General features: G+C 65.1%; 44 protein-coding genes. 22 read left to right on the top strand and 22 right to left on the bottom strand.

From position 1 onward, the window contains the following. Nucleotides 1-10: 10 nt before the first annotated feature. The 5 genes from B7R93_RS16265 to lptC form a co-directional block, all read right to left on the bottom strand. Nucleotides 11-382 carry a TniQ family protein gene (locus tag B7R93_RS16265; protein WP_157942153.1) on the bottom strand — a complete coding sequence of 124 codons (372 nt, stop codon included), beginning with the start codon at nt 380-382 and terminating at the stop codon, nt 11-13. A gap of 292 nt (nt 383-674) precedes the next feature. Next, nucleotides 675-2513 carry a glutamine--fructose-6-phosphate transaminase (isomerizing) gene (glmS, locus tag B7R93_RS02170; protein WP_103019183.1) on the bottom strand — a complete coding sequence of 613 codons (1839 nt, stop codon included), beginning with the start codon at nt 2511-2513 and terminating at the stop codon, nt 675-677. A 380-nt stretch (nt 2514-2893) separates the two neighbouring features. Continuing rightward, the gene (gene lptB / locus B7R93_RS02165; protein WP_103019182.1) at nt 2894-3679 is read right to left on the bottom strand and encodes an LPS export ABC transporter ATP-binding protein; all 786 of its coding nucleotides are present in this window, start codon (nt 3677-3679) and stop codon (nt 2894-2896) included. Then, nucleotides 3676-5790: an OstA-like protein gene (locus tag B7R93_RS02160; RefSeq protein ID WP_103019181.1), complete on the bottom strand. Its 2115-nt coding sequence runs from the start codon at nt 5788-5790 to the stop codon at nt 3676-3678. Before B7R93_RS02160 ends, lptB begins: the two co-directional genes overlap by 4 nt. Before the next feature lie 140 nt (nt 5791-5930). Beyond that, complete coding sequence (gene lptC / locus B7R93_RS02155; protein WP_103019180.1) at nt 5931-6554, bottom strand: LPS export ABC transporter periplasmic protein LptC; 624 nt, start codon at nt 6552-6554, stop codon at nt 5931-5933. Between the two features lie 575 nt (nt 6555-7129). Here lptC and B7R93_RS02150 point away from each other — a divergent pair. The 3 genes from B7R93_RS02150 (at nt 7130) to B7R93_RS02140 (ending at nt 9080) form a co-directional block, all read left to right on the top strand. Beyond that, nucleotides 7130-7471 carry an STAS domain-containing protein gene (locus B7R93_RS02150; RefSeq protein ID WP_103019179.1) on the top strand — a complete coding sequence of 114 codons (342 nt, stop codon included), beginning with the start codon at nt 7130-7132 and terminating at the stop codon, nt 7469-7471. Nucleotides 7472-7536: 65 nt separating this feature from the next. After that, nucleotides 7537-7986 (top strand): ATP-binding protein, encoded by a 450-nt coding sequence (locus B7R93_RS02145; RefSeq protein ID WP_103019178.1) that lies wholly within the window; start codon nt 7537-7539, stop codon nt 7984-7986. Then, nucleotides 7965-9080 carry a SpoIIE family protein phosphatase gene (locus tag B7R93_RS02140; RefSeq protein ID WP_103019177.1) on the top strand — a complete coding sequence of 372 codons (1116 nt, stop codon included), beginning with the start codon at nt 7965-7967 and terminating at the stop codon, nt 9078-9080. The genes B7R93_RS02145 and B7R93_RS02140 overlap by 22 nt, the downstream gene beginning before the upstream one ends. Before the next feature lie 57 nt (nt 9081-9137). Here B7R93_RS02140 and B7R93_RS02135 read toward each other — a convergent pair whose 3' ends face one another. The 4 genes from B7R93_RS02135 to B7R93_RS02120 all read right to left on the bottom strand — a co-directional run bounded on the left by B7R93_RS02135 (nt 9138) and on the right by B7R93_RS02120 (nt 13375). After that, nucleotides 9138-9749 (bottom strand): GNAT family N-acetyltransferase, encoded by a 612-nt coding sequence (locus B7R93_RS02135; protein ID WP_103019176.1) that lies wholly within the window; start codon nt 9747-9749, stop codon nt 9138-9140. A 159-nt stretch (nt 9750-9908) separates the two neighbouring features. After that, the gene (gene menE, locus B7R93_RS02130; protein ID WP_103019175.1) at nt 9909-11336 is read right to left on the bottom strand and encodes an o-succinylbenzoate--CoA ligase; all 1428 of its coding nucleotides are present in this window, start codon (nt 11334-11336) and stop codon (nt 9909-9911) included. Between the two features lie 10 nt (nt 11337-11346). Beyond that, the gene (menC, locus tag B7R93_RS02125; protein ID WP_103019174.1) at nt 11347-12447 is read right to left on the bottom strand and encodes an o-succinylbenzoate synthase; all 1101 of its coding nucleotides are present in this window, start codon (nt 12445-12447) and stop codon (nt 11347-11349) included. 13 nt (nt 12448-12460) lie between these two features. After that, complete coding sequence (locus tag B7R93_RS02120; protein WP_103019173.1) at nt 12461-13375, bottom strand: 1,4-dihydroxy-2-naphthoate polyprenyltransferase; 915 nt, start codon at nt 13373-13375, stop codon at nt 12461-12463. A 211-nt stretch (nt 13376-13586) separates the two neighbouring features. On the opposite strand from B7R93_RS02120, the gene B7R93_RS02115 reads away from it, so the two are divergent. After that, the gene (locus tag B7R93_RS02115; RefSeq protein WP_103019172.1) at nt 13587-14486 is read left to right on the top strand and encodes an MBL fold metallo-hydrolase; all 900 of its coding nucleotides are present in this window, start codon (nt 13587-13589) and stop codon (nt 14484-14486) included. 56 nt (nt 14487-14542) lie between these two features. Here B7R93_RS02115 and menD read toward each other — a convergent pair whose 3' ends face one another. From menD to B7R93_RS02080, 7 genes are all read right to left on the bottom strand, one after another. Then, a complete protein-coding gene (gene menD / locus B7R93_RS02110; RefSeq protein WP_103019171.1) occupies nt 14543-16318 on the bottom strand; it encodes a 2-succinyl-5-enolpyruvyl-6-hydroxy-3-cyclohexene-1-carboxylic-acid synthase in 1776 nt (591 codons plus the stop codon). Nucleotides 16319-16347: 29 nt separating this feature from the next. Beyond that, complete coding sequence (locus B7R93_RS02105; RefSeq protein ID WP_103019170.1) at nt 16348-17784, bottom strand: isochorismate synthase; 1437 nt, start codon at nt 17782-17784, stop codon at nt 16348-16350. A 105-nt stretch (nt 17785-17889) separates the two neighbouring features. Next, nucleotides 17890-18567 (bottom strand): histidine phosphatase family protein, encoded by a 678-nt coding sequence (locus B7R93_RS02100; protein WP_103019169.1) that lies wholly within the window; start codon nt 18565-18567, stop codon nt 17890-17892. Between the two features lie 60 nt (nt 18568-18627). After that, nucleotides 18628-19269 (bottom strand): hypothetical protein, encoded by a 642-nt coding sequence (locus B7R93_RS02095; protein WP_232797918.1) that lies wholly within the window; start codon nt 19267-19269, stop codon nt 18628-18630. Nucleotides 19270-19812: 543 nt separating this feature from the next. Beyond that, nucleotides 19813-20742, bottom strand: a complete 930-nt coding sequence (locus tag B7R93_RS02090) for a hypothetical protein (RefSeq protein ID WP_103019168.1) — start codon at nt 20740-20742, stop codon at nt 19813-19815. Between the two features lie 101 nt (nt 20743-20843). Beyond that, nucleotides 20844-21848 carry a YbbR-like domain-containing protein gene (locus B7R93_RS02085; protein ID WP_103019215.1) on the bottom strand — a complete coding sequence of 335 codons (1005 nt, stop codon included), beginning with the start codon at nt 21846-21848 and terminating at the stop codon, nt 20844-20846. A 275-nt stretch (nt 21849-22123) separates the two neighbouring features. Further along, nucleotides 22124-23491: an NAD-dependent succinate-semialdehyde dehydrogenase gene (locus tag B7R93_RS02080; RefSeq protein ID WP_103019167.1), complete on the bottom strand. Its 1368-nt coding sequence runs from the start codon at nt 23489-23491 to the stop codon at nt 22124-22126. 189 nt (nt 23492-23680) lie between these two features. Between B7R93_RS02080 and rnc the strand changes: the two genes are divergently transcribed. From rnc to B7R93_RS02065, 3 genes are all read left to right on the top strand, one after another. Then, nucleotides 23681-24412, top strand: coding sequence for a ribonuclease III (gene rnc / locus B7R93_RS02075; protein ID WP_103019166.1), 732 nt, complete (start codon nt 23681-23683; stop codon nt 24410-24412). Nucleotides 24413-24479: 67 nt separating this feature from the next. Next, entirely contained in the window at nt 24480-25307 is an 828-nt protein-coding gene (locus tag B7R93_RS02070) for an inositol monophosphatase family protein (RefSeq protein WP_103019165.1), read from the top strand. Nucleotides 25308-25423: 116 nt separating this feature from the next. Next, a complete protein-coding gene (locus B7R93_RS02065; protein ID WP_103019164.1) occupies nt 25424-26335 on the top strand; it encodes an MBL fold metallo-hydrolase in 912 nt (303 codons plus the stop codon). Between the two features lie 7 nt (nt 26336-26342). Here B7R93_RS02065 and B7R93_RS02060 read toward each other — a convergent pair whose 3' ends face one another. Further along, complete coding sequence (locus tag B7R93_RS02060) at nt 26343-26666, bottom strand: YhbY family RNA-binding protein (protein WP_103019163.1); 324 nt, start codon at nt 26664-26666, stop codon at nt 26343-26345. A gap of 85 nt (nt 26667-26751) precedes the next feature. Further along, entirely contained in the window at nt 26752-28011 is a 1260-nt protein-coding gene (locus tag B7R93_RS02055; protein WP_232797917.1) for a damage-control phosphatase ARMT1 family protein, read from the bottom strand. Nucleotides 28012-28252: 241 nt separating this feature from the next. Here B7R93_RS02055 and B7R93_RS02050 point away from each other — a divergent pair, with 241 nt between their 5' ends. After that, the gene (locus tag B7R93_RS02050) at nt 28253-29584 is read left to right on the top strand and encodes an AI-2E family transporter (RefSeq protein ID WP_103019161.1); all 1332 of its coding nucleotides are present in this window, start codon (nt 28253-28255) and stop codon (nt 29582-29584) included. A gap of 154 nt (nt 29585-29738) precedes the next feature. Next, nucleotides 29739-30320 (top strand): hypothetical protein, encoded by a 582-nt coding sequence (locus tag B7R93_RS02045; RefSeq protein WP_232797916.1) that lies wholly within the window; start codon nt 29739-29741, stop codon nt 30318-30320. Nucleotides 30321-30330: 10 nt separating this feature from the next. Here B7R93_RS02045 and B7R93_RS02040 read toward each other — a convergent pair whose 3' ends face one another. Beyond that, a complete protein-coding gene (locus B7R93_RS02040; protein WP_103019159.1) occupies nt 30331-31263 on the bottom strand; it encodes a DUF58 domain-containing protein in 933 nt (310 codons plus the stop codon). A 144-nt stretch (nt 31264-31407) separates the two neighbouring features. Here B7R93_RS02040 and pyrR point away from each other — a divergent pair, with 144 nt between their 5' ends. The 10 genes from pyrR to B7R93_RS01990 all read left to right on the top strand — a co-directional run bounded on the left by pyrR (nt 31408) and on the right by B7R93_RS01990 (nt 45212). After that, complete coding sequence (gene pyrR / locus B7R93_RS02035) at nt 31408-32007, top strand: bifunctional pyr operon transcriptional regulator/uracil phosphoribosyltransferase PyrR (RefSeq protein WP_103019158.1); 600 nt, start codon at nt 31408-31410, stop codon at nt 32005-32007. Between the two features lie 76 nt (nt 32008-32083). Continuing rightward, nucleotides 32084-33052, top strand: a complete 969-nt coding sequence (locus B7R93_RS02030; protein ID WP_103019157.1) for an aspartate carbamoyltransferase catalytic subunit — start codon at nt 32084-32086, stop codon at nt 33050-33052. A 1194-nt stretch (nt 33053-34246) separates the two neighbouring features. Next, complete coding sequence (locus B7R93_RS02025; protein WP_198598554.1) at nt 34247-36223, top strand: hypothetical protein; 1977 nt, start codon at nt 34247-34249, stop codon at nt 36221-36223. 63 nt (nt 36224-36286) lie between these two features. Next, entirely contained in the window at nt 36287-37726 is a 1440-nt protein-coding gene (locus B7R93_RS02020) for a DUF5723 family protein (RefSeq protein WP_103019156.1), read from the top strand. A gap of 450 nt (nt 37727-38176) precedes the next feature. Continuing rightward, a complete protein-coding gene (locus tag B7R93_RS02015) occupies nt 38177-38914 on the top strand; it encodes an ABC transporter ATP-binding protein (protein WP_232797915.1) in 738 nt (245 codons plus the stop codon). Between the two features lie 59 nt (nt 38915-38973). After that, nucleotides 38974-41517 (top strand): ABC transporter permease, encoded by a 2544-nt coding sequence (locus B7R93_RS02010; RefSeq protein ID WP_103019155.1) that lies wholly within the window; start codon nt 38974-38976, stop codon nt 41515-41517. A gap of 115 nt (nt 41518-41632) precedes the next feature. Further along, on the top strand, nt 41633-42799 hold the full coding sequence (locus tag B7R93_RS02005; RefSeq protein WP_103019154.1) for a lipocalin-like domain-containing protein: 1167 nt from the start codon (nt 41633-41635) through the stop codon (nt 42797-42799). Nucleotides 42800-42846: 47 nt separating this feature from the next. Beyond that, nucleotides 42847-43317: a type I restriction enzyme HsdR N-terminal domain-containing protein gene (locus tag B7R93_RS02000; protein ID WP_103019153.1), complete on the top strand. Its 471-nt coding sequence runs from the start codon at nt 42847-42849 to the stop codon at nt 43315-43317. 42 nt (nt 43318-43359) lie between these two features. Further along, the gene (locus tag B7R93_RS01995; protein WP_103019152.1) at nt 43360-44361 is read left to right on the top strand and encodes a 3'(2'),5'-bisphosphate nucleotidase; all 1002 of its coding nucleotides are present in this window, start codon (nt 43360-43362) and stop codon (nt 44359-44361) included. Between the two features lie 35 nt (nt 44362-44396). Further along, a complete protein-coding gene (locus B7R93_RS01990; protein WP_103019151.1) occupies nt 44397-45212 on the top strand; it encodes a nucleotidyltransferase family protein in 816 nt (271 codons plus the stop codon). 41 nt (nt 45213-45253) lie between these two features. On the opposite strand, the gene B7R93_RS15630 is transcribed toward B7R93_RS01990, so the two are convergent. Next, on the bottom strand, nt 45254-45478 hold the full coding sequence (locus B7R93_RS15630) for a hypothetical protein (RefSeq protein ID WP_232797914.1): 225 nt from the start codon (nt 45476-45478) through the stop codon (nt 45254-45256). Between the two features lie 18 nt (nt 45479-45496). Beyond that, nucleotides 45497-46447 (bottom strand): pyridoxal phosphate-dependent aminotransferase, encoded by a 951-nt coding sequence (locus tag B7R93_RS01985; RefSeq protein WP_232797913.1) that lies wholly within the window; start codon nt 46445-46447, stop codon nt 45497-45499. Between the two features lie 240 nt (nt 46448-46687). On the opposite strand from B7R93_RS01985, the gene B7R93_RS01980 reads away from it, so the two are divergent. Further along, nucleotides 46688-47161: a nucleoside deaminase gene (locus tag B7R93_RS01980; RefSeq protein ID WP_157942152.1), complete on the top strand. Its 474-nt coding sequence runs from the start codon at nt 46688-46690 to the stop codon at nt 47159-47161. A 474-nt stretch (nt 47162-47635) separates the two neighbouring features. After that, nucleotides 47636-50056 carry a prolyl oligopeptidase family serine peptidase gene (locus tag B7R93_RS01975; protein WP_103019150.1) on the top strand — a complete coding sequence of 807 codons (2421 nt, stop codon included), beginning with the start codon at nt 47636-47638 and terminating at the stop codon, nt 50054-50056. Between the two features lie 6 nt (nt 50057-50062). On the opposite strand, the gene B7R93_RS01970 is transcribed toward B7R93_RS01975, so the two are convergent. After that, entirely contained in the window at nt 50063-50680 is a 618-nt protein-coding gene (locus tag B7R93_RS01970) for a DUF6992 family protein (protein ID WP_232797912.1), read from the bottom strand. Between the two features lie 304 nt (nt 50681-50984). Between B7R93_RS01970 and B7R93_RS01965 the strand changes: the two genes are divergently transcribed. Then, nucleotides 50985-51353: a HesB/IscA family protein gene (locus tag B7R93_RS01965; protein WP_103019149.1), complete on the top strand. Its 369-nt coding sequence runs from the start codon at nt 50985-50987 to the stop codon at nt 51351-51353. Nucleotides 51354-51368: the final 15 nt, after the last annotated feature.

The raw sequence follows: 51368 nt of genomic DNA, 5'->3' as shown, positions 1-51368 counted from the left end.
TTAGCCGTACCTAGCCGGTCAACTGGTCCAAAAATTCGGGCACATATCCCGTTCGCAGCACGCTCCCCGTTGGACGAGGACCCCTACAGGTTAATTTAGCTTCCACCTCATGTTGCCTCTTAGGAGGCATTGAGAAGGTTAGGTATGGAAATAGGGTATGCCTTCGCAGGAGTGACGGGGCGTCGTAATTGCTCCTACTGGGCATCCGGACAATCATGCTCCCGAGCGGACCCGACAGGTCAACTTCCACCTTCATCGGACACTCCCCGTACACATTTCTCCAGAGCGCCTGAGCGCTTGAGAATCCCATCATGTCGCCGAACCGCGCAATTCCGCTGTACAAGAGTTCCTCAGGCTGAAGCTCCGGAAAAATAGCTGGCATGGGTCACGAGTGTCAGATCAAAGAAAAAAGCCCTGGGGCGGTGAGCCACCAGGGCTTGCTGGGCGTACTACCCAAGGTCTAGCAAATGGGAGCATGGGCCGGTCAGCCGAAGAGCACGCTGACGGTCTCCAATTCAGGGAAATCGCCTAACATACTGTGGCAGTTCTGCACCTTCGACCTCAGTTGTAGACTTTAGTTCCCAGTTGTGGACTTTATTTTGGAGTTGTAGACTTTATCTGGCAGTTGTGGACTTTATTGTCTGCCCACACGAGGACGCACTCGCCGGCCCCGCTCACTCCACCGTCACGCTCTTTGCGAGGTTGCGGGGCTGATCGACGTGGCACCCTCGCAGCACCGCGATGTGGTACGACAAAAGCTGAAGCGGAATCACGGTGAGGAGTGGTGAGAGAAACTCCTTGGTCTGCGGAATCTCCACGACCGCCTCGCAGAGGCGCTCGAGCTCCGCGTCCTTGTCGTCGGTGATGGCAATGACCGAGCCCTCGCGGGCCGCCACCTCCTCGATGTTGGAGAGCACCTTGTCGTAGGTGCTGTCTTTCATCGCCATGCAGACCACCGGCATGGAGCGGTCGATGAGGGCAATCGGCCCATGCTTCATCTCGGCCGCCGGGTAGCCCTCCGCGTGGATGTAGGAAATTTCCTTGAGCTTGAGGGCCCCCTCCAGCGCCACCGGGAAGTTGTAGCCGCGGCCCAGGTACAGGAAGTTCGACGCGTAGCGGTAGGTGTGGGCCATCGACTGCAGGGCCCCGTTGCTTGCCTCCAAGACGCGGCGCACCTTGTCGGGCACCCCCGCGAGGGCACGAATGTTGTCGGCCAGCTCTGCCTTCGACAGCGTGCGTCCCTCCGACAGCTTGAGGGCGATCATCGAGAGCACCGTCACCTGTGCGGTAAAGGCCTTCGTGGACGCGACCCCAATCTCGGGCCCGGCGTGCAGGTACACCCCCGCGTCCGTCTCCCGCGCGATGGTCGATCCCACGACGTTGCAAATGCCGAAGCAGGGAATGTCTTTGCTGTGGGCCTCGCGGACCGCCGCGAGGGTGTCGGCCGTCTCGCCACTCTGTGAGATGACGAGCACCACGTCCCCCTCTCGCAGCACAGGATCGCGGTACCGAAACTCACTCGCGTACTCGACCTCCACGGGGACGCGGGACGCCGATTCGATGAGGTACTCGCCCACGAGGCCGGCGTGCCAGGAGGTCCCACAGGCCGCGATGACGATGCGGTCGGCCTCCCGCAGCTGGTCCCAGTGACCGTGAAGCCCCCCCAGATGAATCTGGTTGTTCTCGGGCCGCACCCGGCCCCGCATGGCATCCTCCAGGGCGTCGGGCTGCTCCATGATCTCCTTTAGCATAAAGTGGTCGTACCCCCCCTTCTCAATCTCGCCGAGCGACCATTCCAGCTCGTGGATTTCCTTTTTTAGCGGCTCATTGTCGATGGTCGTCACGTCGTACCCGGAGGGACGCAGGGTGGCCATTTCTCCGTCCTCCAGGTAGACGACCTGTCGGGTATGCTCCACGAGTGGGGCGGCGTCGGACCCCACGAAGTACTCGCCGTCCCCGACGCCCAGGATGAGAGGACTGCCGTTGCGGGCCGCGATGAGAAGGTCCGGCTCTTCTCGCGACACGACGGCGATTCCGTACGCCCCGACCACCTGAGTGAGCGCCTGCCGCACCGCCTCCGAAAGGGAAAGCGTTGTGGCCCGCTTCACCTCCTCGATTAGCTTCACGAGCACTTCCGTGTCGGTCTCGCTCTCAAAAGCGTAGCCCTTCTCTTCGAGTCGTTCCTTGATGACCCCGTGGTTTTCGATGATGCCGTTGTGCACCAGGGCAAAGGCGCCGTCGGAACTGACGTGGGGATGTGCATTGACGTCATTGGGAGCCCCGTGGGTCGCCCACCGGGTATGCCCAATGCCAATCGTTCCGGCCATGGACGCCCCGTCAAGGCTGTTTCGAAGGCCGTCCACCTTCCCCTGCTGCTTTTGAACGTGAAGCCCCGCATCGTCAACCGTTGCGAGGCCGGCCGAGTCGTACCCTCGATATTCGAGGCGCTTGAGGCCTGTGAGCAGGAGCTCTTCCGCTTCTTGGCTACCGATGTATCCGACAATTCCGCACATGGACGTCCAGTTGGATTGATGTGACAACCGAGATGAAACGCAAGTGCCTCCCGAGCAGCGGGTTCCTCCTTCCAGGCTCGCGGCGATGGGGGATGGATCTCCGCAAACAATCTCCCCGGAGGCCGAAGTCTGGCCAAGTGGACACGTGAAAGCCCCTTGGCGATGCGTCATTCCAGGTGGAGCGGCGCGGGGAGGCGCTGGAAGCGCGATGACTGAGTGCTCTTGGAATGAATCTCTTCGGAGATCAGCAGAAGCGCTCCTCAAGCCGGCATCCTCCCTGAGAGTCCCAGGGGATCCCCCTACGAACCCTTCGGCGTGTTCTTCCCTCTAGTTGCCGGTCCCCCAGAATGACGTTCAACAATGTATTTCTGCGTGTGTCTTCAGTACCGTTCCAGCGAAAATTTCTCGCCCAAATACCGCTTGCGCACCTCGGGATCGGCCGCAAGCTCTTCCGCGGTGCCGTGCTTTAGGATGTGCCCTTCGTATAGTAAATACGCACGGTCCGTGATTGCAAGGGTCTCGTGCACATTGTGGTCTGTAATCAGCACCCCGATGCCGCGCTCTTGAAGTCCCGCGACAATGCCCTGAATGTCTTCGACGGCAATCGGATCGACGCCCGCAAACGGCTCGTCGAGCAGAAAGAACCGTGGGCGGGTCGACAGGGCCCGCGCAATCTCGGTGCGACGGCGCTCGCCCCCGGACAGTTCATAGCCCTTCGAGTCTCGCACCCGTTCCAGGCCGAACTCTTGAATAAGCGACTCCACCCGGGCTGTGCGGTCCTCTTTGCTCATCGACTGGAATTCGAGGACCGCGTGCAGGTTCTCCTCCACCGTCAGCTCCCGAAAAACCGAGGTTTCCTGTGCCAGGTAGCCCACCCCGCGCCGTGCCCGCTTGTACATCGGAAGGCGCGTGATGTCGTCCTCTTCTAGGTGAATGGTGCCCTCATTCGGACGAATCATGCCCACGATCATGTGGAAGGTCGTCGTCTTGCCGGCGCCATTCGGCCCCAGGAGCCCCACAATCTCCCCCTGATGTACCTCAAGGCTCACGTCGTCGACGACGGCCCGCTTGTCGTACCGCTTCGTGAGGTGGCGGGCCGCAAGCGTCGCCGGCTCCCCGGAGACATCCCGATTCGGGAAAGACCCGTTGGAGAGCGGAGCGTTCATGAGTCGGGCGTGGACGATGTGGTAAGGGTGTCGGTCGGCGGTGTCACACGCGGGGAAGGCCCCAGGAAGTCCAGTGGCGCGTCCAGCCGGGGAAGCATTGGCGGGAACGCCTCGGGAAACTGTTGGGCCGGCATCGGCCCAGCGGTGGAGTCGGCCCGGCCTTTCGGGTCTTTTGGAGGGCCGAGGCGGAGGAACGGATCCGCCACAGGGCGGTCGGGCTCGGGCTGTCCTCGCCCGAGCCGTTGGCGCACCCGTTCATCTCGCAGGAGCTCATTTTGGGTCGGCCGCCGATTTGGGGTCCATTGAAAGCCCTCTAGTTCAAAAGGGTCCGGAATATTTTCTTTCGTCCGGTAGTAGGTGGTCTGTGTCCCCCCAATGACGCTCACACGCTCAACGCTCTCGTTCACGAAGCGTAGCTCGATGCGGTCTCCGGAGGTTCGGGCGGCCCCGTTTAGGGAATCACGTTCGGTGGCGAGGAACCGGATGGCCCGGGCATTGGGACGGGCCCGAATGCGGCGGAGGGTGCCGTCCCCAAAGAATGCGGTAATGGTCTCGGCCTTAAGCTGCTGAATTCGATCCAGAACGGAATCGCGCCGGGCCGCAAACCCGGAGCCGCGGACGAAAACCGTATCGGGGCTCCGGTCCCGGGCCCGCACTCGAATCGAATCGCCCCATGCCTGGCTGCCTTCAAACCACGTGACGGGAGATCGAAACAGGCGGGTTTCTTCGATCGGCAGCGAGCTCTCGGCCCGCGCCGTCGGGGTCGCCCACTTCCGCGGCGCCCTTCCCGAATCGCTACGAGGGGGATGCAGAACCGCAGAACGTGAGTGGTCGGAAGGATCTGCCGTATCGGATGGGACCGAGGTGTCGGGCACGGGGCGGGACCGATCGTTAAGTGAATCGGGCGGGGAGACGGGCCGGTCTCGGGAGGAGGCCGAGGGGACGGCCGTGGAGGCGCTTACCGGACGCGAGTCCGTCTCTCTCTGCGCCGGCAACGAGTCCACCGACGGGCGGAGCGGGTCGATACCCCCCCTCCGGTCGGGGAGGCTGTCGGGGGAAGTGCCCACGACACGGTCGTACACCGCCGAGTCCGCGACGGCGGAAAGGTCGGGCTGCCAGATCCGCACCGAGTCCACCGCTACGAGCCGGCGATGCGTGTTTGTGCGGAAGGACTCCAGCCGACGGGCCTGTACCACGAGCGTGTCGCTCGGGGCGCCCGTCGAATCCATCCGCACCCGCACCAGAAGCGCGTTGCCCTCGACCCGACTGTACCGACGAGCCTCCCGGTTGTCCGCCCGGTCCCCAAACAGGTACGTCCGGGCCGTCGTGTCGGCGTCGGCGTCCCCCCGCCGGTCAATGAAGACGTTCCCGTAGGCAGTGGACCGGTCGCGATCACGGTCGTACGTCAGCGAATCGGCAAGGAGCATGGTCCCGGGCTCGGTGAGGCGTACGCGTCCCCCAAACTCCGCCCGCTCTTCATCGGACCAATACGTGCCGCGTTGGGCCCGCAGGACCCGGTTGCTATCAACGAGCACAACGCTGTCGGGGAAGACTGTGCGTTTTTCCGCGGAGTAGTACCGTGCACTGTCCGCCCAAACGTCCACGTCCCCGTTCGTTAGCCGTACGTTGCCACGGGCGTACCCGACGTCGGTGGCGCGGTCGTACCGCACCGTGTCGGCCCGAAGGGTATCCCCCCGCTCGTACATGACCACGTTGTCGGTGAACAAAAGGTCGCTGCGCGCAAGGTACCGCCGGGCGTAGTCCGACCGAAGCCGCGTGGTGTCCTGCCGGACGAAGACCTCCCCAAACAGGTCCTGCACGCGATTCCCGTCCCGAGAAAATGTGCTCAGCGAGTCCGCCTCGACCAGGGCTCGAGAGCGATCACTTGTATCGGATGCAGAGGGAGCCAGTGTGGGCGGTGGAATCCCTCCCCCCGTCGGCAACGAGTCCATGTCCGCCGGCTCCACACCGGTCGGGGCCGCCCGGGACGTATCGTCCTCGGCCTGTGCCCAGACCTCCGTCCCGCCCCCCATCCAGAGGGCCCCGATCACCGCCAGCGTGAGCACACGCGTGAGGAGGGGCCACATCGGATAGCTGGAGGGGTCCGTCATACAACTAGCGCCGGTAGTTCCCGCACGAGATTCATCGCCCAAAAAAAGCTTGTCCTACACCGAAGGGCCCAAGCCGGAGTTCCCCCAGCGCCAGTTCCACATCGGACCTGTGGATCGTCTCTTCACGTTGGGGACGCACCTTATGACTGTTCATCTTCCCCATCGTCGTCCTCGTTCACATCTACCTCCGCCGAAAAGCGCCCGATCTGGTACGTTTCAAGATCCTCGTCCGCCACGAGCCCGTCCCCCTGGACCACCTCCGAGGGTGTGCGGATGCGCACGAACCGACGGGTGCGGATCGTCCGGTTGGCCTGGTGCCACGTGAGGTGCTCACTTTCAAGCCGTTTGTTGTCTTCAGTCGTCACGACGACGTTCCGGTACGCATCCAGCACACCCTTCTGGTCTTGAAACACCAAACTATCGGCCGTGACGGTGGCTGAGGAATCGCCTCTTTCGTCGAAGAGGTAGACCCGCACGCGCGCTGTGTCCTCCATTGAGCGCCAGACCGAATAGGTGCTGTCGCTGGTCTGATACTGCTCCATCCGACGGGCACGAAGAACAGCGCGGGCACGTCCCTGCTCCGACATGCCAAAGTCAGCGTCCCAGCTCACGTGCGTGGGCGTCGGTCCCTGCGCCGAACGCTCGCGGTCGGTTTCTCCCGAGTGCGATCGGTGCTCACAACCTCCACCGAGCAGGCTGCCCCCTCCCACGGCGGCGCAGAGCAGCAGCGCAAACCCCGAATGCCGTCCCCAGTATGGCTCCATCACAACTCCCTGGTTTTCAGTTTGGCTTTTGTGTTGAACAGGAATTCCATTGGCTTCCACGGACGCCGGTCCTCAGCAGGTCCCGACCCAACGCCCGTGTACAAATTCCACGAACAGACTACAACATTTGAGGGACAATGCTGAAGGCTCTTGGAACACCACTTCACAGTCCGACTCCTGTCTTTTACCTTGGCACTGATTTTGCTGACACTTAGTTGCAGGGGGACTCAGACACACCTCCGCTCTCCTTCCCCTCAGAACGGCCTGTCCTACAGCGAGATACGTAAAACATCCTTCGATGAGGAAAACGTCCCTTGTCGCTCTGAACGTAATGCAGAGCCGATCGCCCGAACAAGGAGGAGACACCAGGCGGATGGGCCCCACGTCAACCCCGAGCCGGAGCCCGCACAGGGCTTGGCGCGACGGAAACGGTCGTTTCTGACATGTAGAGCCGGGGCATGATTCTCCCACACAGCACACTGCCTGCCCTGAGACTCTCCCGCAGACCTCACCCAGCGTTCCTGCGGCGCACCTTCTCTTCACCACTCTCCGTCCAGACGACTCGCTTCACCATCATGAGCTTTGACGCTGAGACCGCTTCTTCCGAGACTGTAATCATCCACGTCGGAGAGGCCCTCGACTTCCGGAACGCAGACGACTTTAAAGCAACGTTTCAGGAACACGTCGACGAAGGAGTTCGGCAATTTATTCTCAATTTTTCCGACACAGAGGTGCTCGATTCAACAGGTCTCGGGTCCATCTTTTCTCTGTACCGGGCCATTTCACCGGACGATGGAAAGGTCGCCTTTGCAGACGTATCAGAGCCCGTCCAGGTGGTCGTCCAGCTCACCCGAACGTACAAGGTCTTTCGTCAATTTCCGTCTGTGGAAGCGGCCCGCGAGGCATTTGCGGAATAGTTGATCGCCCGACCTCGGGCTTCTGCATCGACAGTGGCCTGCCTCGTTGGACACCCCCCGGTTCTATGAATCCCTTCACGAAAACGTATACGGACCTCGATTGTGCAATCGACGAGGTGCGTTCGCTTTCTGATGACTGGCCGCCCCCCGCCCAGAACGGCACAGTCGACGACGAGACGCTTCACTGCATGTGTCTCGTGCTCCACGAGTGGATTGCCAACCTCCACCAGCACGCTCACTTCCAGAACAACACCCCGAGGGTCGAAATCCGGCTGACCTGTAACGCCGAGCAGGTGGACTGCTCCGTGTTGGACAACTCAAACGGATTCGACCTTGCCTCCTACCTCCCGACCGACGATGAAGACCCGGAGGCCTTCCCTGAGCGCGGCATGGGACTCCGGATCATCGAAGCATGCACCGACGAGCTCTCGTACTCGCCGACGGAGGACGGCCTTCACCGATTCAAGTTTATCATCCCCTCCGACCACGATCCATGGCTGAACACACTATTTTAGTTGTCGAGGATGACAGCACGGTTCGGGAGCTCCTGAAGTACCGTCTCGGCAAGCACTACGAGGTCTACACGGCCACGAACGGCAAGGAGGCCCTGGATCAAATTGAAGAGACCATCCCCGACCTCATCATTTCGGACATCATGATGCCGAAGATGGACGGCTTCGCGCTGCAGTCGGCCCTCCAAGCCGACAAAAACACGCGCGTCATCCCGTTCATTTTCCTCACGGCCCGGGCCGACGAAGAGGCCCGCCAGCAGGGCGAGCGAAAGGGGGTCGATGACTATATCACCAAGCCCTTCGACATGGAGACCCTGCTCTCCCGGGTGGAACGCCTTCTGGAGCGCATCGACATGTTCCAGAACCAGCTCGACGCAGAAATCGGACGCGACTTTTCCAACCGCCTGCTTCCGGACCACACCCCGGACATCGACGGCTACGAGTTGGACTTCCACAGTGAATCGCGTCAGCAGGGCGGTGGCGATCTCTTCGACTGGACCGAGACGGAGAAGGGCACGTACTTTCTGACGATCGGGGACGTGATGGGCAAGGGCCTTCGGGCCAAATTCTATGCCTTCAGCTTCCTGAGTTACGTGCGGGGCACCCTCCACACCTTGTTGGAGGAGTCGACCTCGCCGGCTGCACTGATGGGGGAGCTAAACGACATGCTGCTCAACGACGACGTGCTCGAGGATACGTTCGCCACGTTCTTGCTTTTTCACTGGGACCCTCACGCCCACACCGTCACGTACGCGAATGCAGGCCACTGTCGGCCCGTTCTCATGACCCCGGACGGGGCCACGGTGCACGAACACAGCGACCTGATTTTGGGCCTGGAGGAGGACATCACATTCTCGGAGGTCTCCCTAGATCTCGACCCGGGTACTGCGCTGTTGTCCTACACCGACGGCCTTACGGAGCAGCACACGCAGGAGGGCGGGATGTTGGGCGAAGACGGCGTGCGAGACCTCGCCGTGGACGCCTACGACGACGCGTCATCGATTCAGGCCCTGTTGGACGGGGTCCTTTCCCAAAGTGCCTCTGACAGTTTTGAGGACGACCTTCTCGTCGTCTGGCTGAAGCGCCTGGCGGAATAGCCGTCCTTCAACGGCCGTGGCGCGGGGGCCACGCTCCTCCCAACCCGGAGGGCCCCGTCAGGCAGCCGTCACCGATGCCTCCCGTTCGACGCCTGTCCGGCGTGCCCGGTACTCCGTCTCCAAGAGGGCGTAGAGGCCCTTGTCCCAGTAGCGTCCGTCTCGGTGCAGGGAGTCCCGCGCCGTCCCCTCTCTCTGAAACCCCATGCCCTCCACCAGGTCCCGCCACGCCGTGTGGTACTCGAACGTCTCTGCGCGGACCCGGTGAAGGTCCATCTGACCGAAGCAGTACGAAAGCAAAATCTCAAACGAGGCGCGCCCGTAGCCTCGCCCCCAGTAGTCCCGATCGCCGATGGTGATGCCGACCTTCGCGTGACGGCTGTGCGGGTTGATGTGCGTCGCGTAGGCCACCCCGATGAGCATTTCTTCTTCGTCAGCGTGAATCTCGAACGTCCGGTTCGATGGGGGCGGCGCTTCACACATGCGTTCAAACCGCTCCTTGAACGCCCCGAAGGACTCTTCCTCGTACGGCACCTCACTGTCGAGGCGGTTCAGCTCCGGGTCATTGTTCCACTGGAAGTGCGTGTGGATGTGCTCCATCCGGAGCGGCGTGAACTTGACACGCTCTCCACACAGCGGCGTCACCTCGGAAACAGAAGGCGAAGGGTTCATTTTGAAAGCGCTTCCAAATTCAGGGAGAAGGCGAAGGGCGGACCATCTGGGCTGAGTGCTGCTGCCTTCTAAGGAAACGGGCAGCCCCCCCGAATGCAACAGGCGTGCCCCTATTCGAGAAAGCACTCCTGATCTTCCGGGCCCCGGGCACCGTTTCTTCTATTCCTCTTGGGCTCGTTGGCGCAGGGCCCGGTGGTCCACCTTCAACCGGTCGTCCACCGCCGCTTCGGGAAGGGCATACATCGCGTCCGGAAGCTTGAACTTGGGCAGGGACGCCGACAGGGCTTGTCGCCAGGCCTCCGGCCGCAGGGAACCACGCGACCGGACGAAGGCCACCGGTCGGTGCCCGTAGGCCTCGTGGGAGACCGCCACGACGACTGCCCGCTCGACGTCGTCGATCTGTTCGAGGGCCGCCTCAATCTCTTCCGGCTGAATGTTCTCCCCCCCGGAGACGAACTGCCGATCAACCCGTCCCTGCACGTGGAGACGCCCCTGCGCGTCGACGTGCCCCACGTCTCCTGTTGGGTACCAGCCGTCCACACGCGGGTCTTCGACGGCATCTCCTTCGATCACCCCCACGCACAGGGAGGGCCCGGCAACCAGAATCTGCCCCCGTTCTCCAATCCGCACCCGACGATGCGGGAGGCGGCGTCCGGCGGTCTGCAGGTCCGCGAGCGGCGCCCCAGGGGGAGTCGTGGTGATCTGTGAGGCCATCTCGGTGGAGCCGTAGCTGGTGTGGAGAGGCCATCCCTGATTGTATCCTCGACGCAGAAGCCCGGACGGAATGGGCCCGCCCCCCACGAGCACAGCGCGCACCCGCCCCGGTGTCCCTTCTTCCTGGGCGTCCAGGAGACGACGAAGCTGGGTCGCCACGAGCGACAGGTGAGACGCCCCGGTCTCGCCCAGCGCCTCCGAAACGGACACGTCTCGTCCCGGCACCGCAACGGCAGCCCCCGCCAGTGCACACCGAACGAGAATGGCCAGCCCCCCCACGTGGTACAGCGGCAGCGAAAGCAGCCATCGGTCTCCGGCGCGAAGGGGCATATTGGCGTTTGCCCCCTTCGCACTGTACAGGTGATTCGCCCACGAGTGGAGGACGGGGGCCGGGCGGCCCGTGCTGCCAGAGGTGAACAGAATGGTGGCCCGACGATGAATCGGGCGCAGCGTCGACGCGGAATCCTCCACCGCCTCCCGCACCACGAGCGACTCGGGAGGTTCGATCTCTTCCACACTGCCTCCCGTCGTCGGTGCGCCACGGTCCCGGGCAATCAGACAGCGCGCCTGGAGCCGTTCCGTGGCACGACGGACCTCCGCGTCCGGGAGGCGAGTACTGATCGGAGCCGCCACCGCCCCCTCGCGCCACAGCGCCCACAGTAGCACTACCAGTGACGGCCCTCGGGGCAGACGAAGAGCCACCCGCGTGCCATCGGTCCATCCCCGCTCCCGCAGTCGCCGTCCGGTTGCCGCAACCGCCGCGTCGAGCTCGGCGTACGCCCACCGCCGGTCGGGCGTCCAGAGCGCCAGGGCGTCGGGGCGGGCCTGGGCCTGACGACGAATTGGACACGGAGCGCGAGGGCCGGCAGCCATGGTGTGCAGATCAAGCAGAAAACCGTTCGATGAGGTCGAGCCGGTCCCATGCAACCTGGGACGTGGAGGGATTCACGACCGAGGCCACGTCTACACGGGGTCCCCCAAGCGGAAGCGGAGGGGCATATACGTCGGCCGCGAGGCGATCGTACGTAGATAGGCCCACGGCCACCTCCGGGCCGGTGGCGGCCAACGCCACGAGCATCTGCAGCCCAACGCCGGACTCGTAGGAAGCACTGAGGACAGGGAGAGCATCCGTTTCTCGGGCCACGGTGCCCCACTCTCGCGTACGCCGCAGGCCTCCCAGGAGCGTCGGCTTGAGGACGACGGCCGTCACGTCCGGCAGGTCTCGAAGAGTCGACGGCGCCGTTTCTCGCGTTGTCTCGTCAAGTGCCACGGGAAGCCCCGTGTCTTCTATCAGTGCTCCGAGGCCCGCCGGATTGGCGAGCGGTTCTTCCACGTAGGCGATGTTCAGGGCATCGATGCCCTCCGAAAATGTTACGGCCTCACGGTACGACCAGGCCCGGTTCGCGTCTACACGAAGGGCAACGGAAGCGTTGAGGGCCCGCCGGATCGCCTGGACGCGGTCAATGTCGGCCTCGACGTCCCCACGCCCGACCTTCACTTTGATGGCCCGGTACCCGTCTTTCTGTCGCCGAACAGCCTGTGCCGGACCATTTGCCGTGGAGCGAGGAAGCAGGGCGTTCAGGGCCACGACTCGTCGCGGTGCCCCCAGCACGTCCGGCCGAGAGGTCTCGCGAACCGCAGCGATCACCTGTACCAGAGCACTCTCCATCGAAAACCGAAAGGATGCCGGCGCATCCGCGCCGAAGGAGAGCCCACCCAGCATCGTATCGAGATCCTCGGGGGCGTCGAAGAGGGAGCGGCCGGTCCAGCGGGGAAGCACAGTACGGGCGTGCTCCTCGACGTCCCCCAGTGCCTCGTCACTAAAGCCCGGCAGCGGCGCCGCGTCGCCCCAGCCCACGGCCCCCTGCCCCGCCACCAGCCGCACGAGCACGCCTCGGCGCCGGGCCACCTGCTCGCCCCCCACCTGCAGGGGCGCAGTGAGCGGAAGCTCGTACCTGTAGAGGGCGCTCTCCGAAATCGTCACGGGCGGGGATGCATTAGAGGTTCCAGCCGACGGCGAACAGAAGGGCCCAAAGCACGAGAAGTCGACCGGTTGCCCCAAGCAATGGGTTCAGTTTTTGCGGGTCTGTCGTGTTGGACAGTCTCCGGACGGACTCAATCGCAAGGGGGAACAGCCCGAGGGGCAGGGCCGCCCACGGATGAGGGGTCGTGCCGAGCACGCCCGTCGCGAGAACCGCCGAGAGCAACAGGGCCGCGGCCATGCAGCCCCCGTACGCAGCGACTCCAAAGCGGCGGCCGAAGCGTACGATGAGCGTCCGTTTCCCCGCCCGACGGTCCTCCGCCACGTCGCGCACGTTGTTCACCAGCAGAATTCCAATCGAGAGCAGCCCAGGCCCGGTCCCAGCCACGAGCACCTCCAGGGGCAGCGACAGTGCCTGCACGTAGTAGGTCCCCCCCACTGCCACCGGGCCGAAGAACGCGAACACAAACCCATCGGCCAGCCCAAGGGCCGCGAGGGAGTACCGACCCGCAGTGTACCAGACCGCCGCCCCAATCGATGCCCCTCCTACCGCAAGGATGGGCCACCCTCCCCGCACGATGAGATAGAGACCCGCCATCACAGCAAGGCCGAAGACCAAAATCGTCGCCCGTCGCATGGTCTCGGGGGACACCAGTCCGGCCTGCGTAACCCGAAGCGGCCCGACTCGATCCTGGGTGTCCGCCCCCTGCACGTAGTCGGCGTAGTCGTTGTGGTAGTTCACCCCAACCTGAATGAGGATCGCCCCCGCGAGGGCCAATACCGCCGAGGGAAGATGGCCCGCGCCCGCCTCGACGGCCATGCCCGTCCCCACGAGCACAGGAGCCACGGCCGCCCCAAGCGTTTTGGGCCGGGCCGCCCACAGCCAGACGCGCGCCCGGCGTACGTCTTGGGCATCCGTCGGATCGTCCATCGGCAACGAGGGGCTCAACGAAAACGGAGGTTCTGTCTGTGACTCTGTGCCTCAACGCTTCTCAGGACACAAACGATCCCGACCTCTGTTGGCGTCGTGGGGTCCTCAGGGAAGAAAATATCGTCTCTTTGCGAACCAATATGCTGGCATTCGGTCCACACAGAAGCTACACTGTGGGCTGCACCTTGTCCCTACAAGTTTTCCCGACGCCATGCCATCACGCCGTACATTTCTCCGCCAATGCGGCCTTGCCCTCGCCGCTTCCCCAGTTCTCTCGTCCCTGCCCTCCTGGCTGTCCTCCGCAGACGGCTTCGAGTCTCTCCGTGGAGGAATTGGGACCTTCACCCAGCGCGGAGGCACCATCGGGTGGCTTGCCACCGACGACGGACTTGCGGTCGTGGATACCCAGTCCCCGAATTCGGCCCCCGACTGCTGGAACGGCCTCAGCGACCGGTCTCAGGGACCCCTCTCCCTCGTCATCAATACGCACCACCACGGCGACCACGTCGGGGGCAACGGGGTCTTCGCGCAGTATACCGACCGCTTCGTGGCCCACGCCAACGTGCCGGATCTGATGCGGGCCAGCGCCGACGAGGGAGCGGCCAACGACCAGACGTACCCGACGGAAACATTCGAAGAGACATGGTCCGAATCCCTCGGGGACGAGACCATTTCGCTTCACTACCGCGGCCCCGCCCACACGGGCGGAGACGCAATCGTCGTCTTCGAGAATGCGAACATCGTCCACGTGGGCGACCTGGTCTTCAACCGAGCCTATCCCTTCATCGATGTCGACGGCGGGGCCGACTCCCGAGGCTGGATTGAGAGCCTCGAAACCATTCACGACACGCTCGACGACGACACAATTCTCATCCATGGCCACGGCAACCCGGAGTTTGGGGTCACCGGCGGGCGAGAGGACCTGCTGGTGATGCGCGACTTTCTCTCGGCGCTCAACGAGTACGTCACCCAGCAGCGCCAGGCCGGGGCCTCCCTGGACGAAATGAAACAAACGGAAACGCTGAAGGGCTTCGAGGCCTTCGACTTCGACTGGGCCCTGTCGCTCGCCGACTGCATCGAGGCCGTCCACCAGGAACAGACGGCGGGGTGACGACGGCGTGGACGATGCCCCCGGGTGTTCGCTCGTGTGTGAGTGTTCGCTCGTGATTACCCGTCCTCCACCGCTGCCTCGGCCGACGCCTCCAGGCGATCGTGGACCTGTCGATTCTTCGCCCGATCGGTTTGCACCTCGATGAGGGCCGCCCCGCCGGACCGACAGGCCTGAGTGTAGGCCCTGCGGAGGGCGGACGGGGACTCCGGGCGATGGTACGCCAGTCCGAACAGGGCCGCCGCGTGTTCAAAGTCCCGGCCGTGGGGCGTCGTAAAGTACGGGTCGAACTCGTCGTGTGCCCGGATGGGCAGGAAGTGGAAAATGCCCCCTCCGTCGTTGTTGATGACAATCGCCACGACGGGGCGATCTTGAAGAAGGGCCAGCCCATTCAGGTCGTGCCAGAGGGCAAGGTCGCCAATGAGAAGCGTCACCGGGCCGTCGCGCCCTTCGGACACCCCGGCCGCGGTCGCCACGGTCCCGTCAATGCCGCTCGCCCCCCGATTGGCGTAGGCCGGCCCGCCCGTCCCGGTTGGGGGGGCGTGTCGGTTGAGGTCCCGCACCGGCATGCTGCTGGCCGCCACGAGCGCATGCTCCGACGGCATCTCTTCGGCGAGCAGCGTGGCCACGAGCGGATCGGTGAGAACATCCGATGCCTCCACGTGGGCCTGCACGACGGCCCCGGCTCGTTCACTGGCGTCGGTCCAGGCGTCGCGCCACGCCGTGCTGCGCTTCCCTCCACCGAGCCGTTCCACCAGCGCGTCGGCGGCCCCGGGGACGTCCGCCTCCACGTGGTGGGTCACGCGGTGGTCCGGGTCGATGCGGGAGGGAGCGGGGCGCAGGACGGCCCAGGTCTCCGGGGCACTGTCACGAAGGAAAAGACGCAGCCGCTTCGAGGCAAAACGCCCCCCCACCTGCAGAACCGCCCTCGGCGGATGGGCCTCCCGGAAGGCCTCCGCGGTCAACACAAGATCCCCGTACGGCACCTGCCCGGGGCCGTCCTCTCCGTTCAACCGGAGGCGGGACGTAAGGTCAGGAATGAGCGGCCAGCCGAGGTGCACAGCCAGCCGTTGGGTCGCCTCGGCCGCCTCGGCCGAATCAAGTCGCCCCGCCACCACGAGCCCGTGCTCGGTGCCGCCTAGAGAGTCGGTCAAGGCATCCAGCTTGGAACCCGGCGGGGACGGGTTGGGAGTCGGGTAGTGTGTGTACGGCTCTGTGTCTGCCGCCCACTCTTCAACGGCAGGCGGAATCGCGACGGATGCCTCTTGCTCCACCGGCTCCAGTGGCTTTCGGAACATGCAATTCAGATGCACCGGGCCGGAAGGGGCGCGCCGAGCCCGATGCAGTGCCTGATCGGCCGTGGTCAAGACGTAGGCGGGATCAACGCTGTCGGACGGCGGGGGGACGTCGGCCTGCCACCGCACGTACGCCCCGAAGATCTTCACCTGATCGATCGTTTGGTTGGCGCCCGTGTCGCGCAGCTCTGGGGGACGGTCGGCCGTCAGAAGAAGCATCGGCACGCCGTCGACGGACGCCTCCACCACGGCGGGGAGCCCATTGGCGACGGCGGTGCCGGAGGTCGTAACCCAGGCAGCGGGCGCCTGGGCCGTGCGTGCCGCCCCCACGGCCGCGAACGCGGCGCCGCGCTCGTCGACATGCAGCACCGAGTCGGCCTCGGGGTGGCGGGCAATGGCAACGGTAAGGGGAGTGGATCGGGACCCTGGCGCGAGAAAAAAGGTCTCTAGGCCGCTCCGCACGAGCTCCTCGACGAGCAGTTGCGTCCACAGGTAGGTGGGATTGGGCGCGTCGAGAACGGACCAGGAGGGAGGAGCCACAGGGCCGTGTGGTTGGTCAGAGCAGTCAGTCAAGAGGATTGCCGGGATGCCATTCGGGGATCGCTCACGCCCATGATGGCGGCAAAGTCGCCAATCTTTTGCTCGATCTCTTTCCACTCGCGACCCGGCGCCGACCCCTCAACGATTCCCGCCCCCGAAAACAGGGCGATCTGCGTTTCTTCTACGAGCCCGGCCCGCAGGCCCACCGCAAACTCCGCGGCGTCGCGTCCTACCCACCCAACCGGGCCCGCGTACCATCCTCGATCGAACGGCTCTTGGGCACGGATCGCCGCCGCAGCATCAGCGGTGGGCACCCCGCACACCGCAGGGGTGGGATGCAATGCCTTCAGCACATCTGCCGTCGCCGTGTCGGGCTGGAGCGTGCCGGTGACCCGGGCGTGGAGATGACGTCTGCGTGCCAGCGCCAGCTCTCCCGTCTCCTCGGGAACACGGACCGTACTGCAGACGCGGGCTAGATCGTCCTGGATGGCATCCCTCACAAACGCATGCTCCCGACGCTCCTTCGGGCTCTGCAGGAGCTCGTTCCGAAGCGCCTCATCTTCCCGCTCTGTCTCCCCCCGCGGCCGTGTGCCCGCCACCGCCTCGCTGACGACGGTCCGGCCGTCTCGTCGAAACAGGCGCTCCGGAGAGGCCCCCACGAACGCGGCCCCGTTCGCCGGTCGGACCGCAAAGTGGTAGCATTCCGGCGTCGCGGGCTCCAGGTGACTCAGCACGAGGAGTGGGTCCATCGACGCGCCGAGCGAAAGGGCCACACGCCGGGCCAGCACGACCTTGTCGAGGGCCCCGCCGTCGATCGCGTCGAGCGCCCACCGCACCATGTCGGTCCATTCTTCATCACCCGGCACGTCTTGTCGTCGCCGCGGCCGCGGGAGGGCCGTGTGATCGCTGGGTCCAGGAAGGGCCGCCACGCCCAACGCCCCGATGATTTCGTCTGCGCGGTCGGCATCGCGGGGAAGCACCAAGGTACACACGAGACGCAGCGCCCCGTCCGTCTCCACCAGCTCAAACCGAGGCAGGACGAAGCGATATGTTCCAAACGGCGCCCAGCGACGGTCCGGACGGCCCTGTGCCATGGGCTGCCCGGCGTCAAACCGCATCCCCCCGTAGTACCGAACCCCAGGACCGGCCTCGTCGAGGCGCTCGTCCAGGGCACGGCCGAGGGCCCCGTAGTCAACGGGCGCCGCACTACCCGACACGACGTCCGCGGCACCGCACGCAGCCACCGTGCGGTCCTCGTCTCGCCCCGACCAGTACACCGCCTCGGAGGACGGCTGGGCCCGCACCCAGTCAATGGGACGCATGGGCCCCGGCACCGGCACGCCTACACGGACCGTACCACAGGCAGTGGGCGACTGGATCGTGTCGCGAATTTGGTCCGCCAGGGCCGTCCGCACGTCGTCCGCCCTGTCGATGTCGTGAATGACGGTGGGGTCGAGATCGAGCATGGAGGTATGTGTGAGAAAAACGGGTCCGGGGCAAGCGGGGACGAACGGCGTGGGCTCGCCCCCTTCGTCCCGCGGAATTTGGTCCCGCGGAACGAGGCAGGTGGTCTAGGAGGCGGCCGAAGCGCCATTCCCGGCAAGATGAGCGGTGCAGTTGAGCCGTTCGGCCCGTGTCTGCCCTTCGTCAAAGACCACGTGATTGACACACGTGTTGGAGTGGCCAAACTGGGACATGTGCTCAAGGCCGTACTCGTCGAGAAGGGTCGCGAGCAGGACGCGCAGGTACCGGCCGTGCGTCACGACGAGGGCCGCCCCCCCTTCCTCTTGGGCAAGGATGTGTCGGAGCGCCCGCCGCACCCGGCCCTGCACGTCCCGGATGGACTCGCCTTCCTCCGGGGCACGGTCGTAGTCGCCGTTTCGCCAGGCCGACTTGAGGGCGTCAACCGAGGCATCCCGTTCCGGAGACGGGGGCTCCCCTTCAAAGACCCCCCAGTCCATTTCACGCAGGTCTTGGAGGCGTGTACAGGAGAGCGACTCGTGCTCCGCCGCAAGAATGTCGGCCGTCTGGATTGCTCGCCGAAGCGTGCTGGCGTACAAAGCATCGACGTCTACCGGAGCAAACCGGTGAGCGAGCGCTCGGGCTTGCTCGCGGCCGGTTGCATTGAGTGTGCTGTCAATGCCGCCGCCCTGCATGACGCCCCGTCGGTTGTACTCGGTTTCGCCGTGGCGAACCAGGTACAGGGACGTCGGCGCATCTGTAAGAGCCGGTCGCAAATCGTCACTCATACAGCGAATCGAAGGAGAGGCATGGGGAAAACCGAGGGCATCGAGTGCCTGGACGCCTCCTCACGACGCGTCCGTGTCTGTTTCCTGATGACTGTCCAGGTTGTCGAGGATGTTCTTCGTGATGTCGTCCACCTGCGGCAGGGAGAGGCGGTGCTTGAGGGCCACCCGCACGATGAGTCCCCGCAGCACCTGGTCGGCCACCGGCAGCGGGTAAAGCGACCGCCGCAACGGGCGCACGACGTGTCCGATTGCCCATTCCAATACCCCCCACCGAAGAAGCACAAACCCCAGGAGACCCGCCCCGAGGGCACCGTACATCTCGGCGGCCGCAACGGCACTCATTGCCAGCACGTAATAGAGCGCCTGCGCGAGCACATGGTCGAGCATCGACACGGCCCGCACCGCCAGAAGACTCGGAAGGGCCGGGCTCAATGAGGCCCAGGCGGTAAACAATACAAACGCGCCCCCCACTGCCCACTCCACGGATAGTCCCCAGAGCATCAGTGGCAGCACCCACACCACGACGGTACGGGCGGAGTCGATCCAGGTGTCCGCCCAGCGGAGCAACTGCCCCAGCGGCACGTGGTCAAGCACCGTCCCGGCGTACTCCTCTACGCCCTTCTCCGTAACGTGGTACCACCGTCCCCCCTCCGTAAGAAGACCGTACGGTGTGTCGATGTAAGGTGTGGAAGAACCCTCCATCCAGACCGTTGTGAACCAGAATCAACGTCTCGCGAAGCGACAGCTGCATTTGCGGGTTTTACAACTGCCAGATCTGTACAGGGGCTGGGGGGCGCGGTTTCAATTCAAACCGAAAGTTGAAAGACTTTCCCTCCTGGAAGAGCCCCTCTTGAAAGAGCAAGCCCGTCCCTGGCACGCGAGACATGCCGCGAGCAGGGGCACACGAACGTCACGCGGAAGGCCTCTGCCTCTGTTCGCCATCCCGACGCAGAACGGGCCCTTCACCCATCTGAACTCCAGCCCGTGGGGCAGACGTGAGACGACACGCCGAAACGTAGCCCTCAGAACCTGCTTTGCGTGTTGACCGAAAGCCGAGACACAGTAGGCAAAGGGACGATGAATCGCCCAAGTGGACCTTGTGGTGGAGCGCCCTGAGCGCAGCGACCGGATACTCACCGGGGGGCCGCAGGCGTTCCGCCAAACAGGATCTCTCATCCCCACCGCCCGTGTTCAGACGAACGACGGCAGGTCCAGCGTGCTCGCACCGAGAAAAGAGGCAAGAACCTATAGTCCAAGCAACACGAGCGCGATACAGGCCAGCCCCAGGCCGACGCGATTCGGGCGCGAGAGCCGTTCCCCCCAAACGGTCACCCCCAGCAGGGCCGCAATAACCATGATGGCAATGTTGTTCGCCGGGAAGACGAACGGACCTGGAAGGACTTCAATGGCACGAAGCAAAAACTCAAGGGAGGCATAGTTCGCAATGCCGAGCAGAACGCCCCACCCAACGGCCCTGAGCGTGGGCCATTCGCCGTCCTGGAGGCCCTGATACGCAACGATGATGGCCCCCACGAGGAAGGCGACCCCAAACGCCAGCAGCAAGAATAACACCCGACTGTTCTCGGCCCCAAAGTCCTCCTCAAACGTTTTCATCAACACGTCGATTGCCCCACCGGAGCAGAACGTAAGCGCGAGCACTCCTGCGGCGAACCAGTCGACGCGAGCCAGCACCGAGCGAGCCATGCCCGTCGTCTCGGCCGAGGGAGACGCCCCGGCGGGAACAGGGTCGGAGGGGGACCGCTGATGCGCGAGCAAGAAAAATGCGCCCATGGCCAGGACCATCCCGAGGCCCTGCGCCGGAGTAGGGACTTCCCCCCATATGCCCCATGATGCCACGAACGGCACGACGACGGACACACGCATGACCCCGATCGCGAGCGACATTCCCGCCACCTCAGTGGCCCACGCGAGGACAAAAAACCCGGCAATCAGCACCACACCCGCCCCTGCCCCAAGCGCCAGGACCTCTTTTGAAAGAACGAGACCCTGCTCCACTTCTCGCCCCCCGAAGCCGAGCAGTCCGACCGCCACGACCACGGCAGCGGCGTAATTCACAGTCAGGAGGGCCGTTCGGTCCAGCTGCTGCCGGCCGGCGTGCTTGAAGATCATGCCGATTGCTACGCTGCCCGCAACGGCAAAGACCAAGAAAATCATCGACCAGCCTCGAGTGCACGTTCAGAGTCCACAGTGATCCCTAAAAATCCGCTCCCAATCGTTGGGGCCTTTCTCGGGATTCCCCTCGCCGTCCGTTCACGTTAACGCTCGGAAACGAACGTGTAGTAGCGCAGCCGCGACGGAATGGGCTCCGAGTCACGGATGTAAAGATCGGGGGGCACGTGCACACGTGGCGTCACGTATCCGGTCGTGTCGGACCGGATTTGGTCGTACGAGACGGTAGCAAAGAATTCTGAGGCACGGCGCGCCTTGAACAGGTCACGAAACAGGACCCGATACCGAATCCGAACCGTGGACGGCTGAAGCGACACAAGATCCTGGCCGGACGGCACACCGGTTACTTCGACCTCCACCTCCCTCGTCTCTTCCACAAACCGGCCCGCCCGCGCAGTTATCCGGACCGCCTTCGGCTGCACATCTACGAGCCGACGAAGCGTGTCGGCGAGCGGAACCTGCACCTCGGCCGTGTCCTGAAGATTCTCGATGGTGCTCGGGGCGGTGGGCCACACGTCGACCCCCTGCACCACCGACTCCGCCCCCTCTATGTCCACGGAGTCGGGCACGAGCTGCGGGGCCCCAATCAGTTCGTAGTCGGACGCAAGGTCAACCTCCACACGACTCTGCACCGGAATTCTTCGGGTTTGAGGAGGCTCCAGGGCCATCTCGAACGAGGCCGGGGTGACGGACTCAATCTGGAGCGATGTTCCCTGCGGAAGGGTCACCATGTCCGCCACGTCGACCTGACTCGTGGTGGCGTTCACCTTCAGGACAGGGGGACTGTAAAGCAGGCGGAGAAGGTCGAGCCCCCGGCCCTGCACCTGCACCTGCACGTGTGTCGGGGGCACCTCGGCGAGGGCTTGCCCCTCCGGGGTTTCCGTCACCTCTACCGGCAACCGGACCGTCTGTGTGCGCTGCTCGCCTAGGGTGAGCGACAGCCAGAGGACGCAGGAGAGCAGCACGCACACCGTGAGGGCCATGCCACGCTGGGGAGGGGGCTCCCGCCGCGGTTCGTTGTCCGTCGAGGCAAAGAGGGGACGCAGCCAGTCCCAGAACACGGCGCCTTGGGAATCAGAGTTGGTGGCCACCAGGCTCAAGTGGAATTCGTCCGGAACGAAAAGCGGATGCTTTCACGACAGGGGCCCCACTTCGTTTCGGGGCCCGTCCCGAAGGCAATTGCGTGAACGCACGTCATTGCCCTGAGCACCGACGGCTGTCGGGGCTCGCCAAACGAGCAGAGTCCCATTCGCCTTCCGCGGAAACACGTACGGGCTCGTCGTGGGGAGGGCGGGCGCCCCTTTTCAACATGCATGCCAGGCGGGGCCGTATCTGTTTCCTTCGGAAAAGCTCCTTGGGGGGCCTCTCATCCCTCAACCCATACGGTCTTGACGTTCACAAACTCGTGGATTCCGTGGTGAGACAGCTCCCGGCCGTAGCCACTGTCCTTGATCCCCCCAAACGGAACGCGCGGGTCGCTTTTCGTCATCTCGTTTACAAAGACACAGCCAGCCTCCAGCGCACGGGCCATCCGTTCTCCCTTCTCAAGATCCTCGGTAAAGATGCTTCCCCCAAGCCCGAACCGGGTATTGTTGGCGAGGGCCACGGCGTGCTCGGCGTCGTCCGCCGCGGTGATGGACGCTACCGGGCCAAAGATCTCTTCCTCGAAAGCCACGGTGCCGGGCTCCACGTCCGCAAGGACAGTCGGGGCGTAGAAGAACCCGTCCCGCTCGAGCATATGTCCGCCGGTAACGGCCACGGCACCGTCCCCAAGGGCGCGCTCCACCTGATCGTGCACCATGTCGCGCAGGTCACCCCGTGCCATCGGCCCTACATCCGTCGCGTCGTTTGTCGGATCACCGACGGTGAGGGCGGCCACATTTTCAACCAACCGCTCCCGAAAATCGTCGAGCACGGCCCGCGTCACGATGAATCGCTTCGCGGCGATGCAGCTCTGGCCGTTGTTCTGCATGCGCGCCGTGCACCCGATGGAGGCCGCCTCCTCAAGGTCCGCGTCGGCACAGACGATGAACGGATCGGAGCCCCCGAGCTCCAGCACGGTCGGCTTGAGCTGAGCCGCCGCCTGCTGGGCAACCGCCGCTCCGGCCGGCACACTTCCGGTGAGCGTGGCGCCCCGGACCCGTCGGTCCTCCAGAATCGTCCCGACCGTCTCTTCATCGACGCGGAGCACCTGCAGCTCGTGGTCCGCAAACCCGGCCTCCCGCAGAACGTCCGCGATCGCCTCGGCGCACCCGGTGACGTTCGGGGCGTGCTTCAGCAGCACCACGTTGCCGGCCATGAGGGCCGGCGCGCCGAACCGAAACGCCTGCCAGAATGGAAAATTCCACGGCATGACGGCCAGGATGGGCCCGAGCGGCTCATGGGCCACGTAGCTTTTCTGCGCGGGCGTCTCCACCGCCTGGTCGGCAAGGAAGTCGGCCCCGTGCTCCGCGTAGTACCGGCACACCCACGCGCACTTCTCAGCTTCGGCCCGGGCCTGTGGAAGGGGCTTTCCCATCTCCTCCGTCATGAGTGCCCCGAGAGCGGGCGCACGGTCTTCGAGAAGATCCGCGGCCCGCTCCAGCCGCGCGGCCCGCTCCCCGAACGAACGGTCTCGGTTTGCCTCAAAGCCCGACCTGGCCTGCGCAAGGCACTGCTCAATCTCTCGGTCGGTGTGCAGGGAATACCGTTCGATTTCATTCTCGGTGGTGGGATTCTTGGAGACGAGAGGCATGGCTCAACAGGGGTGATGGAACGAGAGGCAACACGAAATTCCACGCCCGGCGGACGACCGGTGATCCGGCCCCACACTTGATTTTTCCTCGCCAATTCGGGGGCGTCTTCGTCGACTCACTAGATCCCAACGAGGCTGTTTGCGTTGGGAATGAACGCGCGGATCCCCAACCCCATATCTCGACGGCCCATGAGCACGTCTCTTCCGTCCGGCGTTCAGGTCGACCCGTCTGCGGTCGAGGATCTCGTGGGGCGGCCGATTGACGACCGTTCCCACTATCGGCGCGCCTTCACGCACCGGTCACTACTCCGCGTCCATCCGGACTACACGTTTCAATCGAACGAGCGCCTCGAATTTTTGGGCGACGCGCTGCTCGACGTGTTCGTGGGGGAGGTGCTCTACGAGCGCTTTCCGGAGAAGGACGAGGGCGCGCTGACCCGACTCCGAGCCCGGCTCGTTAGTGAGACCCCCCTGGCCCTCTACGCCCGTCGTCTCGATCTCGGCCGGCACCTTCTGATGAGCCAGAATGCGGCCCAAGAAGACGGGCGCGACAATCCCAGCATCCTCGCGGATGCGTTCGAGGCGCTGGTGGGAGCGATCTACTTGGACCTGGGCTACGAGGCCGCGCAAGCGTTCGTGCGGAATCGGGTGCTCGCTCCGCTCGATTTGCGGGCCGTGGCGACCCAGGACGAAAACTACAAGAGTCAGCTTCTCGAGTCCCTCCAGGCGCAGGGGCGTCCTCAACCGACGTATCACGTCGTTCGGGAGAGCGGCCCCAGCCACGACAAGACCTTCACGGTGGAGGTGCGGGTGGACGACACGGCCTACGAGCACGGAACCGCCGGCAGCAAGCAGGAGGCCGAGCAACAAGCGGCCCGCCGAACGCTCGACGAACTCACCACCGACCCTCCCGCGTCGTAATTTTGCTGGGCCCAATGAACCGACGCGTCCTCTCAGCTCACGTTTCTCAATAAACACGTCCCCTCTGATGTCCTCCCTCGCTTCTGAGCTTGACCTTGCCCTCACTCTCGCCCGCATTGCCGAAGGTGAAATCCTTCCCCGATTCCGTACCGTCAGTGTCGCCCACAAGCCCGACGGCACGGAGGTGACGGAGGCGGACCGTGAGGCCGAGCGGGCCATGCGCGAGCGCCTGGCCGATGAGCGTCCCGACCACGCTGTATTGGGGGAAGAGTTTGGCAAAGGTGGTCCCGACGACGCCCGCTACCAGTGGGTCCTCGATCCCGTGGATGGAACCGCCGGATTTACCATTGGCATGCCCCTCTTCGGCACACTCGTGGGGCTCCTGGAAGAGGGCACGCCGGTCGTGGGGGTCATCCACTTCCCGGCCCTCGACGAAACGGTCTACGCCGCTCGGGGGGAGGGCTGCCAGTTCCGAACAGCCGAGGCCGAACACGCCGTGAGCACAGACCCCGTCGAGTCGCTCGACGCAGCCACCGTGACGACCACGGCCCTTCACAGCTCCGACGTGACGGCAGAGGACAACCAGACCCCCTACCGCCTCACCGAACTGGTCCGCCGGGCCGGCAAGTTTCGGTTCGTTACGGACTGCACCCAGCACGCCCTCGTGGCCCGGGGCCGCACCCACGCAGCCGTGGACACCCTCATGCACCCGTGGGACGTGGCCGCCCTGGTGCCCTGCGTGCGGGAGGCGGGCGGGGCTGCTCAGCCGCTCGACCCGGATGCCGACGACATCGTCTTCGGGGGCAGCCTGGTGACGGCCGGCAGTGCGGCGCTACTCGACACGGTGCGCAATCTGCTCCAGCCGGACACCAATGCCGTGTCCCACCTCGGCTGATCGGGGCCGTCCGGACCTCGCCACTCCGGCCGTGGCCCCCCCGGCAGTTCGTCCGCGGCGATGAGAAGTCACTGGCCCCAACTCGCGTTCCCTTCTTCATCCATCGTGTCCCTGTCATGATCGACCGGATCGACACGCTCGACCTCCACTTCCAAGATCAGCGGCACATCATCGCGGCGTACCTTCTTCCGCACGCCGACGGCGTGGCCCTGATTGAAACCGGCCCCGGCTCTACGTTTCCCATGCTCCAGGCCCAGTTGGCCGAGCGTGGCCTTACGCCGGCAGACATCTCGGCGGCCTTTCTGACCCACGTTCACCTCGACCATGGGGGGGCCGCGGGCCACCTCGCCCGCCACGGCACCACGATCTACGCACACCGCATTGGGGTGCCGCACCTGTCCAGCCCGGAGCGCCTTCTGACCAGCGCCGAACGGATTTACGGGGACGACATGGACGCGCTCTGGGGAGAGATGCCTCCGGTCCCTGAGGCACAACTCGTCGCACTGGACGATGGAGACACGGTGTCGCTGGGAGGCGAGAAGCTGACCGCCCTCGACACGCCGGGCCACGCCTCGCACCACATGAGCTACGTCGTCGGGGACGTTTGCTTTACCGGTGACGTGGGCGGCGTCCGCATGCCCGGAGAACACCACGTCGAGTTGCCCCTCGCCCCTCCAGAGATCGACCTTGACGCTTGGCGCGAGAGCCTGACGTGGCTCCGGACCGCGGCCGACCACCACGATCTGCGCCGCCTCGCCCCCACCCACTTCGGCCTCTACGACGACCTCTCTGCCCACCTCCATCGGCTGGAGACCGCCCTCGAGGCGGCGGACGAGTGGGCCGCACAGAGCCTGCCCGGCTGGGACGACGGCGAGGAGGCCCTCCAGGACGCCGTAACGGACTGGATGCGAGAGCAGGCCGCCGCGGAGAGCGTCGGCGACGACGCCTGGGCGCAGTACGAGCTGGCCAACCCGAGCTGGATGGCGGCGCAGGGCCTGCACCGATACTGGACGACGCAGGCGTCGTAGCCCTTTCCTACGAGTCTTGGTCGCCCGGCGCCGGCAGGTTGATCTCCGGATCGTCGGGGTGCGGGCGATAGAACAGGGCCGTTCCCCCAATTGTCCGGACCACCTGCACGTCTTCCAGGGCGTCCGCCACCGCCTCAGCAACCTCCCGGACGGGGCGGGGGGCATTGTCGAGCACGCGAATGGTGACGAGCTCGCGGGTATTGAAGGCCTCCTCCACCGCTTCCAGGACGGCGTCGGTCCCCCCCTCCTTGCCAATGTGCACGAGGGGATCCTGCCCGTGGGCTTCACTGCGGAGATGAGCGCGCTGGCGGGATGTTAGACGGTCGGGCATGGGGTCTGCAATCTGAGTGAGGCGGGGCAATGATTTTCGATTTCCTCTTCACGATCTCGGTGCGGGGGCGTTCCCCTGCGGCGCCTCACGTCGCGGTGGCCGGGCGAAAGGCCGCTGGGGATGGGTCGACCGGGGCAGACTGAATGACCCCCCACTCTCCATTCACCGACCAGTCTGGGGCTTGCTCGTCGAGCCGATCGACTTGGGACCGCGACAGGCCGGCGGCCACCTCGGACTTGTGCGTTCGGAGCGCCACCACCGGCACCGGGAGCGGCGCAACGGCCTCTTCGAAGGGAGTCGTGAAGGCCCAGTGGCGGTCCCCCAGGAGGCGTCGGTAGTTGGCGTCCCCCTTGCTGATCAAAAGGTCAGCCCGGGCGAGGTCGGCCCGAACGTGCAGAGGAAGCGCTCGGGCCCGAAGCGGTGAGGTCCACACCCAGGCATCTCGCAGGCGGAGGCGCCCGGATGCGAGAGCCGTTTGCAGCCGTCGCGCAAGGGCCCGGACGGGCGCCCGGTCGGCATCGGCCAGGGCCTGAACTGTGGCGTGCACGTCGCCGACGGTGGCATCAGATACGAACGTTGGATGCGCCTTCAGGTGAATCGTCACCCGCCCGACCGCCTCGGCCGCAAGAAGACCGTCGACCAGGGCGAGGTCGGACACAAGCTCGAAGCCGGCGTTGTCGGCCCAGATGTCGACCCGGGCCGGGCGCTCCAGGTTCTCGAGAGGCAGGAGCGCCGTGGCAGTGTCATCGACCAGGAGGTGCTCCTCGGCCTGCGCGACATCGTCGTGGGCCGGTCCCTCCTCGTCGGCCGCCCACATGCTCAGGTCTGCCTGGTTGCCCCAGAGGGCCGACCGGAACAGCCGCGTGAGCACCGGGCCTGCGCCCTCGCCTTCGTCCAGAGCCCGCATGCGCCGCTCGGCCAGCGCCCCAATCCGATCCGCCGTCTGGACGAGCCCCTGGTCCTTCTGGGAGGCAAACGGATCCACCCGCGCCCCTGCTCCGGATCGGAAGTACCCCGTCGCCTCCAGGAGGCGGCGGTAAAAATACGTTTCGCCGAAGAACCAGGGGGCCTCCAGCCAGGTTTTTCCGCGGTGGGGCGCGACGTATTCCGTCCAGAGGCCTGCATCGGGGGCCTCCTCGTCGCGGAGGGGGCGAATGGAGCCGTCCGGAAGGTCGTTGCGGAGGGCCTGAATACGAGCATTGATTGCGTCCGGAAAGTCGTTTTCCGCAACGACGCGATCCGCGATGCGAGGCCACCGGCGGGCGATGGTGTGGTGGGTAAACGAGCCCGCGTCTGTGCCCCGGAGCGGGGCGGGGAGCGACGCAGAGGATTCGGGGGACTCCACGACCGAGGCAAAGGAGCGACTGAGGAAACACGGGATGTATCACCGGCCCGTACGGCCCGCCCATACAGGATGGTCGGACTCTTCTTCTCTTTTCGTCGAAAGCACAGACTTTGGAGCGGGCCTCCCGGCTTTACGGGACGCTGCTCCCCCGAAAACGCCCCCCGAAAACAAACGGGGGCCTGAACCCATCAGGACGGTAGCAGTTTGCAGCAGTCGGTCTGTCAACGCCCCTCCCTGTGCCATGGCCCCCGATTCTCCCTCGCCCGAGTCCTCGGAGTCCTCCGATTCGACCGCGTCCTTCAGTGCATCGGACGCGTCTTCCCCGGTCTCCTCTGTGGCCTCATCTTCTCGGCTGGAACGGCTTCGTAGGGTGGCGTTCGAAGCGGTCCTCGTCGCGGGCGGCGTCGTGCTTTTTCTCGTGATGCTCTACGAGATGCACACCCCGCCGCCGGAGAGCGCATTTTTGTCCCCGGCCCTCGTCGGGCTTGCGGGCATCGTTCTCCTCTGGCCCCTTCGCGGGCACAAGGCCGTCCGGGCCCTGCTGCTCTCCGGCGGGCTCTTGCTCCTGCTCTGGACACTGGACAAGGTACACCGCGTCCTCGTTCCGTTTGCGGCCGTCTACCTCCTGGCCTATCTCCTGAATCCGCTCGTCGAGCGGCTCAGGGAGCGCTATCAGGTGCCCCGCTGGCTGCCCTCACTCGTGATTACGAGCCTCGTGGTGGGCGTCTTTGTACTGTTCATTCTCATTCTCGCCCCCAGCATTTCCAGCCAGGCACAGGCCCTGTCCGACCGGGTGCTCGGGACCGTTCGAACCCTGCGCGCTTGGCTAGAAGCCTCCACAGTTTTGGACACCCTCGAAGGGGCGGGGCTTCTCCAGAAGGAAGAGGTGATCGCGCAGGTTCAGGCCTTGATCAAGGAGCAGGCCGGCCGTCTGCCCAGTGCCGCCGAGGAGCTCGTGGCCTCGCTCGGATCGGTTCTGGGCATTGTCACGCTTCTCGCCCTCGTGCCCGTCATTCTCTTTTACACCCTCAAGGACTATCCAACGGTCCAGTCGGGCCTGGTCGACCTGTTTCCCACCGCGGGCGGCCGGCGCGACTACCTCGTGGAGGCCGGGAGCATCGTGGGCCGCTACTTTCGGGGGCAGCTTCTGATCAGCACAATCGCAACGATCAACGTGTCGGCGCTCCTGTTTCTGTTTGACATCCCGTTCTGGCTGCTGATCGGGCTGCTCGCCGGTCTCCTCAACCTCATCCCCCAGATCGGCGCCCTCATCACAATGGCCGTGGGGGCCCTGGTGGCGCTCATCGTCGGAAGCTGGGTGAAAGCCGTAATCGTACTCGCCGTCCTCCTCGGCGAGGGCCTGCTTGAACAGAGCGTGCTAACGCCGAAGATTCTCAGCTATCAAGTTGGTCTGCATCCGCTCCTGGTGCTGTTTTCTCTGTTAGCGTTCGGGACGTTGCTCGGCGTCGTCGGCCTCCTGATTGCCGTCCCCATGACCGCCATCCTGATGACGGGCTACCGGGCCTGCCGCGAGGAATTAACACTCGACCTGAGCGAATACGGCACCCCATGAAACGTTTTCGTCTCGGGACGCAGGACCGGGCAACCCACTTGCTTCCACACTGTTAGCATCCGGTCTCTGTTTGCAGACTACCATTCTGCGTCCCTTTTGTCACCGAGTGCCCCCCTACGGAGTGCTTTTTCCCAACCGATCCTCATCAGACATTGTGACGCGGACGTTCGAAGCTCCACGGACCTACCGCCCCAGCGCCTCCCTCCTCGGCCGTGCAATTCGGGCCTGGACGAACGACCGCCTGCGGGGAGAGGCGCTCTACCTCGTAGCGATGACGGGCCTCACGATCGCCTTGCTCATGGCGCATTATCTGAGCTGGGCCCTCCTGGGCTCGGTCATCAATGCCCATCCGGCAGGACAGACGATATTCTGGGGAACCCAGGTCGGGACGGTCCTGGCGCTGGCCGCAATCGGGCTTGTGGGGTTTCGTCCCGCGGTTCGGGTAATGTATCGCCCGGACGCGCTGACGATTCAACAAGGAGACCGGACCTGTACCCTTTCCCCGTCCGATGTCGACAACGCAACGCTCATTCCGGCCCAGCGCTACCACCGCCACTACCGCCGCTACGCCGCCACACAGGTGTTTGTCAGTGCAATGTCGGAGCAGGTCCTCTGCATTCGCACGAGCGACGGCCCCGTGATTGTGGCCCTCCCGGAGCCCGAGGCACGAACGGCCCTACTGGATCACCTGGACGCATTCACAGCGTCCCCCTCAGAGACCGTCGCCCACCCGTAGTGGGGGGCCGTCAGACCAGACGGGACCGCTTGTTGAGGTATTCCAGAAGCGCCGTGTCGTAGGCTTCGTTCGTGTCGAGCTCCGCGAAGTCGATGTCGTGCTCCAGGCAACTGCGGCGGAACGTTTCGGTGAAGTGCTCCACGGCCTCGGTGTAGTGATCACGGAGCTGGGCAGGCTGGAGCGACACCTCCTCCCCGGTCTCTACGTCCCGAAACAGCATGGGCCGGTCCGGAAACTGGAACTGGCGCTCGGTCTGCCCTTCCAGGACGTGGAAAACAACGAGCTCGTGCCCGCGGTGCCGGAGGTGACGCAGGGCCCGCAGAAGGTCCTCGTGGGCCGCAACATTTTCGAAGAGGTCCGTAATCACGACGATGAGAGAGCGGCGCTGAACTCGTTCGGCCACCTCTTCGAGTGCGGCGGCCGCGTTGGTGCGCTGATCGGCGGCCTCCTGCTGGTGAAATTGCTCAAGGGTGAGCAGCAACTGCCGCAGGTAGCCCTGGGTCGCCTTCGGCGGTCGGACGGTGTGCACCGACTCGTCAAACCCGATGAGCCCCGTGGCGTCCCGCTGTTTGAGCATGAGGTTGTGCAGGCCCGCGGCGAGGTACGACCCGTAGTCGAGCTTCGAGAGCTCGTTGTCGCCCGCGTAGCGCATCGAGGCAGAGGTGTCCAGGACCACGTAGTTGCGGAGGTTGGTCTCCTCCTCGTACTGCTTGATGTAGTAGCGATCGGTCTTTGCGTACACCTTCCAGTCGACGTGCCGGAGCTCGTCGCCCTGGTTGTAGGGCCGGTGCTCGGCAAACTCGACCGAGAAGCCGTGGTAGGGGCTCTGGTGCAGCCCTGTGATAAACCCTTCCACGATCAGACGGGCCCGCAGCTCCATGGTCTCGAGCTGCGACACGACGACGGGATCGAGATAGCGACGCGCGGCGGTGGATTCGGCCATGAAGAAAACAGCAACTTCGGGAGTGCACCGGGCCGGTTAGAAAGTTTGCCTGCTGTTCGGTTCCTTGGGAGTGGCGGAACGCTCCTCCGGCCACAGTCCCGATTTCGCTGCAGTCCTGCTGTTCTCATCCTACCCACCGTCCACATGCCGTCCGACGACCGCATCAAAGCCCAACTCATGACGGCCCGGGATCTCGGGCGCACGCTGGACCGCATGGCCCAACAGGTGATCGAGCGCTTCGACCCCATGGCGCCCGCCTCGCCCGTTGATACGTTTGCCCTCGTGGGCATGCAGACACGGGGGGTGCACCTTGCCCGTCGGCTCCAGCGACGCATTCATACCCAGACGGGACAGGAGCTGCCGCTCGGCCTCCTCGACGTCACCATGTACCGGGACGACGTGCGCCTGCGGCTGGACAAGCCGGAAATTCAGGCCACCCGCATCCCGTTTGACGTGACCGACCGAGAGCTCGTCCTCGTCGACGACGTGGTGTTTACCGGCCGGACGGGACGCGCCGCCCTCGATGCCCTCATGGACCGGGGCCGCCCCGCCGCCATTCAGTTCCTCACCATTGTCGACCGCCAGCACCGCGAACTTCCAATCTCGGTGGACATCGTGGGGCGGGAGGTGCCCACCCTGCCCGGCGAAGAAGTGCGGGTGCGTGTCGAGGAGGTCGACGACGAAGACGGGGTGTGGCTCGTGAACGTCCCCGTGTCCGAACGCTCCACCAACGACAGTCGCTGAGCGCAGCGCACTCGCGTCCCGAGTTGTCCGATCTCTGAATCTTCCCTCCCTCGTCCCTCCTACCCTCGTCCCTCCTATGGCCGCTCCCACATCGTCTGCCCCCCTGGACCGTCCGGGCGCGCTGCACCACCGGCACCTCTTGGACCTTTCCACCTACGAGGCCGACGAGATTCGGTACCTGCTCGACACCGCCCAGGAGTTCCGGGAGGTGCTGGACCGCCCCATCCGACAGGTGCCCACACTGCAGGGCACCTCGGTCGCCAGCCTCTTCTTCGAGCCCTCCACCCGAACAAAGCTGTCGTTCACCCTTGCCGCCGGGCGTCTCTCCGCCGAGACCGTGAGCCTCTCGAAGTCCAGCTCGTCGGTCACGAAGGGCGAGACGCTCAAGGACACGGCCCGCAACGTGGAAGCGATGCAGGTGGACGTGGTGGTGCTCCGGCATCCTTCGCCCGGGGCCCCTCACTTCCTCGCCCGCTGCACCGACAGCGTCGTTTTGAACGCCGGCGACGGGGCCCACGCCCATCCGACCCAGGCGCTGCTCGACGTGCTCACGATGCGGACGCACATCGACTCGTTTGAGGACCTGAGCGTTTCCGTCATCGGCGACATCACCCACAGCCGCGTCGCGCGTTCCAACGTGCAGGCCCTCACCACGCTCGGGGCCACCGTCACGCTCTGCGGGCCCGAGACCATGCTGCCGGTCGAGATGGAGGCGGCGATGGACGTGCGCACGACGACCCGCCTCGACGCGGCACTGGACGGATGCGACATCGCCATGGCCCTCCGCATCCAGATGGAACGGCAGGACGCGGGCCTTTTTCCGAGCACGCGGGAGTACCACCGCCAGTTCGGCATCACGGCCGACCACCTCCGCCGCCACCCCGATCTTCTGATCATGCACCCGGGGCCGGTCAATCGCGGCATTGAACTGACCGACGCCGTCGTGGACCACGAACGGTCCATCATTCTGAGCCAGGTCACAAACGGGGTCGCCCTCCGGATGGCGGCACTCTATCTGCTGGCCCCGCGTCGTGAGGACGCGTAGCCCAACGGTCCCCAAACGGGCAAACTAGACTGTCGTGAGCGACAGGCGTCGAGCGCGATGCCCCCCTGACCTGCGTCGGCGTGCATAGCCCCCCTGTGCCCACAATTGAACCGGCAGCCGCCCACACATTTTTGAATGTCCCCAACGACCGTGGCGGCCTGGTGCTCTACGCACTCTCCCCCCTCACCGTCAAATTCACTCTGCAGGGGGGTGATATCGAGCGCCAAGCCGTGGAATCTCCACGCACGTCCGGACTGGCCTCCAGATCGATGGAGACGACCAACGGCCCATCCCAACTCGCGTCTGTCGTGGTGTCACCGGAAAACGGATTTCCTCGCGTCGACGGCGCGTCCCCCTCCCGAAACGTCCCCTACAGTTTCACCGCTGTACCGGAGAGCTGAAGCGTACCGGCGGTCTGGTCCATCCAGAAAAGGACTTCAAGCACGCCCTACAGAGCGGACTCCCCCACGTCGCCGGGCAGCAACACCTGCACATCACTGAGGAATGTCCAGAATTGAGAGGTTGGCCTCCGCCACGGTCGGAAGCGCCAAGGCCTACCGGTGTTCTGAGTCACGGGGCCCCTTTTGTCTCAGAACCTGTCGGGGACGAGTGTCGAGTACCGTTAGGCACGACTCCTCAGATTCCTCTCACGGATGGTTTTTCGTTCCACTCGGGCCAGGCCATTTTCCCCCCTCTGTTGAACATGGCCGCTGGTGAGGACAAGTGGGAGGACCGCGTCATCACTGCCGAGGGCATCCGGACAGGCTTTTGGAGCCGACCGAGGCGTTCCCGAACGAGAAGGACCCGTCGTCCAGACGGGGAGAGACGAAAAACCTGCCCTCAACTGCGACCACGTCGCCCCAAACTTCTATGGCGTGCATACCGCATGTGGCCTCATGCCTGACCTACTCTGAGCTGCATGATTGCGGACCGGGGAGCGAAGAAACTACGGATCGGGCCTCAATATCGTCGACCTCAAGCAAACAGACCGTCGAACGAGGGCGGGTGTCCGTCCTGGCGCGATTCTTGACCTCAACGCAATGCCAGACATGTACGCAGACAAGCGTTTCAAAATTTACTACGCTTGAGGGCCGCATCCTCCGCTCTGCGGGGAGCAAAGCGGCCCGTTCCCTCCACACCGGCGCTTCCCCCCAGACAAACTTCATTTTCCCTTTTCGAAAACAGGTTTGCGCTATGTCCGCTTCGCACGCCAACTGGTGGGCCGCCACGGTCGCCGCACTTTCCCTCACGATCCTAGTGGGGTGCGACGTGCCCACGGGGGACACCTCACCGTCCCTCAACACCGAGACGGAGATCAGCACACCACTCGTGCAGGAAAAAACCTTCACGTTTCTCGGCGGGCCCGACAGTGAATTCGACCCATTAATTGACACCACGTCGTCGGACTTCGACTCCCTCTTCGAGGTGGGATCGGCGAATAACGACATCTCGGTCGTACAGGACATCGATAACTTCGACATCGGGAATCTGGACGGCGCCCTGGAAAACGCCACCGGCAGCCTCACCTTTGCCCAGAAGAACTTTGAAGAAGAGCTCATCGACCTGAAGGAGGAAGGAGTCCCGGTTTCGGGTAAACAACGGATCGGGGACCTCGAGGTAGAACTACAGAGATCTGCGACGGCTGACGTCTCAGTAACTGGGAGCGACAGAGTCGCCTTCGAAAAGTCGCAAGACAACTACGTAGAGCTCGGAAACACGAAGATCGGGGTGCCGAACATCGCGGTTTCACCAAACTCTACAAAGGGTGTTTTCGACAGCCTACGGTTCACATATCCCGATATCCGAGTCAAGCCGTACGGGAAGAACGACCAATTCGTCGTCGAATTTGTCAAAACCCCCTGCGGAGACGGCCGCTGCGGTCCCAATGGCGAATATCAACGGGACATAAACGACCTGAGTGATGGGTTTGGCATCGACCTAAAAGACGCACGAGTATACCCGGACAAGCCGAAGATCGACGAAAAAGGGACGATCGCGTTCAAGATTGACGGCCGAGTGAATCCAGATCTGCAGGTAAAAGACGACGATAAGATCTCTCTCGGAGGCTCGACCTCACTCACCGATTTTGAGGTCCAAGAGATTGACGTCGGTGCGGCGAAGCCGTTCACAGTGGCCGTCACGCCGAATGAAAACGGCGGAGACATCAATGTTGCCAACGACAACGAGGTGCAGACGGCCGCCTTTGATGGGTTTGAGGGCATCACGGGCCGGGTGGACGGACTTGAGCTGGCGGACGTAAGCCTGAGCTTCCAGGTCGAAACCGTAAATCTCGCGTCGACCGACGCCCAGTTGTACGCGGCGATTCAAGGAAAACAGGAATCGGGCCAGGTCCTTCTTGGCGGGACAGAAGATCAGAACGAATCGCGCGGGGCCGACCGGAACGTGTCCTCGCTGCCCTTTTCTTCGGCTGGGTTTACGGACAACGGCGCTTCTCTTCCAAATGACTCGCTGATCAAACTGGGCGTTGGGCTTGAGAATGCGTCCCTGGACGAAACGGTGCGGACGCCGCTCGTGGTCGACGGGGACAACTCAAACGTAGCGGACTTCGTCAACGCACTTCCGACGGAGGTCCGCCTGGCCGGGCAGGCCGAGATCAACACGGACAGGGGCGGCCTGAAGGCTCGAAAGCCCATCTCGCTGGACGCGAACTTTTCGCTCAACGTCCCTCTCCGCATCAAGGACCGTTTCGTCGTGCGGGATACCATCGATGCAGACCTGTCCGACCTCAACGACCTGACCAACCCGGAGGAAGACGTGAATATTTCGACGGCGGAGCTCCAGTTCAGCTACACGAACGGTCTTCCACTCGGAGCGGATGTGAAGATGGTCATTGTCGACGCCGCGGGCTCGGCGATTGAGACGTTCAACGACGGCTTCGGCAACAACGACTTTCGAATTGAACCGGCCGCGAAGAACGAAGACGGAGCGGCGGCGCGTTCGTCGTCGGGCACCTTTGTCTTCCCCCTCGGGAGCACGCAGAAGGACCTGCGAGCGCTGGCCGACGGCGACAAGATCCGGCTCGTACTCAACATGAATCAGAAGGGATCGGGAGGAGGCACAGCAGCCGTCGCCCGCCTCCGGGCCGACGACCAACTAACCCTCAACCGCATCCGCCTCAAGGCCGACGCCTCCATTCAGACCGGCAACTAAGCCTTCAAGGCCTTGACAATCTCTACACTGCCCCTCCCTCTCCCGACAAATCAGGCTGGAAAGATGACGCGCCACGCCTTTGCTCTCCGCTCGGCTCTTGCTCTTGTTCTCTCTGGCCTTCTGGCCCTGGCGCCCGGAGCCGCCCGCGGCCAGTCCGGCATGCGCAGCGTGAAGGCGGTGAGCACCGGCGGGGGCACGTCTGGTTTCGACACGGGCCCGGCCGCTCTCTACTCCAATCCCGCCAACCTCACGGTCGGGCCGGACGCCCCTTCCCTCGAGATTCAACTGTTTCGCCTGGGGGCCTACCACGGGGGGGACTTCTACCAGTTCGAGCACATTGATCCCCTTTTCTATGACAACGAGAAGGCCCTTTCTAGCGACGAGCAGAAAGCCATCCTCGATGACTGGTTCGGACGGGATCAGCAAACGGCAAGCACGTACCTGGAAGTCGTCCCGCTGTCGATCACCCACCGGCCCAGCGACGCCTCCTGGGCAGTCGGCTTCGGCATTCGGGGGCGTACCTTCCAGACCTCCGCCGTCAATAAGGGGATTTTTGACGTACTGCTCCGGGGGACGGGCGAAGACCGAACCGTACCGGTCGACGGGCGCAGCCGAGCGTACGCTGCCGTCGACGTCACGGGGGCCTTCAGTTACCGGTTCTCGTCGGCTCCCCTGTCGGTGGGCGTTTCTCCCCGCGTCATTTTCGGAACGGCCTTCGCGGACGCCGCACTCACCTCGCAGGCGACCGTGAGTGGCGACTCCCTGGTTCACCGATTCGACTACACAGCCCGTGCGGCGGGCCCGTTGAGCACCGGCCTGTTCGACACGTTCAACGCCTTCAACGACGATCCGGTGGACGAGGTCGTGGGGGGATCGTCCGGGATTGCGGGGATCGGTGGCGGCCTCGATCTGGGGGCGACCTACACGGTGCGGCCGGGCCTGCTGGTATCGGCGAGCATCACGGACCTGGGGCGGATCACCTGGACCCAAGAGGCCCAGACGGTGACCCCCTCCAAAGACATCTTTCGGTTTGAAGGCGTGTCGCTGGACTCTGATCGGATCGATGACGAGTACGACGGAGCAACGGGAGAATACATCGAAGATCAGGTCGACAGTCTTGCTCATGACGCCTACGAGGACGTTAATCGCGACCGCTCGTCGTTCGCTACCGGCCTTCCCACGACATTGCACCTGAACGGTACTTGGGACGCGGGCTTCGTAACCCTGAATGGGGGCACGTCGATCGGGCTCAACGAGAATGCCGGGGCAGTGCCACGTCCAGCGGCCCTCCACGTGGGAGGAACGCTCCACCTTGGGGCCTTTCCCCTCCGCGCCGGTGCTCGTTTCTTCGGCACACAGGCCGTCGCGCTCTCCGGGGGCTTCGGGCTGGATCTCGGGTTTTACCGGTTCGATCTGGGAGCGAGCATCACGCCCTCGACCTCCACACTCGGGAGCGGCGCGCGCTACGCGGTGAGCCTCTCGTTGGCGACGATCCGGTTTTGAGAATCGCGGACTGACGCCGCGTGGGCCCCAGAAGCGAGGCGGCTCATCTTCCCTCGCCACTCGAAACCGTCAAGGACAGTCGCACGGCGGCCAAACGGGCACAGCAGACTCATCTCCAGTACTTCATTGCAGGGTCGGAGATGGTGAAAAGGGAACTCCTTCCTCCGTCGAGAGGCCCCACGATCCGCTTAGGGCCGTCCCAAATCTCGCCCCACTGTCCTCCTGTCTGCACCCAGCCGGTGCTCAACCCGATGCCTGTCGAGCCCGCGCGCAGAGGGATCGAGATCCCAGGGACTTGGGTTCCGCTTCTTCGGCGTGAGACGCAAAGATTCTGGAGAGAGCCCCCCACCTCGGAACGGCCCCCTCCATCCTCGGCGTTGAGCTTTTTGGTTGCGGCCTTCAATTTCGCCACCGAGCCTCGTCCTCACTGCTGCTCAGCCGTCTGCCATCATGCCCGACGCCCCGTCGCCCCTCGTTCAGCTCGACGCCCTGACGAAGACCTACCGCGAAGGGGAGCAAGACCGCACGGTGCTTCAAGAGATCTCGTTGCGCCTGAACCGGGGCGACTTCTCGGTCCTCATGGGGCGGAGCGGGGCGGGGAAAAGCACCCTTTTGAACCTCATCAGCGGCATCGACCAGCCCACGTCCGGCCGCGTGCAGATTGGCGACACCGACCTTACCGGCAAGTCCGAAACGGCACGCACTCGCTTTCGGCGATCGCATGTGGGATTTGTGTTTCAGTCGTTCAACTTGATCTCGACCCTGACGGTCGGGGAGAATGTGCGATTGCCCTTGGAACTGGCCGGTGCGGCCCCGCGGGCCAACCGGGAGCGGGGACAGGCAATGCTCGACCGGGTCGGGCTGGCCGACCGTGCCGACCAGTTTCCGGACCGCCTTTCGGGGGGCGAGCAGCAACGGGTGGCCGTCGCCCGGGCCCTGGCCCATGAGCCCCTCCTCGTCCTCGCCGACGAGCCAACGGGCAACCTGGATTATGACACCGGTCAGGCGGTGCTCACCCTTCTCAGCGACCTCGTGACGGACACTGACACCACCCTCCTCGTGGCCACCCACGACCCGGAGGTGCTCCCCCGCGCCGACCGGGTTCTGCACCTTCACGGCGGCACCCTGCACGAAGAAGTGCCCGAGTACATACGATCGGAGACCCGTTCCGCCGCAGACGAACGTTAGGAAAGTGGCGTGCTTTTTCCGCACTCGCGCCCCCTCTTCTCCACCCCATCTTCTCGTAGATGACGCTTCTCCACCGCTCCAGCCGGCGCTACCTCACCCGTCACCCATGGCTCATGGGCCTGTCGGTACTGGGCGTGGCGATCGGGGTGGCGGTGGTGGTGGCGATCGACCTCGCCAACACAAGCGCGAGCCGGGCATTCGAGCTGTCCGCCGAGACCGTCACCGGCGCCGCGACGCACCAGGTCGTCGGCGCAGGCGGGACGCTCGACGACGATGTCTACCGACGCCTCCGAGCGGCCGGCCTTCGTCCCTCTGCCCCCGTCGTGGAGGGCTACGGCTCCCTTCAACAAGGCGACCGCACGTTCCAGGTCGTTGGGATCGCCCCTCTCGCCGACGCGCCCTTCCGGCCCTATCTGGGGACCGGGGCCGGCAGTGACCTGGACCTGGGACAGTTCATGACGGACGACGCGGCCCTCATGAGTGCCCGAACCGCCGAGGATCTCGGCCTCGCGTCCGGCGACACCCTGCGCGTGGGGGTGGAGGGGACGACGCAGCCGGTGGTGCTCAGCGGCCTCATCGCGCCGCAGAACGAACGAACCCGCCGTGCGGTGGCCAATCTGCTGGTCGTGGACGTGTCGACCGCCCAGCGGCTCTTCGACCAGTCCGGCCAGTTGAGCCGGATCGACCTGCTGGCCCCCTCCGACGCGTCGGCGCAGGAGGCGTACCTCGCTCGGGTTCGCGAAGCGCTCCCGGACGGGGCCCAACTGCAGCGCTCGGACACCCGGACGGAGACCGTGGCCCAGATGACGAAGGCGTTCGACCTGAACCTGACGGCGTTGAGCCTGCTGGCGCTGATCGTGGGGGCGTTCCTCATCTACAACACGATGACGTTTTCGGTCGTCCAGCGCCGCGCCCTCATTGGGCAGCTCCGGGCCCTGGGCGTGACGCGCGGGGAGGTGTTTCGGCTCGTGCTGGGAGAAGCCGCCGTGCTGGGCGGGGTGGGCAGTGTCTTCGGGCTCCTGCTCGGCATCGTGCTGGCGTCCGGCCTGGTGCAACTCCTGGCGCAGACGATCAACGACCTTTACTTCGTGGTGGAGGTGAGCGAGCTGTCGATCTCGACCTGGACCCTGGCGAAGGGCGCGCTCTTGGGCATGGGCACGACGCTGGCCGCGGCCCTGCCGCCGGCCCAAGAGGCCACCGCCGCCTCCGTGAGTACTGTCCTGCGCCGCTCGACCCGCGAGAGCACCCTGCGGCGCCGCGCCCCCGGGTGGGCCGGGCTGGGCCTCCTCGTGGCCGGGGCCGGCAGCCTCCTGCTCCTGGGGACCGAACAGAGCATCTGGGCCGGGTACGGGGCGCTGTTCTGCGTCCTCGTCGGCACGGCGTTCATGATCCCGTGGGCCGTGGTGGGCCTGTCGAACGGCGTGCGCCCCCTCCTCGGCCGCGTGGCCGGCGTCATTGGGCGCATGGCGGCCCGTGGCGTAGTGACGAACCTCAGCCGCACCGGCGTCGCGATCGCCGCCCTCACCATCGCAATCGCCTCCACGGTGGGCGTGGGCGTGATGATCGACAGCTTCCGCGGCACCGTTACCAGCTGGCTGGAGCAGTCGCTGCAGGCGGACGTCTACGTGCAGCCGCCGAGCCTCGTCTTCCGCCGCTCCACCGCCACGATTGATTCCGCCGTCGCGCGTCGCCTGCGGGACGTCAAGGGCGTGGAAGGGGCCTACTCGGTCCGCCGGGTCACCGTGCAGGCCAATGTGGGGCGCACGGACCTGGTGGCCGTGGAGCCCGGCCCCGAGACCGCCGACGTCTACCAGCTCAAGGCCGGAACGCCCGAGTCGGCCTGGCCGGCGGTCCGGGCGGGGCCGTCCGTGCTCGTCTCCGAACCGTACAGCTACCGCTACGACGTCGGCGTGGGCGACACGCTCCGCCTCCAGACGGACCGTGGGCAGCAGCCGTTCGCGGTGAAGGGGGTGTACTACGACTACGGCTCCGACCTCGGGGTGACCCTCATGAGCCGATCCACCTACGAGCAGTTCTACGACGACCGCGGCGTGTCTGGACTGGCGTTTGCGGCCGCCGACACCACCTCCGTCGATGCGCTCATCGCAGACATGCGCGCCTCGGTGGCAGGCCTGCAGGACGTGCTCATCCGGTCGAACCGGGCCCTGCGCGAGACGTCGATGCGCGTCTTCGACCGCACGTTCACCATCACGACGGTGCTGCGGCTGCTCGCGATTGCGGTGGCGTTCATCGGCGTGCTGACGGCCCTCATGGCCCTGGCCCTGGAACGGCGGCGAGAGATGGGCGTGCTGCGGGCCACCGGGATGACGCCGCCCCAGGTGGGCGGCTACCTCACCCTGCAGTCGAGCCTGATGGGGGCGATCGCGGGAATTCTGTCCCTCCCACTCGGCTACGTGCTGGCGTACGTGCTGGTCTTCGTCATCAACAAGCGCTCCTTCGGGTGGACCCTCCAGCTCACCGTCCCGGGCGATGTTCTGGTCCAGTCGCTCGTGCTGGCCGTGGTGGCGGCGTTCCTGGCGGGCCTGTATCCAACGTGGCGAATGGCGCGGTCCAGCCCCGCGCTTGCGTTGCAGGATGAGTGAACCGGTCGGGCGAGCCGGGGGCGCTATCGCGGTGCTCTTCGGCAGGAACCATGCTTTCCAACTCACCCTCGCGGCCTCGCCATAGGGGTTCACGCTCTCAATAGATTCGTCTCTCATGTCACGTTCTCGGGTGTTGCTTACCGGCCTGATTGGACTGGTCGCCCTCCTCGGCCTGGGCGCCTACTGGCTCACCGCGTCGTCCGGCGAGGCCACGCTCCAAACGTCCGTCTCCGTGTCGGAGGCGATGGCCGGGGACACCACCGGCTACCGGCGCGCCACGGCCCCCCGTCCGTTTTCGTTTCCGGCGGACCACGGCCCGCATCCCGGCTACAAGACGGAGTGGTGGTACGCGACCGGCACGCTGAGCGGCCCGGACGCCCACCCCTACGGCTACGAACTCACGATCTTTCGGACCGGCCTGACCCCACCGGACGAAGCGCCCGAGTCCCCCTCCGGCTGGCGCACAAACCAGTTGTACCTGGCGCACTTTGCCGTGACGAACGGCGCCGACGAAAAATTTCACGCCTTCGAACGGTTCCAGCGGGGCGGCGCCGGGCTCGCCGGGGCGCAGGCGACCCCGTTCCGGGTGTGGCTCGACGACTGGTCCATGACCGGACCGGACTCGTCGGCCTTTCCGCTCCGACTGCAGGCCCAGCAAGAAGGGGTTGGCGTGGACCTGTCCCTCCGCCCCACAAAGCCACGCGTGCTGCAGGGGGACCAGGGGCTGAGCCAAAAAGGACCGGGGCGCGGCAATGCGTCGTACTATTACTCCTACACGCGCTTGGCCACCGAGGGAACCCTCGTCCTGTCGGGCGACACGCTGTCGGTCACTGGCGACAGCTGGATGGACCGGGAGTGGAGCACCTCGGCCCTGGGCCCCGACCAGGAGGGCTGGGACTGGTTCTCGCTCCAGCTGGACGACGGACGCGACCTCATGTACTACCAGCTCCGCCGCACGGACGGCACCCCCAGCCGCTTCAGCGAGGGCGTGATCGTCGGGCCCGATGGGTCGACCCAGCCTCTGGATCGCTCAGATGTCTCCGTGGAGGTGCTCGACACCTGGACGAGCCCGGACGGCACGCACACCTATCCGGTGGACTGGACCCTGCGCGTGCCCGACGCGGACATCGACCTGCGGGTCACGCCCCTCTTCCCGAACCAGGAGCTGGATGTGTCCGTCCGCTACTGGGAAGGATTTGTTGAGGTCGAGGGCTCTGCCACCGGCCGCGGATACGTGGAGATGACCGGATACGGGGACAGCCCTGGCTCCCCAGTCTCGTAACCACACAGGTCTTCCCGATCGTTCTTTGGAACCGGCCCACACCGGCGGTGGACGCACTGAATTTGCCCACGTACGAGTTTCGGACCCGGACGCGTGACGACGCCCAGACCATATACGACCCGCTCCGGGACCGGTATGTCCGCCTGACGCCCGAGGAGTGGGTGCGTCAGCACTTTGTGCAGTACCTGACTCAGGAGCTCGGCGTGCCTGCGGGCCTCGTCGCCGTTGAGGCCGCGTTCCAGTTCCAGGGCCAGCCGCGCCGCGCCGACGTGATCGTGCACGACCGGCAGGGCGACCCGCTCCTCCTCGTCGAATGCAAGGCCCCGCGCGTGTCGCTCACCCAGGACGCCTTCGACCAGTGCGCCCGGTACAACATCGTCCTGCAGGCCCCGTACCTCGTGGTGACCAACGGCCAGACCCACTACGCCTGCGCCATCGACTTCGACGACCAGAGCTACGCCTTTCTCGACGACCTTCCTCCCTACGACGCCCTTCTCGACACGGAGGGCCGCTCATAGACCTCGCCCCTCGCTCCCTCACCCGTCCCGCTTTTCCGACGCATGCCCGACTACGACCGCGAACGCACCGTCGCCTTCCACGCTGTCCAGACCGCCGCCGACTTGTGCCAGTCCGTCCGGGACGACCTCGAGGGGGACGTGCTCGAAAAGGACGACCGTACGCCCGTGACTGTGGCGGACTTTGGCAGCCAGGCCGTCATCTGCCAGGCCCTGCAGACGGCCTTCCCCGACGATCCCGTCATCGGTGAGGAAGACAGCTCGGCCCTCCGCACTGACGCGCATGCAAACGTCCGGAGCCGCCTTCTCGAAGAGGTTCAGTCCCACCACCCTGGGGCCGACCCCGAAACGGTGTTCGACTGGATCGACCACGGCACGGCCGACGAATACAGCGACCGCTTCTGGACGCTCGACCCGATCGACGGCACCAAAGGCTTCGTGCGGGGCGACCAGTACGCCATTGCGCTCGCCCTCATTGTCGACGGCCAGCCTCAGGTGGCGGCCCTGTGCTGCCCACACCTTCCCCACGCCCTCGACGCGGAGCCGCCGGAGTCGCGAGGACAAGCGTTGTTGGCCGTGCGGGGCGAGGGCACCGTGCAGACCCTGCTCACGCCGGACACCGACGCGGTGCCCACCCCAATCCACACCAGCGACACGACCGAGCCGTCGGAGAGCCGGTTCTGCGAGTCGTTCGTCTCGTCGCACAGCTCTCACAGCCTTGCCGCAAAGGCCGGCGAGCGCCTCGGCATCACCGCCGACTCCATCCGGATCGACAGTCAGGCGAAGTACGCCGTCGTGGCACGGGGCGAGGCGGAAATCTACCTGCGCCTCCCGCGCCCGGACAGCCCCGACTACACCGAGCGCATCTGGGACCACGCGGCCGGGATGCTGACCGTGGAGGCCGCCGGGGGCACCGTGACCGACATGCACGGCCGTCCCCTCGACTTTACCCATGGTCGGTTGTTGGCGGCAAACACGGGCGTCGTCGCCACCAATGGACCCCTCCACGACGAAGTGATTGCGGCCCTGGACGCCGCCCAGGCGTGAGCCCCCTCTCTTCCGATTCACCGCTCGTTTCGCCCATGCACGCCTTTCTCCTGTGCGCAGGTTTCGGCACCCGGATGCGGCCCTTGACGACGGACACCCCGAAGTCGCTGGTGGAGGTGGCGGGCCGCCCGCTTCTCGACTACCTTCTGAACGAACTCACCGCCGGGTCGGCCCTCACAGACATCCACGTCGCCGTCAATCATCGGAATGCCCCCATTTTCCGCCAGTGGGCCGCCGCGCACCGGGCAGACTTGGCGGCCGCGGGCATCGAGCTGCACCTTCACAACGATGGCGTGGAGTCTCCCGACGACCAGCTCGGGAGCGTCGGCGACCTGAAGTTCCTGCTGGACGAAGTTGGCGCTTCACCCGACGGCGCACTGGTGAGCGGGGGCGATAGCCTGTACCGGTTCCCGCTCGCCCCGATTTTGAATGCCTACGAGGGCACCACGAACGACGTCCTCGCGCTCCATGAGCCCGACCCTGCGCGGCGCGCCCACAGCAGCGTCCTTCGGCTCGACGGGGCCACCGTAACCGAGGTGCTCGACGACCCGACCGGCGCCTCCTCCCCCTGCATTTGCCCCTCCTGGCTCCTGCTGAGTGCCGAGGGGCTGAGGGCCGTTCCCGCCTACCTCAACGACGGCGGACCGCCCGACACGCTTGGGGGCTTTCTCGATCGGCTGGCCCGGACGCACTCCGTGCGGGCCCACCGCCTTCCGAGGACGGCCAACCTGCGCCTCCACTGCAACACGCCCGACGACCTGAAGCGGGCACGGCGCCTCCTTCGCAACGAACCGCGGCACGTGCTCGGCCCGGACACCGTGCGAGCGTCTCTCGCCGACCACGCTTCGTGACCGAAGACTCGTGGTGCGCGGCGGATTGCAATCCTGGCCCCTCAGTCCGCAAATGCGTCGCGAAGCTGGTCACACGCCTGCCGCAGGACCGGCATTTCTTTCGCGAAGCAGAATCGCAGTTGTCTCTTGCCGTCCGCAGGACGACGGTAAAAGGCCCCCCCAGTGACGGTCCCAATGTGGGCCTCTTGGAGGAGGGTGTCGCAGGCCGCCGCATCGTCCGCAAATCCGGCCCGCGTGTCGGAGAGCTCGTCAAATCCCGCAAGCACGTAGTAGGCCCCGTCCGGCTACGGCACGTCGAACCCGATGGCCTCGAGCGTCTCGCACATGAGCGTCCGGCGCTCCGCGTAGTCCGCCTGAAGCTGGGCCACGTACTCGTCGTCCAGGTCCTCGAACGCCGCCAGGGCCGCGTGCTGGAGGGGACGGGGCGCGCAGATGTAGAGCAGGTCGTTCATCAGTCCCATCTTTTCGGCGATGGGGGCGGGCGCCACCCCGTAACCGAGGCGCCACCCCGTCACGTTGTATGCCTTGGAAAAGCCCGAGAGGGTGATCGTGCGCTCGTAGGCGTCCGGCAGGCTCGCGAGCGAGACGTGCTCCGTCCCGTCGTCGAGCATGTATTCGTAGATCTCATCCGTAATCGCCACGAGGTCGTGATCGTGAAGCAGGTCCACGAGCGTGGATAGCTCCTCGCGCGTCCACACCTTGCCGCTCGGATTAGCGGGCGTGTTCACGACGACGGCCTTTGTGTTCTCGGTCACGGCCGCCTCCATCGCCGCCCGGTCGAACATCGATTCGGGGCCGCCGAGCGGAACGTACCGGATCGTCGCCCCGGTAAGCTCCAAAATGTTGCGGTGGTATCCGTAAAACGGCTCGAAGAGAATCACTTCGTCGCCGTCTTCCAAGAGCGTGAACGCCGCCGAGACGAACACGCCGGTCGACCCGACGCCCACGACCACGTCCTCCGGCGAGGGGGCGGGGACCTCGTTGTGGGCCTGCTCTTTCTTAAGAATGGCGCGCCGAAGGGGCTCAATGCCGGCGTAGTGGGAGTAAATCGACGCGTCGTCGCGGAGGGCCTGGTGGGCGCGAGCCTTGATCGGCTCGGGCGTCGGGAGGTCACAGACGCCCTGGCCCAGGTTGATGCCATCCACCTCGTTCACCCGACGGGTGACGGAGCGAATGTTGCTCTGTTGCAGGTCGTCGGCACGGGCAGCGAAAGACGGAGGCGCAGCAGGATCCATGGGAAAAGCGCCACAGTAGAGGCACTGACGGACCCGCTAAAAAAATGCTCTCCGTCGCGGGATGCAAATGCCGTCCATAAACAGACGAAGGCCCCAGGCCGGGCTCCCGGGCTTTAAGTTGAGTTGGCCCCGGAACCCGTCGTCGTGGCGCCCGAATGATGGAGGCGCTTTGGCTGAGTGCCTCGGCCCCGCATTCCCGGCCTTCGTGCTCGACCTTTCTCCATCCAACCCGGCTTCGCCATGCCTTCTCCCACGTCATTTCTGCGTGAGGCCGTCGACATGGCGGTCCAGAACGTGACCGCCGGGCAGGGCGGCCCATTCGCGGCCCTCATCGTCCGGGACCAGGAGGTCATCGGGCGGGGGACAAACGTCGTCACCACGCTCAACGACCCGACGGCCCACGCCGAGGTGACGGCCATCCGGCGGGCCTGCGATGCGCTGGGCGACTTTGAACTGACGGGCTGTACGCTTTATTCCACCTGTGAGCCGTGCCCCATGTGTTTGGGCGCCGCGTACTGGGCCCGGCTCGATCGGGTCTACTACGCCGCCACCCAAGAAGACGCCGCCGAGGCCGGCTTTGACGACCACCACATCTACGAAGAGATGGCGCGGCCGCCCACCGACCGGCAGATTCCGATGGAGCAGCGCCTCCCGGAAACGGGCACACGCCCCTTCGAGGCCTGGCTCAATTACGACGACCGGGTGACCTACTGACTCACCCCTCTCCTGCGCCCACAAATGCCCCCCATGCTCCTGGCCTTTCCTCCTCACTTGTCCCGTTGGGACATTCGTTCCCCCAAGGACATCAGCATGAGACGGCCTGACGTGGTGACAGCGCGCGCAGTCAGCCGCGATGGAGCCGTGCCGATCCTGAGACATCCCTTTCCACCTCACACGCCGCGTCCCCCGGCGTCGATCAGCCCACTGGCTGGACGAGGCCAGTGTGCTGGATGAGACTCGTGTCCGGCCCCCTGCAGTGAAGCCGGGCCGGGCGGTGAAGGCCCTAGTCCAAGGAGACCTCGATCTTGAGCGCCCAAGCGGCGCCGTCGCTGACGTAGCTCATCTCCACACAAAGCTCTGGAGCGGGCCCCCACCCGGGTGAAGAGTGGACCTGCCGACGGGATCGACATTGGGTGGCGCAGCCCATAAGTTCGAACCAGTTCAGCTTTTGTACCACTCCTTTCCCGCATGTCCCGCTTCACTGCTTTTCTTGTCCCCCTCCTCGTCCTTCTCTCTCCCCTGTCCGTACAGGGCCAACCCGCCGAGCGCACCTCCGCGCTCACGGTCGAGCAGATCATGCAGGAGCCCGAGACGTGGATCGGCGACTGGCCGACCAATGCCCGCTGGCACGAGAGTGGCAAGGCGCTCTACTTCGACTGGAACCCCGAGGGCGACTTCCCCAGTGACTCCCTCTACAAGGTGTCGCGCGGCGGCGGAGCCCCCCAGAAGGTGTCCCCTGAAGAGCGGCGCTCACATCCCCCGACGTTCGACGGCTGGCATCACGGCGAGCACGTCTACACCGACGACTTCTCCCGAAAAGTGTATGCCGTCGACGGCGACCTGTACCTCTACGACCGGACCAGCGACGAGCAGACCCGCCTGACCGACACACCGGTTCGCGAAAGCGATCCGCGGTTTGCTCCTGGCGGGGAGCGCATTCTGTTCGAGCGGGCCAACAACCTGTTTGCCGTCCACCTCCGTACCGGACAGCTTCGGCAGCTGACCGACGTGCAGTCCGGGCGCGAGCCTCGAGAGAGCGACCCCACACCCCGTGAGGAATTCCTTGAGCAGCAGCAGCTGGAGCTCTTCGAAACGCTCCGGCAGCAGAACGAAGAGAACGAGCGGGCCGAGGAGATGCGGGAGCGGGACCGTAGGGCCGACGATCCGCCCTCCACACACTACACCGGCGACGCCGAGGTGCGGGACCTGCGCATGGACCCGACCGAGCGGTTCGTGACGATCGCGCAGCAGTCTCAGCCGGATGCCGCCGATCCCACACAGGTCATCGATTACGTCACCCAGTCAGGCCACGCCGACGTGCAGCCGGCCCGGCCCAAGGTCGGCATTCCGCCCGGCGATTTTGCGCTACACGTGCAGGACCTGGCACGAGACACCACGATTGAGGTCAATCTGCATCAGCTCCCCGGCGCCTACGACGTGCCGGAGTTCCGGCAGGAGCAGGGCGTGGAGCTTGATTCCAGCGAGGCCCAGCGGGCCCTTTACAGCTACGGGCCCTACTGGAGCGACGACGGGGAGCACGGTGTCCTCGTGGTGCGGGCGGACAACAACAAGGACCGATGGATCGCGCGCCTCGACCCCGAGACGGGGGACCTCACGGTGCTCGACCGTCAGCACGACGCGGCCTGGATCGGGGGGCCCGGCATCAGCGCGTACGGCGGGCCCGGAAACGTAGGGTGGATGCCCGACGGGGAGCACTTCTACTTCCAGAGCGAGGCCACCGGCTACAGCCACCTCTACATCGTCAACGTGGAAACGGGCGCGACCACGCAGCTTACGAGCGGCAACTTCGAGGTGCTCGACGCCCGCCTCTCGCGGGACGGCTCGGCGTGGTTTTTGACCACCAACCGGCACTCTCCCCACCAGCAGCACGCGGAGCAGATGCCCGCCGAGGGAGGAGACATCACGCGCCTCACCCAGATGGCGGGCACCCACGACGCGGCCCTGAGTCCCGATGGGGAGCGGCTCGCCACGCTCTACTCCACGACCAACCAACCCGCTGACCTCTACCTGGGGGACGCCTCGGCCGATTCTGAGCGGACGCGCATCACAGAGTCTCCCACCGACGAGTGGGCGGCGTACGACTGGCGCATGCCGGAGGTTAGGCGCTTCGAGGCGTCGGACGGGGCCGAGGTCCCCGCCCACGTCTTCCGGCCCGACACCCCGAACGGCGCGGCCGTTTTCTTCGTCCACGGCGCCGGCTACCTGCAAAACGTGATCAAGGACTTCCCGCCGTACTTCCGGGAGTATATGTTCCACAACATGCTCGCAGACCTCGGCTACACAGTCGTGGACGTGGACTACCGCGGGTCGGCCGGCTACGGGCGCGACTGGCGCACGGCCATCTACCGACACATGGGGGGGCGCGACCTCCAAGACTACGTGGACGCCGCCGAGTGGGTAGGCGCGACCTACGACATTCCCGCCGAGCGCCGCTTCATCTACGGGGGCTCCTACGGCGGCTTCATGACGCTCATGGCCCTCTTTACTGCGCCGGATCACTTCGGCGGCGGGGCGGCCCTCCGCTCGGTGACCGACTGGGCCCACTACAACGACGTCTACACGTCCAACATCCTGAATACCCCGCAGACCGACTCTCTGGCCTACGCCCGCTCTTCTCCCATCTACCACGCGGAGGGCCTGGAGGACCCACTGCTCATGCCCCACGGCCTCGTGGACACGAACGTGCAGCCGCAAGACATCTTCCGGCTCACGCAGCGCCTCATCGAGCTCGGCAAGGACGACTGGGAGCTGGCAATGTATCCAGTGGAGGGCCACGGCTTCGTGGAGCCGACGAGCTGGACGGATGAGTACCGCCGCATTTTTGAGCTTATCCAGACGAGCGTGGGCCCGGCACGGACTCAGAACTGAAACGTGTCAGAACTGAAGCGTGAGGGCCAGCCTCGCCGGCGCAGGGTGCACGGACAGTTGCACGCCCGCATCGAGGAGCGATGAGAGGCGGCTGCGCGACGCCCAGAACGCGATGCCGTCCAGCACGAGCAGCCCGGCGCCCTGCAGAATGAGGGACGTGCCAAAGCCGCGCCACCGGCCTGTGTTGCCAACGCCGTAGTGGCTTGCCCCCAGCATGGTGGCGCCGACGGCCGAGTACGCGACGTTCAGGCCGAGATTGAATAGCAGTACATCGTGGAATTGTCGCTCCGCAGCCCACAGAGGACCGACCTCTACCGGTGGAGTCCCGGACGTCAGGAGCCCTCCCGCCGCGATGCCCGTGTTGACCAGGCCCCACCCCACCGACATGGCCCCGAAGTGCCACCGCGTCGACTGGGCCGAACGGGACGATGCCCAGACGAGAACGAATCCTCCGAGTGCATTTACGCCGCCCCACGCCCCGACCCGCCACAGGTGCGCGTTCTTCGCGTCGCTCAACTGCGCCGATTGGACCTGGGCCAGGGAGTCAGGAAGAGGACCGGCCGACTGGCCCCGTGCCCCTAATCCAAAGGTCCCCGCGAACACCACGGAGATCAATGCAATCACGAGCGTAGAGCGCGGAGTCGGAGATGTGATGTCGATGAGGGCCACCGGAGGTGAGGAAAGTCAGCAGGACATGGGGCTTTCGAGTGGACTGGCTGCAGGGACCAACGGTTCGTAGCCGCGAATCACGTTTCACGAATCCGTCAATTTAGGTCTTCAGCATCCGCTAGGAGGGCTTCCTAAGAGGGCTTCTGTGGCCTTGTGGTGCCCCATCGCGGCCCTAGGGACCGGAACAGGGAGACGCCCCCACCGTTTGCGGACGTCCATCGCGAGGCGTCTACAGAATCACCTATCGGCCCTTCCCTCTATGCCCAAGACTGCCGCTCCCGAGAACGATTCTGCCCAGGATACACCCATCCAGATCAGCCCGAACGCGGCACGCGAGATCCGGAAGATCATCAACAAGAAAAACATTCCGGATGGATACGGGCTTCGCGTGGGCGTCAAAGGCGGGGGCTGTTCGGGCATGAGTTACGTGCTCGGGTTTGACAAAGAGCGGGAAAAAGACAAAGTGTTCGACCTTGACGGCATTACCGTCTACATGGACAAGCGGCACGGGCTCTATCTCATGGGAACGGTCATCAACTACCATGATGGGCTTGACGCACGAGGGTTCACTTTTGAGAACCCAAATGCGACCGAGACGTGTGGCTGCGGCGCTAGTTTTGCGGCCTAGCCGTCCGTCTTCTGC

The sequence above is a fragment of the Salinibacter altiplanensis genome (genome assembly GCF_002894645.1).
GTDB lineage: Bacteria > Bacteroidota > Rhodothermia > Rhodothermales > Salinibacteraceae > Salinibacter > Salinibacter altiplanensis.
Note: the sequence above shows the minus strand (reverse complement) of the source record. Positions and strands in the feature narration are given on the sequence as shown.

Coding starts and splice junctions, on each gene's coding strand:
- B7R93_RS02070 (WP_103019165.1), top strand. CDS start 24,480: ATGTCCTCCCTCGCTTCTGAGCTTGACCTTGCCCTCACTCTCGCCCGC.
- lptC (WP_103019180.1), bottom strand. CDS start 6,554: ATGGAGCCATACTGGGGACGGCATTCGGGGTTTGCGCTGCTGCTCTGC.
- B7R93_RS02065 (WP_103019164.1), top strand. CDS start 25,424: ATGATCGACCGGATCGACACGCTCGACCTCCACTTCCAAGATCAGCGG.
- B7R93_RS02105 (WP_103019170.1), bottom strand. CDS start 17,784: ATGCTCGATCTCGACCCCACCGTCATTCACGACATCGACAGGGCGGAC.
- B7R93_RS01980 (WP_157942152.1), top strand. CDS start 46,688: ATGCCTTCTCCCACGTCATTTCTGCGTGAGGCCGTCGACATGGCGGTC.
- B7R93_RS02020 (WP_103019156.1), top strand. CDS start 36,287: ATGACGCGCCACGCCTTTGCTCTCCGCTCGGCTCTTGCTCTTGTTCTC.
- B7R93_RS02095 (WP_232797918.1), bottom strand. CDS start 19,269: ATGGAGGGTTCTTCCACACCTTACATCGACACACCGTACGGTCTTCTT.
- B7R93_RS02005 (WP_103019154.1), top strand. CDS start 41,633: ATGTCACGTTCTCGGGTGTTGCTTACCGGCCTGATTGGACTGGTCGCC.
- B7R93_RS02025 (WP_198598554.1), top strand. CDS start 34,247: ATGTCCGCTTCGCACGCCAACTGGTGGGCCGCCACGGTCGCCGCACTT.
- B7R93_RS02050 (WP_103019161.1), top strand. CDS start 28,253: ATGGCCCCCGATTCTCCCTCGCCCGAGTCCTCGGAGTCCTCCGATTCG.
- rnc (WP_103019166.1), top strand. CDS start 23,681: ATGAGCACGTCTCTTCCGTCCGGCGTTCAGGTCGACCCGTCTGCGGTC.
- B7R93_RS01975 (WP_103019150.1), top strand. CDS start 47,636: ATGTCCCGCTTCACTGCTTTTCTTGTCCCCCTCCTCGTCCTTCTCTCT.
- B7R93_RS02015 (WP_232797915.1), top strand. CDS start 38,177: ATGCCCGACGCCCCGTCGCCCCTCGTTCAGCTCGACGCCCTGACGAAG.
- B7R93_RS16265 (WP_157942153.1), bottom strand. CDS start 382: ATGCCAGCTATTTTTCCGGAGCTTCAGCCTGAGGAACTCTTGTACAGC.
- B7R93_RS01995 (WP_103019152.1), top strand. CDS start 43,360: ATGCCCGACTACGACCGCGAACGCACCGTCGCCTTCCACGCTGTCCAG.
- lptB (WP_103019182.1), bottom strand. CDS start 3,679: ATGAACGCTCCGCTCTCCAACGGGTCTTTCCCGAATCGGGATGTCTCC.
- B7R93_RS02100 (WP_103019169.1), bottom strand. CDS start 18,567: ATGAGTGACGATTTGCGACCGGCTCTTACAGATGCGCCGACGTCCCTG.
- pyrR (WP_103019158.1), top strand. CDS start 31,408: ATGCCGTCCGACGACCGCATCAAAGCCCAACTCATGACGGCCCGGGAT.
- glmS (WP_103019183.1), bottom strand. CDS start 2,513: ATGTGCGGAATTGTCGGATACATCGGTAGCCAAGAAGCGGAAGAGCTC.
- B7R93_RS02140 (WP_103019177.1), top strand. CDS start 7,965: ATGGCTGAACACACTATTTTAGTTGTCGAGGATGACAGCACGGTTCGG.
- B7R93_RS02040 (WP_103019159.1), bottom strand. CDS start 31,263: ATGGCCGAATCCACCGCCGCGCGTCGCTATCTCGATCCCGTCGTCGTG.
- B7R93_RS02135 (WP_103019176.1), bottom strand. CDS start 9,749: ATGAACCCTTCGCCTTCTGTTTCCGAGGTGACGCCGCTGTGTGGAGAG.
- B7R93_RS02010 (WP_103019155.1), top strand. CDS start 38,974: ATGACGCTTCTCCACCGCTCCAGCCGGCGCTACCTCACCCGTCACCCA.
- B7R93_RS01985 (WP_232797913.1), bottom strand. CDS start 46,447: ATGGATCCTGCTGCGCCTCCGTCTTTCGCTGCCCGTGCCGACGACCTG.
- B7R93_RS02120 (WP_103019173.1), bottom strand. CDS start 13,375: ATGGACGATCCGACGGATGCCCAAGACGTACGCCGGGCGCGCGTCTGG.
- B7R93_RS02115 (WP_103019172.1), top strand. CDS start 13,587: ATGCCATCACGCCGTACATTTCTCCGCCAATGCGGCCTTGCCCTCGCC.
- menE (WP_103019175.1), bottom strand. CDS start 11,336: ATGGCTGCCGGCCCTCGCGCTCCGTGTCCAATTCGTCGTCAGGCCCAG.
- B7R93_RS01990 (WP_103019151.1), top strand. CDS start 44,397: ATGCACGCCTTTCTCCTGTGCGCAGGTTTCGGCACCCGGATGCGGCCC.
- B7R93_RS02080 (WP_103019167.1), bottom strand. CDS start 23,491: ATGCCTCTCGTCTCCAAGAATCCCACCACCGAGAATGAAATCGAACGG.
- B7R93_RS02160 (WP_103019181.1), bottom strand. CDS start 5,790: ATGACGGACCCCTCCAGCTATCCGATGTGGCCCCTCCTCACGCGTGTG.
- B7R93_RS02150 (WP_103019179.1), top strand. CDS start 7,130: ATGAGCTTTGACGCTGAGACCGCTTCTTCCGAGACTGTAATCATCCAC.
- B7R93_RS01965 (WP_103019149.1), top strand. CDS start 50,985: ATGCCCAAGACTGCCGCTCCCGAGAACGATTCTGCCCAGGATACACCC.
- B7R93_RS02145 (WP_103019178.1), top strand. CDS start 7,537: ATGAATCCCTTCACGAAAACGTATACGGACCTCGATTGTGCAATCGAC.
- B7R93_RS02090 (WP_103019168.1), bottom strand. CDS start 20,742: ATGATTTTCTTGGTCTTTGCCGTTGCGGGCAGCGTAGCAATCGGCATG.
- B7R93_RS02030 (WP_103019157.1), top strand. CDS start 32,084: ATGGCCGCTCCCACATCGTCTGCCCCCCTGGACCGTCCGGGCGCGCTG.
- B7R93_RS02060 (WP_103019163.1), bottom strand. CDS start 26,666: ATGCCCGACCGTCTAACATCCCGCCAGCGCGCTCATCTCCGCAGTGAA.